The sequence below is a fragment of the Peribacillus sp. 05N428 genome, from assembly GCF_056397085.1.
Genome location: NZ_JBFTMS010000035.1, coordinates 1 through 47,313, shown reverse-complemented (window position 1 = coordinate 47,313; position 47,313 = coordinate 1). Strand labels below are relative to the sequence as shown.

The 47,313-nt window shown below is 43.2% G+C and carries 38 protein-coding genes, 2 pseudogenes and 1 riboswitch; of the genes and pseudogenes, 37 read left to right on the top strand and 3 right to left on the bottom strand.

What is annotated here, in order from left to right; genetic code table 11:
• The first annotated feature begins 246 nt into the window (after positions 1-246).
• The 15 genes and pseudogenes from AC1DIV_RS23365 to AC1DIV_RS23295 all read left to right on the top strand — a co-directional run bounded on the left by AC1DIV_RS23365 (position 247) and on the right by AC1DIV_RS23295 (position 17,992).
• A pseudogene (locus AC1DIV_RS23365) lies at positions 247-1,127 on the top strand (helix-turn-helix transcriptional regulator).
• A gap of 204 nt (positions 1,128-1,331) precedes the next feature.
• A complete protein-coding gene (locus tag AC1DIV_RS23360; protein WP_048683174.1) occupies positions 1,332-2,624 on the top strand; it encodes a CitMHS family transporter in 1,293 nt (430 codons plus the stop codon).
• Positions 2,625-2,826: 202 nt separating this feature from the next.
• The gene (locus AC1DIV_RS23355; protein WP_477577496.1) at positions 2,827-4,770 is read left to right on the top strand and encodes a PTS mannitol transporter subunit IICBA; all 1,944 of its coding nucleotides are present in this window, start codon (positions 2,827-2,829) and stop codon (positions 4,768-4,770) included.
• 86 nt (positions 4,771-4,856) lie between these two features.
• Positions 4,857-6,947, top strand: a complete 2,091-nt coding sequence (locus AC1DIV_RS23350) for a BglG family transcription antiterminator (protein ID WP_477577494.1) — start codon at positions 4,857-4,859, stop codon at positions 6,945-6,947.
• A 5-nt stretch (positions 6,948-6,952) separates the two neighbouring features.
• Entirely contained in the window at positions 6,953-8,095 is a 1,143-nt protein-coding gene (locus tag AC1DIV_RS23345) for a mannitol-1-phosphate 5-dehydrogenase (RefSeq protein WP_336865584.1), read from the top strand.
• A 708-nt stretch (positions 8,096-8,803) separates the two neighbouring features.
• Complete coding sequence (gene nikA, locus AC1DIV_RS23340; protein ID WP_323596623.1) at positions 8,804-10,333, top strand: nickel ABC transporter substrate-binding protein; 1,530 nt, start codon at positions 8,804-8,806, stop codon at positions 10,331-10,333.
• Positions 10,334-11,287, top strand: coding sequence for a nickel ABC transporter permease (nikB, locus tag AC1DIV_RS23335; protein WP_034309495.1), 954 nt, complete (start codon positions 10,334-10,336; stop codon positions 11,285-11,287).
• Positions 11,278-12,117, top strand: a complete 840-nt coding sequence (gene nikC / locus AC1DIV_RS23330; protein WP_477577492.1) for a nickel transporter permease — start codon at positions 11,278-11,280, stop codon at positions 12,115-12,117. Before nikB ends, nikC begins: the two co-directional genes overlap by 10 nt.
• On the top strand, positions 12,114-12,911 hold the full coding sequence (locus AC1DIV_RS23325) for an ABC transporter ATP-binding protein (protein WP_477577490.1): 798 nt from the start codon (positions 12,114-12,116) through the stop codon (positions 12,909-12,911). Before nikC ends, AC1DIV_RS23325 begins: the two co-directional genes overlap by 4 nt.
• Entirely contained in the window at positions 12,908-13,672 is a 765-nt protein-coding gene (locus AC1DIV_RS23320) for an ABC transporter ATP-binding protein (protein ID WP_477577489.1), read from the top strand. The genes AC1DIV_RS23325 and AC1DIV_RS23320 overlap by 4 nt, the downstream gene beginning before the upstream one ends.
• Positions 13,673-13,740: 68 nt before the next feature.
• Complete coding sequence (locus AC1DIV_RS23315; RefSeq protein WP_477577487.1) at positions 13,741-15,078, top strand: MATE family efflux transporter; 1,338 nt, start codon at positions 13,741-13,743, stop codon at positions 15,076-15,078.
• On the top strand, positions 15,056-15,874 hold the full coding sequence (locus tag AC1DIV_RS23310; RefSeq protein WP_477577485.1) for a nicotianamine synthase family protein: 819 nt from the start codon (positions 15,056-15,058) through the stop codon (positions 15,872-15,874). Before AC1DIV_RS23315 ends, AC1DIV_RS23310 begins: the two co-directional genes overlap by 23 nt.
• A gap of 139 nt (positions 15,875-16,013) precedes the next feature.
• On the top strand, positions 16,014-16,418 hold the full coding sequence (locus AC1DIV_RS23305; RefSeq protein ID WP_063594512.1) for a DoxX family protein: 405 nt from the start codon (positions 16,014-16,016) through the stop codon (positions 16,416-16,418).
• Positions 16,419-16,422: 4 nt separating this feature from the next.
• The gene (locus AC1DIV_RS23300; RefSeq protein ID WP_477577483.1) at positions 16,423-17,268 is read left to right on the top strand and encodes a VOC family protein; all 846 of its coding nucleotides are present in this window, start codon (positions 16,423-16,425) and stop codon (positions 17,266-17,268) included.
• 37 nt (positions 17,269-17,305) lie between these two features.
• Entirely contained in the window at positions 17,306-17,992 is a 687-nt protein-coding gene (locus tag AC1DIV_RS23295; RefSeq protein WP_323596617.1) for an FMN-dependent NADH-azoreductase, read from the top strand.
• A gap of 576 nt (positions 17,993-18,568) precedes the next feature.
• Here AC1DIV_RS23295 and AC1DIV_RS23290 read toward each other — a convergent pair.
• Positions 18,569-19,981, bottom strand: coding sequence for a sigma-54 interaction domain-containing protein (locus tag AC1DIV_RS23290; protein ID WP_477577482.1), 1,413 nt, complete (start codon positions 19,979-19,981; stop codon positions 18,569-18,571).
• A 381-nt stretch (positions 19,982-20,362) separates the two neighbouring features.
• Here AC1DIV_RS23290 and pruA point away from each other — a divergent pair, with 381 nt between their 5' ends.
• From pruA to AC1DIV_RS23180, 22 genes and pseudogenes are all read left to right on the top strand, one after another.
• Positions 20,363-21,910, top strand: a complete 1,548-nt coding sequence (gene pruA / locus AC1DIV_RS23285) for an L-glutamate gamma-semialdehyde dehydrogenase (RefSeq protein WP_202316598.1) — start codon at positions 20,363-20,365, stop codon at positions 21,908-21,910.
• A gap of 18 nt (positions 21,911-21,928) precedes the next feature.
• Positions 21,929-23,122, top strand: coding sequence for an ornithine--oxo-acid transaminase (locus tag AC1DIV_RS23280; RefSeq protein ID WP_034309472.1), 1,194 nt, complete (start codon positions 21,929-21,931; stop codon positions 23,120-23,122).
• Between the two features lie 22 nt (positions 23,123-23,144).
• Positions 23,145-24,410 carry a Glu/Leu/Phe/Val family dehydrogenase gene (locus AC1DIV_RS23275; protein WP_048686806.1) on the top strand — a complete coding sequence of 422 codons (1,266 nt, stop codon included), beginning with the start codon at positions 23,145-23,147 and terminating at the stop codon, positions 24,408-24,410.
• A gap of 37 nt (positions 24,411-24,447) precedes the next feature.
• On the top strand, positions 24,448-24,702 hold the full coding sequence (locus tag AC1DIV_RS23270; protein WP_048686804.1) for a biotin/lipoyl attachment domain-containing protein: 255 nt from the start codon (positions 24,448-24,450) through the stop codon (positions 24,700-24,702).
• 252 nt (positions 24,703-24,954) lie between these two features.
• Entirely contained in the window at positions 24,955-25,401 is a 447-nt protein-coding gene (locus AC1DIV_RS23265) for a hypothetical protein (protein ID WP_477577480.1), read from the top strand.
• Positions 25,402-25,408: 7 nt separating this feature from the next.
• Entirely contained in the window at positions 25,409-26,323 is a 915-nt protein-coding gene (locus tag AC1DIV_RS23260; RefSeq protein WP_477577478.1) for a sigma-54 interaction domain-containing protein, read from the top strand.
• Positions 26,324-26,563: 240 nt separating this feature from the next.
• Positions 26,564-27,895 (top strand): branched-chain amino acid transport system II carrier protein, encoded by a 1,332-nt coding sequence (gene brnQ, locus AC1DIV_RS23255; RefSeq protein WP_477577476.1) that lies wholly within the window; start codon positions 26,564-26,566, stop codon positions 27,893-27,895.
• 95 nt (positions 27,896-27,990) lie between these two features.
• Positions 27,991-29,616 (top strand): amidohydrolase, encoded by a 1,626-nt coding sequence (locus tag AC1DIV_RS23250; RefSeq protein WP_477577474.1) that lies wholly within the window; start codon positions 27,991-27,993, stop codon positions 29,614-29,616.
• 285 nt (positions 29,617-29,901) lie between these two features.
• Positions 29,902-31,073, top strand: a pseudogene (locus AC1DIV_RS23245) (M20 family metallopeptidase).
• Positions 31,074-31,474: 401 nt separating this feature from the next.
• Positions 31,475-32,155 (top strand): DUF975 family protein, encoded by a 681-nt coding sequence (locus AC1DIV_RS23240; protein WP_477577472.1) that lies wholly within the window; start codon positions 31,475-31,477, stop codon positions 32,153-32,155.
• 441 nt (positions 32,156-32,596) lie between these two features.
• Positions 32,597-32,776, top strand: coding sequence for a hypothetical protein (locus AC1DIV_RS23235; protein WP_034309467.1), 180 nt, complete (start codon positions 32,597-32,599; stop codon positions 32,774-32,776).
• 599 nt (positions 32,777-33,375) lie between these two features.
• Positions 33,376-34,611: a cytochrome P450 gene (locus AC1DIV_RS23230; protein ID WP_477577500.1), complete on the top strand. Its 1,236-nt coding sequence runs from the start codon at positions 33,376-33,378 to the stop codon at positions 34,609-34,611.
• 304 nt (positions 34,612-34,915) lie between these two features.
• Entirely contained in the window at positions 34,916-35,566 is a 651-nt protein-coding gene (locus AC1DIV_RS23225) for a phosphatase PAP2 family protein (RefSeq protein WP_134783547.1), read from the top strand.
• Positions 35,567-35,649: 83 nt separating this feature from the next.
• Positions 35,650-36,261: a DedA family protein gene (locus AC1DIV_RS23220; protein ID WP_034309462.1), complete on the top strand. Its 612-nt coding sequence runs from the start codon at positions 35,650-35,652 to the stop codon at positions 36,259-36,261.
• 178 nt (positions 36,262-36,439) lie between these two features.
• The gene (locus AC1DIV_RS23215; protein ID WP_477577470.1) at positions 36,440-38,077 is read left to right on the top strand and encodes a spore germination protein; all 1,638 of its coding nucleotides are present in this window, start codon (positions 36,440-36,442) and stop codon (positions 38,075-38,077) included.
• Positions 38,067-39,293, top strand: coding sequence for a Ger(x)C family spore germination protein (locus AC1DIV_RS23210; protein ID WP_340877286.1), 1,227 nt, complete (start codon positions 38,067-38,069; stop codon positions 39,291-39,293). Before AC1DIV_RS23215 ends, AC1DIV_RS23210 begins: the two co-directional genes overlap by 11 nt.
• 21 nt (positions 39,294-39,314) lie before the next feature.
• Positions 39,315-40,454, top strand: coding sequence for a GerAB/ArcD/ProY family transporter (locus AC1DIV_RS23205; protein ID WP_477577469.1), 1,140 nt, complete (start codon positions 39,315-39,317; stop codon positions 40,452-40,454).
• Positions 40,451-40,681 carry a YczF family membrane protein gene (locus tag AC1DIV_RS23200; protein ID WP_477577467.1) on the top strand — a complete coding sequence of 77 codons (231 nt, stop codon included), beginning with the start codon at positions 40,451-40,453 and terminating at the stop codon, positions 40,679-40,681. The genes AC1DIV_RS23205 and AC1DIV_RS23200 overlap by 4 nt, the downstream gene beginning before the upstream one ends.
• A 169-nt stretch (positions 40,682-40,850) precedes the next feature.
• Positions 40,851-44,060, top strand: coding sequence for a DEAD/DEAH box helicase (locus AC1DIV_RS23195; protein ID WP_477577465.1), 3,210 nt, complete (start codon positions 40,851-40,853; stop codon positions 44,058-44,060).
• A gap of 416 nt (positions 44,061-44,476) precedes the next feature.
• Complete coding sequence (locus AC1DIV_RS23190) at positions 44,477-44,959, top strand: DUF2975 domain-containing protein (RefSeq protein ID WP_063594496.1); 483 nt, start codon at positions 44,477-44,479, stop codon at positions 44,957-44,959.
• A 10-nt stretch (positions 44,960-44,969) separates the two neighbouring features.
• Positions 44,970-45,200 carry a helix-turn-helix domain-containing protein gene (locus AC1DIV_RS23185; protein ID WP_477577463.1) on the top strand — a complete coding sequence of 77 codons (231 nt, stop codon included), beginning with the start codon at positions 44,970-44,972 and terminating at the stop codon, positions 45,198-45,200.
• A gap of 46 nt (positions 45,201-45,246) precedes the next feature.
• Positions 45,247-46,038 (top strand): DUF817 domain-containing protein, encoded by a 792-nt coding sequence (locus AC1DIV_RS23180; protein ID WP_477577498.1) that lies wholly within the window; start codon positions 45,247-45,249, stop codon positions 46,036-46,038.
• 80 nt (positions 46,039-46,118) lie between these two features.
• On the opposite strand, the gene AC1DIV_RS23175 is transcribed toward AC1DIV_RS23180, so the two are convergent.
• Together AC1DIV_RS23175 and AC1DIV_RS23170 are read right to left on the bottom strand one after the other, a co-directional pair.
• Complete coding sequence (locus AC1DIV_RS23175; protein WP_034309447.1) at positions 46,119-46,433, bottom strand: DMT family transporter; 315 nt, start codon at positions 46,431-46,433, stop codon at positions 46,119-46,121.
• The gene (locus AC1DIV_RS23170; protein ID WP_063594494.1) at positions 46,433-46,774 is read right to left on the bottom strand and encodes a DMT family transporter; all 342 of its coding nucleotides are present in this window, start codon (positions 46,772-46,774) and stop codon (positions 46,433-46,435) included. The genes AC1DIV_RS23175 and AC1DIV_RS23170 overlap by 1 nt, the downstream gene beginning before the upstream one ends.
• Before the next feature lie 72 nt (positions 46,775-46,846).
• Positions 46,847-46,947: riboswitch (guanidine-I (ykkC/yxkD leader) on the bottom strand.
• Positions 46,948-47,313 lie beyond the last annotated feature (366 nt).

Here is a 47,313-nt window from a genome sequence, read left to right as displayed (position 1 = left end):
TTTCCGCGGGGCGGGCGGTGAGCCTCCTCGGCGTAAACGCCTGTGGGGTCTCACCTGTCCCGCTGCTCCCGCAGGAGTCTCGCACTTCCGCTCCAATCAACCTTAAATAGTTTCGTTTTAAAAACAACAATCTTTACGAAAAGAGCCTTTTTTTATGATGCATCGTTTGAAAGATTATGAAAAAAGCAATATATGTCAAAAAAACGATATGTTAATCTGTTATCCTTTTCTTAAGGAGGTTCGGAAATGAGATATAGCCCCATCATCCAAAAAACGATTGAATATATAGAGAATAGCTTACAAGCCGAATTGTCCTTGGAGAACATCGCACGGTTCGCAGGTTTTTCGAAGTTTCATTATCATCGTATTTTTCACAAGGAGGTTGGCGTGACCGTATCAGAATATATTCGATATCGAAGAATTGCCAATGCAGCTAACATGCTGCTTTATACCGATGAAAAAATAATCGATATTGCTTTATATTACCGCTTTGAAACACAGGAATCCTTTACTCGTTCATTCAAGAAATACTATGACCTGCCGCCAGGGCAATATCGGAAACTCGTAAGTAAACTAACCTTGCAAAAGGAGGAAATGACGATGAAGAACGAACAATTATTAAAAGGCTGGAATGTAAGCGGGAGTCATCCATTCAATTATCAAATGGGAATTGACCGGGAGACATTCCATAAAGGCCAGGCATCAGGTTTCCTGAAATCCGTCACTGCCGAATCCAAGGAGGAATTTGCAACGATGATGCAGCAATTCAAGGCGGAAAATTACCTTGGTAAAAGAATGAAACTGTCGGGTTTTTAAAATCAAAAGGTGTTGATGGATTTTGTGGTTTATGGATGAGGGTGGATAATGCGCTTCAGGATGTTTTGCAATTCGACAATATGGGGGATCGGCCCATTGTCAACGATACGGAATGGAACCATTATTATATTGTCCTGGATGTACCCGAAAACAGTGCCATCATTTCATTCGGGGTCCTTCTTTCAGGGCGCGGCCAAGTATGGATCGATGAACTGGAATTCGAGGAAGTCAGTATCGATACACCAACGACCAATCTAGACTACGGCTGTGACCTATTGGACGGACCGGCAAATTTATCATTTGAAGAATAAAGGGGCCTAAATAATCGCTGAATTTCTTAAAGAACGCGCCATTCAACCCGGGGAGTGGCGTTCGGTTCATCCTCGAAAAATCGCTTCCGTGAACACAATGAACACAATTAACAAAATAGTTTTAAAACACAATAAATTGAGAACGCTTACAAATGAAGCGGTTTCATATACACTTTACCTTATTAGAAGATAGGAGTGATAGATATGCTCGCTTTATTAGGATACTTGATGATAGTAGTGTTTATGATTTTAATTATGACAGGGCGACTTTCAGCCATGATAGCTTTGATTGCAGTACCAAGTGCCTTTGCACTTATTGGCGGGTTTGGCGGTAAAATGGGTGAGATGGCGCTGGAAGGCATCAAAGACGTTGCGCCAACGGGAATCATGATTTTATTTGCGATCCTTTTCTTTGGCATTTTGATTGATGCAGGGGTTTTTGACCCGATCATCAATACGATTCTTAAGGTTGTAAAAGGAGATCCGGTGAAAATTGCCATCGGCACGGCAGTCCTGGCTTTGCTGATTTCCTTGGATGGAGATGGTACGACTACATATATGATAACGATTTCAGCCATGCTTCCGCTATATAAACGGATTGGAATGAGACCGCTAGTATTGGCCGGTATTGCCGTTTCGTCATCTGGAGTCATGAACCTTCTTCCTTGGGGAGGCCCTACAGCACGGGTGATGACCGCTTTAAAACTTGAAATGTCCGATGTATTCACCCCTGTCATTCCTGCGATGATTGGCGGAGTCCTATTCGTCCTTTTCATGGCATATTGCCTGGGTAAAAAAGAAAGAAAGAGAATCGGGATCATTGAAGTCGATTATCATGCTGTGGCACAGCACGCGGCTGCAACGGAAGATGCTTATCTTAAACGGCCTAAATTGATCATATTCAATTACGCATTGACTCTTACACTGCTGGTTGCGCTGATTATGGAACTTATGCCTTCAGCGGTTCTGTTCATGGTAGGTTTCGCGATTGCCATTACGGTTAACTATCCTAAACTCAGTGATCAGAAAGAACGTGTAGCAAACTATGCGGACAATGCTTTATCTGTTATTTCGATGATTTTTGCGGCAGGTGTTTTCACTGGGATCCTTGCCGGAACGGAGATGGTCGATGCCATGGCAAACTCTTTGATTCAGCATATTCCAGATCAAATGGGCGCACATTTTGCTGTCATCACAGCCATCATCTCAGCACCTTTTACGTTCTTCATGTCTAATGACGCATTTTATTATGGGGTGCTCCCATTACTTGCTAAAGCGGGAGCTGCTTATGGAATTGACCCTGCCCTGATCGGCAGAGCTTCACTATTGGGGCTTCCTGTCCATCTATTAAGCCCGCTTGTTCCATCTACCTATCTATTGGTTGGAATGGTAGGGGAAGATTTCGGTGCCTTGCAGCGCACTTTCCTGAAATGGGCATGCGGATCGACGCTTGTCATGATAGTGGTTTGCGTCCTATTGGGAATCATCCCGCTATAAAGCTCTAAGAGTCCCGTTCGTCACGATGGCGAACGGGACTTTTTTCTGTCTGCATCAAGCGCTGAATAAATCCGGAAAAGTGAGATACATTATGTTTGTCTTCTCTTTCGCGACAAAGTTAGCTTTTTCTTTTATTGAATGAGGGATGTACGTACCTTAAGATTAAAGGAAACTATATTAATAAGAAGGGAAGAGAGCAAAAATGGCTCACTTTAATATAAAAGTTGCAGTTCAAAAGTTCGGTAACTTTCTAAGTTCAATGGTCATGCCGAATATATCAGCTTTCATAGCATGGGGGCTAATCACTGCCCTATTCATCCCATCTGGTTTCCTGCCAAATGAAAGCCTTGCCAAAATGGTTACCCCGATGGTTACGTTTTTATTGCCGCTTTTAATTGGGTATACGGGCGGTAAGCTAATCCATGACCACCGCGGCGGCGTAGTCGGTGCCATTGCGACAATGGGCGTCATCGTCGGATCTGACATCCCGATGTTCCTTGGAGCCATGATAATGGGACCGTTCGGCGGTTATGTCATCAAGAAATTCGATCAATTGATTGAAGGGAAAATAAAAGCAGGTTTTGAAATGCTTGTTAATAATTTCTCGGCCGGGATTATTGGCGGCTTATTGTCCATTCTATCCTTCTTGGCCATCGGGCCTGCTGTTGACGTATTTACAGGCTGGCTTGTAGCAGGAGTCGATTGGCTTGTCGGTACAGGTTTACTGCCGTTGACAAGTATCCTGATCGAGCCTGCCAAGGTCTTGTTCTTGAACAATGCCATCAATCATGGTGTACTATCACCAATTGGTGTAGAGCAAGTTAAACAAACAGGGGCTTCCATCCTGTTCCTTCTGGAATCGAATCCAGGACCAGGTATCGGCGTACTGCTCGCTTATTGCTTTTTTGGAAAGGGAACGGCGAAGAAATCGGCGCCAGGAGCTGCCATCATTCATTTCTTCGGCGGGATCCATGAAATTTATTTCCCTTATATCCTAATGAAGCCGATGTTATTCTTAGCCGTCATTCTTGGAGGCATGAGTGGAGTTTTCACATTGGTCCTACTAGGCGGAGGATTGTTCGCTCCAGCATCTCCAGGCAGCATACTTGCCATTACAGCGGTAACTCCGCATAATGCTGGTGCATATATTGCTAACTTTGCAGGCGTCATCGTAGCCGCCCTTGTTTCATTCATCGTCGGTGCATTCATCCTGAAAACAGGAAAGCAATCTGAAGAGAATATTGAAGATGCCGCGAAAAAAATGCAAGAAATGAAAGGCAAGAAAAGCTCTGTTGCCGATGTATTCGCTTCAGATCTTGGAACGATGCCAACAAACGTCAGCAAAATAATATTTGCCTGCGATGCCGGGATGGGATCAAGTGCGATGGGGGCTTCGCTGCTTCGCAAGAAGGTGAAGGAAGCCGGATTGAATATCACTGTTACAAATACGGCAATCTCAAACATTCCTGCTGATGCACAAATCGTCATTACACAGGAAGAGTTAACTCCAAGGGCACAGAATAAAGTACCGAATGCCTATCATGTATCCGTCGATAATTTCCTATCAAGCCCGGAATACGATTCATTGCTTGCGCGGCTTCAGGATGACGGTACCGATGAGCTGCATGAAATCGTAGAAGATGCTGAAGAGAAGGTTCCCGGTGTTCGTGAACATTCAATCGAGCCTGGCATCGACGAGGATGAGCAGGAAGGTAATGAATTGCTTCGCGAAGAAAATGTCTTCCTTAATCAACAATTCGCAAATAAGGAAGAAGCGATCCGCTTTGCGGGAAGAGCTTTGGTCAATGCAGGTTACGTTAAGGAAAGCTATATTGAAGCGATGATTGCCCGTGATGAATTGACTTCAACCTATATGGGGAATGATGTAGCCATTCCGCACGGAACCGAGGAAGCTAAGAAAGATGTCCTTAAATCCGGATTTACCGTTTTACAAATTCCTGATGGTGTCGACTTTGACGGCCAAAAGGCACGATTGATATTCGGCATTGCCGGCAAGGACGGGACACATCTTGAAATTCTATCTGGCATTGCAGTTACATGCTCTGACATGGAGAATATTGAAAAGATGGTTAAAGCCACATCAGCCAGGGAATTGATGGATATTATAAGTGTAGAAAATAATTAAATACTCTTAACCAAGAATAGAAAAGCGATTTACGCTTTTCTATTCAGTATTTTCTCGTGTTACTCCACCAGAAATGAGTTGGTAGCATGTATATTACTTCAAGGGAAAAATCAATCATAGAATTGATCATAAGAACTTCAGGAAAACATACAGCCTTATCCATTGCGACACAATTGAATGTTAGTGTCCGGACGGTTCAACGCGATCTGAAGTCCATAGAAAAAATCCTGCAATCATTCGAGTTGCATTTAACACGCAATACACATGAGGGACTGTCCATCGACGGGAAGAATGAACAAGTCTTTCGGCTTGTACAGCACCTGATGGGCAATCATCCGATCGATCAAACGCCACAAGAAAGAAAACTGCATCTTCTTTTAGCTTTACTGCAAGAAGAATCATATAAAACTCAAGTTCTTGCGGGGGATCTCGGTATAAGCATTACGACTCTTACAACCTATTTGGACGAACTGACCGAATGGTTAAAGAATTTTAATATCGTGATTACCAGAAAAAGGGGAGTCGGAATAGAGCTAGCCGGCACCGAAGAAAATAAACGGAAAGCCCAGGCGTCCTATTTCTTGCACTTCTTTAATGAAGAGCTGATTGAAAGTTTATTTTTGCTGCAAGAAGGAAAATTCCCAGAAGCGAAAATCCTCGACTATTTCGATCCCGAATATCTTCTGGCTATCGACGGGGTGCTGAACTCAACTTTTAACAGTGCCCACTCCCGATTGGCGGATAGCGGGTATATAGGGTTAATTGTACATATTTATGTAACCCTGCAAAGGAATGAAAGCCAATATTTTTTGGAGAAGGACTTCAATAAAATAAGCGAACTTTCCGATGAGAATAATCTCATGAATAAAATAGGCAAGGAACTCAGCACCATGCTGGAAGTTTCTTTTACCATCGATGATATAAGCTACCTTGCAGCCATCCTTAAAGGCTCCAAGCTTCATGCGGCTGATGCCGTTCCCTATGACAGTGTATTGCTTGGCCAGCTGATAAGAAACCTGATAAAAGATGTTTCGGCACAACTGCAAATCGATTTGACCAAGGATTTCCCATTGTATCAGGGGCTCCTTGCCCATATGGAACCATCGCTTTTCCGAATCAAACAGGAAATGGGATTGTACAACCCATTAACCGAAGATATTAAGCGAAAGTACCCGGTTCTCTTTTTGGCAGTGAAGACCAGTCTGGAAAAGGGATTCAAAGAAATAAAAGAATTTCCTGAAGATGAAATAGCCTTCATCGTCCTTCATTTCGGATCTGCATTAGTGCTGCGGGAGGAAGAAATATCAATAAGGGCACTCATCGTCTGCCCGACAGGTATCGGTACGTCGAAGATGCTTGCAAGCCGGATCAAAAAGGAAATCATCGAAATCGAGACTGTAGAAATCAAGACGATTAAAGACATCCAGCAGCAGGGCAGTCTGAAAAACTATGATGTGATCATTTCTACCGTCCGGCTTCCGTATATCGATAGTGATTATATCCTTGTATCCCCTCTATTGAGTGAAGAGAATATTTTGAACATCAGGAATTATTTAAGGAAGAATATCGAAAACTTCACGAAGAATAAGCGTTATGGCATTCAGTCAGCCGATAAGGATACCGTGACCAAAAAAGAGGATGGCGAACTGAAAGAAGTGCTGCAGGAATTGAAAGATACCCAGCAGAGCATCGAGTCGATCATGGATAATTTCCGGTTTTATCGGCTGCCGCATCGGAAAGGACATCCAGAAATCATCGAAGAAATGGTGAGGGTGTCTGAAACGGAAGAACTGCTGATGGGTGCCGATGATGTGGCCAGATCCTTGAAGGAACGGGAAAAAAAGGGCGGTTTAGGCATTCCCGGCACGGGAATGGGCCTGTTCCATACGAGACATAAGAATGTAAAAGAACTGATATTCCAGGTGGCCCACCTGGAGGAATATCGTCTGGTCAAAGGTATGGACGGTAATGACGTCCATATGAAAAATTTACTGCTGATGCTGGCACCTGAAGAATTGAGTGTGAAGCAGCAGGAAATCGTCAGCTTAATAAGTTCAAGCTTAATTGAAAGCAATGAATCCATCATGATTTTTTCATCTTCGGACGAAGAAATGATTAGAAGAAGGCTGGAAGCCATATTTTTGGATTATTTATATACTAACTTGATAAAGGGATGATTGTAATGAAACAAGCAGTACATTTCGGTGCAGGAAACATTGGAAGAGGATTTATCGGAGCACTTTTTTCACAATCTGGATATCATGTGACATTTGTAGATATAGCTGATCAAATCATCGATCAGTTAAATGATAAAAAGCAATATCAAGTCAAACTGGCCACTGATCAACAAGAATCAGTCACTGTGAAAAATGTTTCGGGTTTAAACAGTTTAAAGCAGGAAGAGGAAGTCATTAAAGCAATTTCCGAAGCAACCTACCTCACCACTGCTATCGGACCCAATATTTTGCCTCATATCGCTCCCTTAATTGCAAAAGGATTAGCATCAAGAGTGAAGGAAACCGATGAAAAACTATATGTGATCGCTTGCGAAAATCAAATATCGGCAACAGACCTATTAGAAGGCTACATTCTGGAAAACCTGGATCAAGCTACGAAGGAAAAACTAGCCGATAAAGTCTACTTCTTTAACTCAGCAGTCGATCGCATCGTTCCTATCCAAAATAACGAAGGATCACTCGATGTTTTGGTGGAACCTTATTATGAATGGGTCGTTGAAACGAAGGAAAGCATACCTGCCGTTGAAGGGATGACCATTGTAAAAGAACTCGCCCCATTCATTGAGAGAAAACTGTTTACCGTTAATACAGGACATGCCGTCATTGCTTACCTCGGTTATCTCAAAAATAAAAAATCAACCATAGACCAGTCATTGGAAGACGCGAGCATTGTGGAGCAAGTCAAGAAAACCCTAGGCGAAACGGGCGCCTATTTAATAAAGCAATACGGTTTGGATGCAGGTGAGCATCAGCAGTATATCGAAAAAATCATCAATCGTTTTAAAAACTCCTACCTTAATGACTCGGTGAATAGAGTCGGACGTTCACCGCTCCGTAAACTCGGGCCAAACGACCGTCTAGTGCGCCCTGCCGTAGAAGCAAAGAAAGCCGGCCTATCCTACACTAATCTGGCGAAAGCGATAGCGGCCGCTTTACTCTTTGATTTTAACGAAGATGAAGAAGCCCTTAAACTGCAAACGATGATCAAAGAACACGGTGTAGCTTCAGCACTTAAGGAAGTTAGCGGATTGGACGAGAATAGCGAAATAACCGAAGAAGTCATCAACCACTACAACAACTTGAAATAAAAGCAGAAGAACTCCTGAAATCTTTTTCAGGAGTTTTTTACTTAATCAAAAAGCCAATCTATAGAAGGAACTGGCATCCGATAATCTATAAAACTCAAAAAAAACCTTGTAAACAGTAATCATTACGTTTTATAATGGGAGACAGTCAAGACAAGAGAGAGTGTTTTAAAGTATAAATCGTAATCGTTTTGATTTATTGGCCGAAAAGGGCTGAAAGAATGGATTGAAAAAGGAGGATTCGTGCAATAAATTGAGAATTTGGTGCAGTTTTTATAATTTGGTGCTATTGCAAGAGATTTAGAGCTGTTACTCACGAATTTAGAGCTGTTATTCACGAATTTAGAGCAAATACTCGTGAATTAGAGCAAATACTCGTGAATTTAGAGCAAACACTCGTGAGTTTGGAGCAAATACTCGTGAGTTTGGAGCAAATACTCGTGAGTTTGGAGCAATACTCGTGAATTTAGAGCAAATACTCGTGAGTTTGGAGCAAATACTCGTGAGTTTGGAGCAAATACTCGTGAGTTTAGAACATTTACTCGTGAATGGATGTTTATACTCGAGGAGGATTACATAGTTTGATTTCGGATAAGCAATCGGCGATGTGTTATGTCGTTTGTCATGATGGTAAAGCTGCAATCTAAATCGTAATCAATACGATTTTGAAACAGTCAATAAAAATAGTTGAGGTAATGGGGGAAATATATCGTGTTCAGAAAATGTAAATTGATTTTTATTGTATGTTTATCATTCTTTCTTTTGGCTGCTTGTTCCACCGAGTCTGCGAAGGATCAAGCGGGAGGGAAGAAAGAAGTGAACTTGCTTTTTAATTTTGCGACTAGCTCGCTTGATCCGAATGTTGATACTAGTTATGTGTCGCTTAGGGCTGGCATCACTGAGACATTGGTCCATCTCAATGATGAGGATTTGACCATCGAACCTTGGCTGGCGAAGAGCTGGGATAGCAAGGATGGTCAATTATGGAATTTTGAATTAAGGGAGGGTGTGACGTTTCAGAATGGAAAGCCGATGGATGGCAAAGCGGTGAAGGCTTCCTTGGAGAGGGCGATGAAAGATAGTCCGGCGATCAAGAATGCTTTGCGGATTGAGTCGATTGAAGCGGACGGAAATGCGCTGACCATTAAGACGGAGGTTCCTTTTCCTGAGTTTCCTTCTGAATTGGTTCATCCAAATACATCGATTATTGATGTGAAGGAAAGTGACTATATAAACAAGCCGATAGGAACCGGGCCATTTGCCGTTTCGAAATTCATACCAGGTACGGCTGTTGATTTAATCCGATATGAGTCTTACTGGGATGGAGCCGCAAAGCTTGAGAGAGCCAGGTTTTCGTTTAATGAAGATGCCAATGCACGGTCTCTTGCCCTTGAATCGGGAGACGCTGATATTGTTTTCCGTCCGGAAGTGGAAAGCCTGGAAAATTTAGAGGCGAAAGATGGTGTGAAGGTTGAATCGACATCGACTTTCCGCGTACATCAAATGACGATGAACTTGGAACGTAAAGCATTGCAGGACATACACGTCCGGAAGGCGGTTGATGCCTTGATCGATCGTTCATCCATTGCGGAAACGATTTTACATGGTCATGCAGAAGTGGCGACGGGGCCATTCCCATCCACTTTCTCTTTTGCTCCGGATTATCCGAAAAAAGCGAATGGAATGGAAGCCGCTAAGGCGTTTCTTGGTCAGGCGGGATATAAGAAAGTGGATGGTGTCATGCAAAAAGACGGTAAACCGTTAACGTTTACACTGCTTACATACAGTTCACGTGCCGACCTGCCGTTAATTGCCCAGGTTTTTCAATCGGATGCCGGTCAGTTGGGGATTGATGTGAAAATCAAGCAAATAGAAATCCCTGAAGAGTATATGGCTTCCAATCGCGATTGGGATTTAACGACCTACAGCAATTTAACGGCTCCGAGAGGGGATGCCGGTTATTATTTAAATGCTACTTATCATCCAAAGGGTGCCTTGAACTTCAGTGGGGCTGATGATGATCGCCTGACGTCCCTGATTGATGAGCTGAACGTGACGGTCGGGCAGGAGGAGCGCTCGGATTTAGCTGAGGAGATTGCGATGTATGTGGATGAACAAGTGTATAATTCATTCATTTTACATCCGAATACACTTGTTGCTTATGATGCCGATAAAGTTAAAAACTGGATCACTTCGAGAAGCGAATACTACATGCTGACGAATGAATTGGATGTGAAGTGAATGTTTCGCATCTTAGTCCGCCGATTCATTGAGGTCGCGATTTTTGTTCTTGTGATTACATTCATTTCTTTCCTTTTTGTTAGGCTTGCTCCAGGCGACCCGGTTCTCTCGATACTTCAAGTGGATGATGTGTCGGTCACAAACGAGCAAGTCAATGAGCTTCGTGAAGAATTAGGGTTCAATGATCCGCTGTTCGTGCAGTATGGCAATTGGTTTGCGGACTTTATCCGGTTGGATTTCGGGCATTCCTACCTGACGAATCAGCCTGTGATGGAAATGATCATGAGCGGGCTGCCTGCAACACTTGAGCTGGCAGTTGGTGCATTGCTTGTCATGCTTGGTATAGCGATTCCGTTAGGTTCGCTTGCTGCCTTGTACAGGGGGAGCTGGATCGATCAATTCAGCCGGGCCGTTTCTTTATTGGGGGCAGCCATTCCTAGCTTTTGGCTGGGGCTGCTTTTGATAGATTTATTTGCGGTACGATGGGGAGCCCTTCCAACGATGGGCAGGGACGGGTTTCGTTCTTTGATTCTGCCGTCGGTCACGCTGGGGCTGGCCATCACAAGTGTGTACGTCCGTTTGCTGCGTTCGAGCTTGATAGATTCCCTCAGTCATGATTTCATCAGGGCTGCCCGATCTAGGGGGATTTCAGAGATGCGGATATTCTTTGCCCATGCATTTCGTTATAGCTTGCCCCCGGTCATTACCGTATTCGGCGTCAGCCTTGGCAGCCTGATCGGCGGTGTAGTCGTGATCGAAGTTATTTTTGCCTATCCGGGCATAGGTAAGATGGTCGTGGACTCGATTCGGTCGCGGGATTATCCAGTCATCCAAGGGTACCTGCTGGTCATGGCCATCATTGTATTCATGGTTAATAGTGCCGTGGATTTATCTTATCGTTATTTAAATCCGGAGCTAAGACTGAAGGAAAGGAAACATGGAAAATGGAGTTAGTTATCAAAGAAAAATCCAAAAGGCGCTGGAGAATGACCGTCCTATTTGCGGTGATGGCGACAGTCCTTGCCGTTGCGGCTTACACCTTTCTTATTCTGAAACATGATCCGGCACTGGTCAATCTGGAAGAAAGGCTATGGCCGGCGAGCATGGAACATCCGTTAGGGACGGATCATCTAGGGCGTGATGTATTGACGCGCCTTCTGCTTGGCGCACAGCTGACGGTTGGCTACGGCCTCTTATCTTTGTTTGCCGCAGTTATCATCGGCGTCCCGTTCGGGATGATTGCCGGTTTTAAAGGAGGTCTGATCGATCGGGTCTTCATGCGCATGGCCGACGCGTTTCTCGCCTTCCCAGATACGATCGTTGCCATTGTTCTTAGCGGTTTATTAGGTCCGGGAATCGAAAATCTCCTGTTGGCGATCGTTCTGGTGAAATGGGTGAATTATGCCCGGCTTGTGCGAAGTACGGTGATCACCGAACGTCAGAAGGAATATGTCACAGTTGCTAAAATCAATGGATTAAGTTCATTTGGGATCATGCGGAAGCATCTATTTCCGCACCTAATCGGGAATGTGCTTGTCCTTTCTAGCCTCGATTTAGGAAAAATCATTTTGCTCATATCTTCCTTATCATATATCGGGCTCGGTGCGCAGCCGCCGGCACCGGAGTGGGGAGCCATGCTGAATGATGCCCGTCCATATTTTCAATCCAATATGTTGCTGATGATTTACCCAGGGCTCGCCATTATATTTGTCGTCCTTCTAACCAACATGCTCGGTGATTATTTGCGCGATGCATTCGATGTGAAAAAGGAGGTGGGATCATGAGCATTTTATCCGTGAGGCAGCTGCATATCATGGGAAAGCAAAATCATATCGTCAAGGATCTTTCATTAGATGTGCAGGAGGGTGAGTGGTTCGCACTTGTCGGACAAAGCGGGAGCGGCAAAAGCATGACGGCCATGGCAATAGGTCAGCTGCTTGCACCCAATCTTCAAGCAAAGGGGGAGATATGGTACGGGGAAAAGAATTTATTAACCCTATCTTCCTCAGAAATCAGGAAGGTTCGCGGAAAGCGCCTGGCCTATATTTTTCAAGATTACCAGGGTTCATTCACACCGTTCCTTACCATCGGTCAGCATTTCGACGAATATCAGCGTACACATTTGAACCTTTCCAAAAAGGCAAGGAGGCAGCAAGCGGTCAATGCGCTCATATCGGTGGGCCTGTATGAAGATATCTACGGCAGATACCCTTTTCAATTAAGCGGCGGTCAGCTTCAACGCGTATCCATTTCAATGGCCCTGCTGCTTGAACCTGATATCTTGATAGCGGATGAACCGACCACAGCCTTGGACAGTGTATCTTCCTTTAAGGTTTTACAGCTATTATCAAAGCTCCAAAAAGAAACCGGATGTGCAATCTTGTTCATTACCCATGATTTACGTCATGTCAGGAAGTATGCGGACCGCATTGCGGTCATGAAAGACGGGTCCATCATAGAGACCGGTGATAAAAATCAGGTATTGAATCATCCGCAGCATGCTTATACGAATGAACTGATTCAATCATCGCCATCATTGAGGAGAATTCCATTTAAGCTTGAAGGAGTGTCAGGATGAGTTTATTAGACGTGCGAAATGTCCATAAAAGCTATGATAACGGAGTGGAAATACTAAGGAACGTGAATTTCAGCATGGAAAGGAAGGAATGCCTCGGGTTAGTGGGGGAGAGCGGCTGCGGAAAAAGCACACTGGCAAGACTCATCCTTCAGATTGAATCTTTTGACAAGGGCAGCATCCTATTTGAAGGAACCGAGCTGCAAAACAAAAGCGAACGCAGTTTAAAACCGTATCGCAAGAACATCCAGGCGGTTTTGCAAAATCCTGCATCGGCTTTGAATCCAAAACTAAGGATAAAGGATTCACTAATGGATCCATATCTTCAATTTGGCAGCCAGGTCAATTTGAAATATTTTACGTATACAAGTGAAGCGAACTTTATCGGACATCTCCTGGAAACGGTGGAGCTTCCAAGGAGTTTTGCTGAACGTTACCCGCATGAGCTAAGCGGCGGACAAAAGCAGCGGGTGACCATTGCACGTGCAATCAGCATCGAACCGGCCCTCATTATATTGGATGAACCGGCTTCAAGCCTGGACGTGCTGTCCCAAGCGGCGGTGCTGAAATTGTTAGGCGGGCTGCGGGAGACTTTGGACACTTCCTACCTTTTTATTTCTCATGATCTATCGGCTGTACAGGAGATGAGCCAACGGATCATGGTGATGAAAGGGGGTGTTATTGTGGATTCATTCGAAAAAGAACAGCTTTTTTGCAGCGATCGCCATTCATACACAAAAGAACTGATTTCGATGTTTGAATAATGAAGTTTGAGTTTTAAATCGTAATGATTTCGATTAAATTGCAGTTTGATACTTAAGGAGGAAGTAAGGTGAATCATCGATCATATTTGGCCTTGGCCATTCCTCTGACCATATCGACGATAACGACGCCATTGATAGGCGCGGTGGACACCGCTGTTGTGGGTCAGTTGCCAAACCCTGCTTATTTAGGCGGCGTAGCTATAGGTACGGTTATATTCAATACCTTATATTGGCTGTTTGGTTTTTTACGTGTGAGCACTTCGGGATTTGCTGCACAAGCACTTGGGGCAAACGACGGAAAGCAAGGCGTTTTAGCCTTTTTAAGGCCTTTTATACTGGCGATTGTTGCAGGGGGAGGTTTCATCCTGCTTCAGGGGCCAATTGAACAGGTTTCCTTAACACTGATGAATCCCGATGCTGATGTTCGAAGATATGCGGCAGAATACTTCAGCATTCGAATATGGGGAATCCCATTCACTTTAATGAATTACGTCATCTTGGGATGGCTGATGGGGATGTCCAAGATCAAGGTTTCGCTAGTTTTACAGGTGTTCATGAACCTGATGAACATTGCCTTGGATTTCCTATTTGTTCATGGATTCCAGTGGGGTGTGCCAGGGGTAGCGATTGCGACCCTCCTTTCGGAAGTGACCGCCTTTTTCATTGGACTGATTCTTATTGTGAAAGCGTCGCCGCATCGAATGGAAATGCCCCCGTTGAAAGAGATGTTCGACCCTTCATCCATTAAGAAAATGATATCGGTGAATCGGGATTTATTCATCAGGACGCTTTGCCTGTTGGCAGTTTTTAATATCTTCACGGCAAAGGGGGCCTCATATGGGACGGAGATATTGGCGGCGAATGCCGTACTCATCCAAATTCACTATATGATGGCTTACTTCTTTGACGGGCTCGCAAATGCTTCAAGCATCCTTGTTGGAAAAGCGATTGGTGCGAGAGATAAGCACTTATATAAAAAGACCCTGATCCTGTCGTTGCAGTGGGGTGTTCTGTCCTCCATGTTGCTCGCTGTCAGTTACTATTTATGCGGTGATGCCATCCTAGCACTTTTCACAAGGATACCAAGTGTCATTGAGCTGGCAAACATTTATGGAATCTGGCTTATTTTGTTTCCTTTAACGGCCAGTGTAGGCATCGTTTTCTACGGTGTTTTTACTGGGGCAACAGAAGCTGCCCCGATTCGTAACTCGATGATTTATTCCTTGATTGCCTTTATGATAACACTTTATATTTTTGTCCCGGCCTATCAAAACCATGCATTATGGCTGGCCTTTACAGTATTCAGCCTAGGACGTTCGGTATTTTTGGCATTGTATATACCACGGTTAAGCGAAAAAATATTTCCAAATAGGAGTGTGCGCCTTGAAAACGATCAAATGGTCTAGAAATCAGGAAAAAATCATTCATACATATATGGATACTTATAAAATTTTACTAGAAGAAGATGATTTATCACCAAATAACGAAATCATTAATCGCGTTTTGACCGAACTGGTTTCGATGATATCGAAACCTTTGGACCAGCATGTGGCAGATGAAATTCTTAACCATGATGAAATCCGATCGATTCGGGATACCATGCTTGAAAAGCTGACGATTGCTGAAACGTTGATGGAGAATCATTATGCCGAATTATTCGTTGGCCGTGTGAACTCCCTGGATGACTTCCGTTCTTTCATTTATTGGGATAACTACAAAGAACTGATTCAAACGGAAATCAATGAATTGAATAAGGTGAAAAATGATATTCGATCATTTGCATTTGTAGGGACGGGGCCTCTGCCATTAAGTCCTTTGCTGCTAAAACGGGAGTTGGGTGCGAAAATGACATGTCTCGATATTGATGAACAAGCCCATTCACTTGGCCGGCGCATCGTCCAAGAACTGGATAAAGAAGGGGATTCAGACTATATCTTGAATGATGGCGCCCTTCATGACTACACGGAGTTCGACCTGGTGTGGATTGCCAGCCTGGTTCCTAATAAAGAAGAAATAATGGAACGGATATATCAGACAAACCCTGATGCAACCGTCGCAATACGGTCGGTGGACGGCATTCATCAATTATTATATGAACCCGCTGATGCAACAAAATTCAGTAAGGTGGCATGTGAGGAAGTCGGGAGAACCATTGCGGATTCTTTCATCATCAATTCAACCATTTATTACACATTTAAATAGTGGCACCATGGAACGAGTTGCTTCGGCAATTCGTTTTTATTTAGGGAAAAAAGAAATTCCAATAAACTTACTTGACATTATAAGCTTATGAAAATATAATTACTTACATAAAGTAACCGACAAAAAGGAGAATTCATACATGAATAAAAATGATGCAGCCCATGTTTTTTTAAGGGTGATATTAGGTCTTACTTTTTTCATTCACGGCGTTTCAAAGTTTCAAGGGGGCATAGGAAATACGGCGGGATTTTTTGATAGCCTTGGCATTCCTGGCTTCATGGCTTACATCGTTGCAGGAATCGAATTGATCGGAGGACTTGCGGTTATACTGGGTTTGGGAACACGAATCGTTTCCGTCCTATTTGCGGTCATTATGGCGGGGGCGATTTTCACGGCTAAATTACCTGCCGGTTTTCTAGGAAACGGGCAAGCGGCGGGTTACGAATTGGACTTGGCACTGCTTGCGATGTCTGTCTATCTAGCATGTGCCAACCGCACGGTTCTTTCTTTGGATAACGTGATTTTCAATAAAAAAGGGAAGTGACAATATGGAGAAATTTCACCAAAAACCAATTACATTTGTTGGCGAAGTCAGTATAAATGTTTTGGATTTGAATAAGGCCATTCTGTTTTATCAAGAAATCATAGGTCTTCAAGTATTGAAGAAAACCGACCGGCAAGCTGTTTTGACGACAGACGGAAAAACCCCGTTGCTGATACTTGAGCAGCCTGCGGATGTGATTCCGAAAGAAGGGCGGACGACGGGCTTATATCACTTTGCCCTGTTGCTGCCGAGCCGTTCCGACTTATCGATTTTTTTACGCCATTTACTTCAAACGAAATATCCATTTGGAGCGGCGGATCATGAAGTGAGTGAAGCGCTGTACATTACCGATCCGGATGGAAATGGCATCGAAGTATACTCTGACCGGCCATCAGCTGATTGGAGATGGGCCGGCGGGGAGGTCGAAATGGGCACAGATCCGTTGGATGGGAATGACCTGCTGAAAGAAAGCGATGGGGAGTGGAGCAAACTGCCTGCAGGTACCTTGATGGGGCATATACATCTGCATGTAGCGGATTTACGTAAAACGGAGGAGTTTTACATGCAAGGTCTTGGGTTTACCGTCGTGAATCGATATGGAGGAGCGCTCTTTACTTCAACCGGCGGATATCATCATCACATCGGATTGAACACATGGAATGGCGTTGGTGCCCCTGCCCCGAAGGAAAATAGTGTGGGGCTAAACTGGTATACACTCGTTTATGCAGATGAAGAAGCGAGAAACAAAGTAACGGAGCAACTGGAAGGAATCGGGGCTGTCGTCACGGAAAAAGAAGGGTTTTTCGCTGTAACAGATCCGTCAGGCAATGAGATTCATTTAGTCGTCTAAACTATAAAAATAAATAGAAAGCAATGGTGAGAGGATAATGGGATTCTTAAGCAGATTATTTGGAAATAAAGAAGCCGCGGCAGAAGAGAATGGGAAAATGACAAAAGTGTTATTCGTGAAAGTGAACGATCGTCCCGCAGATCAGGCAATCAGCTCGAAAATGTATGACACATTCTTACAAACATATAAAGAGACACACCGTGCGGATGAAGTGACCGAGCTGGATTTATTTAAAGAAGAGCTTCCTTACTATGGAAATACGGCGATTACCGGACTATATAAACGCAACCAAGGTCTTGAACTGACAGCTGAAGAGGAAAGTGCCGCAAAACTGGTTGACCAATATTTAAATCAATTCATGGCCATGGATAAAGTGGTATTCGCTTTCCCTCTATGGAACTCAACGGTTCCTGCACCGTTAATCACCTATCTTTCTTATTTGGCACAAGCCGGTAAAATGTTCAATTATACGGCGGAAGGTCCTGTCGGGTATGCTGGAGATAAAAAAGTCATGCTATTGAATGCCCGCGGTTCTGATTATGCATTAGAAGGAATGGCTTCCGCTGAAATGGCCGTGAGTTTAGTGAAAAATATCATTGGGCTATGGGGAATCAACAATCCGGAGACCGTGGTCATTGAAGGCCATAATCAGTATCCGGATCGGTCACAAAAAATCATCGCGGATGGTTTGGAAAACGTTGCAAAAGCCGCTGAAGCATTCTGATTGCAAAGCGAAAAGAATAGCAGGCAAAGAAAGGCCTCCATATCAATGGGGGCCTTTAGTCTGTAGACAAATTCGTGGAAGCGACATTGCCTGCCGTTTTTTATTTGAAAAACATTTCAGCTGATTTCTGAAATCCGCTCCTTTTCCGCCGACTGTCTGCCAAGCCTCCTCGACGTCAAGCGTCTGCGGGGTCTTGGCTAGCCAGTATTTCGGCAGGAGTGTCGCAAATTTCTTCAATGAGGGTTATTCCCATATAAATGAATACAAAATCATGGAGTATAACCAACTCTTGTTTTTAATTCATTGTAATCATTTCCTCGTTAAATTCTTGTTAGGGATTCGGAATGTGACCAACCTAAAGTTTTTATAAAAAACATTCCATTTGATTGGAGCGGGTGTTCGAGACTCCTGCGGGAAAAGCGAGTCCAAGGGAGACCCCACAGGCGCAAGGAGCGCCGAGGAGGCTCCCGGACCGAGTGCCTGGAGTGGAGATCAACTTCCTAAACCCGCTCCCTTTCCGCCGAAAACTGAAGGCCCTCCATATCAATGGGGGCCTCCTTTTATGCAGGGATGGTGTTATTTGACCTGATACTTTTTCAAACGGTATTGAAGGCTTTGGCGGCTAATATTCAGGGCCTTGGCTGCTTGGGAGATATTCATGCCATGTTCCTTCAATATCTTCTCCAAGTATTGCTTTTCAGTATTGGCGATATAATCATCAAGAGATAAGGGCGATTCCTGTAAATCTCCATTTGCATGAGTCTCTTTTCTTCCGGGATGAATGTCTTCCAAATGGGCTTTCTTCCTAAATAGAGCAGGAAGGTGGGGTATGGAAATCTTTGTATCGCCAGGTTCCATTAAATTCATGGCCCCCTCAATGATATGTTCAAGTTCCCTTACGTTCCCGGGCCAGTCGTAATCATAAAAAAGCGAGTAGACTTCTTCGCTGATCCCTTCTATATTCAATTCGAACAGCGCATTGAATTTCTCGATGAAGGATTGCGCCAGCAAAGGAATATCCTCTTTCCGTTCACGAAGAGGCGGGATGAATAACGAAACGACACTTAATCGGTAGTATAAATCCTTTCGTAAATGGTCATTTGAAATGGCATCTATCGGATCTTCATTTATCGTTGCAATGACCCTAACGTCGATTTGTTTATCCTTAGTATCCCCAACGCGGCGAATCGTCCTTTCTTGAAGGGCCCGTAATAATTTCGCTTGCATGTTCGGATTTAATGAGTTGATTTCATCTAGCAGGATGGTACCGCCCTGTGCCTGTTCGAATAATCCAGGCCGTTCGATCGATCCGGTGAAGGCGCCTTTCTTTGTGCCGAAGAGTATTCCTTCAATTAGACTATCTGGCAGGGCAGCACAGTTTTGGCTGATGAAAGGTTGTGTCGAACGGCTGCTGCCATTATGGATGCTTTGGGCGAAGAGCTCTTTTCCGGTGCCCGTTTCCCCAACGATGAGGATGGAGGATGCCGTCCTGGTCGAGCGCTTGCACTTTTCTATGACTTCCAGGAAATTTTCACTCGTTCCGATGATGCTGTCAAAGGTATATTTGGTATCGCCCTTATTCAATATATTATCTTTAATGATTCTTTCCAGATTCGTTATATCCTTTGCCACTTCAATGGCCCCGATGATATTTTGCTTTTGATCCAAAATCGGAAACGTATTATTGATTGTTGTAATTTCCTGACCAAGATTATTGAAGTAGGTCTGCTTCGAGTTCTCGGTTGTCTTCCCCGAATGAAGAGCCCTTATTAATGTACTCTCCGTTTCTTCCTTGAATTTAAAGATTTCGTGAATCTTCTTCCCTAACACTTCTTCTGAATCCATTCCTTCGATTTCTGCCATTTTCTTGTTATATACAATCGTCCGCCCCTTTATATCGATTATATGTATCCCTGTATCGATTACATCCACAAGCGAATAGAGGATGGATTGGAAACCATCTATTTTAATGATTTGATCTAAATTCATGAATGCCTCCCGTTTTTCTTCTTTTCTTAGAGTTATTGTAGAGGAATTGAAGCAAAGGCGCAAATAAAATTTGCACAGCAAGATTATTTTGCATTGAAGTGCAAAAATATTTTGCAGAAAAAGTTCAAAAATGCTGTTTTTTATGGTTTTTCTAGTTGGCATGAAATTTGCATTAATAAAAAGTGTAAGGTTTAAGCGACAAAAATAGGGATTAGAGCAAAAAATAATGGCATACTATGTCAATTTTGCCCTTGAAGTGCTGAATTTCATTGCGTTTTTAAAGAAAAAACATAATTTTTTCGAAAAAATGAAAAGTTGGCACGGAACTTGCTTGTTAAATAAGGGAGAAGTAAAAACATAAATTTAGGGAGATGAGACATAATGGTCCAAACATATAAACACGAACCATTTACTAATTTTAAAATCGAAGAAAACAATAAAGCTTTTCAAGCGGCATTGAATGATGTAGCTAATGATCTAGGGAAGAAATATCCGCTGATCATTAATGGTGAAAAAGTGTTTACTGATGAAGTCATTACCTCTGTAAACCCAGCAAATAAAGAAGAAGTTATCGGAACCGTATCCAAAGCAAATAAAGATCTTGCAGAGCAAGCGATGCAAGCGGCAGATAAGACATTCCAAACTTGGAGAAAAACGAAAGCGGAAGTGCGTGCAAACATTTTATTCAGGGCTGCAGCGATCGTTCGCAGAAGAAAACACTATTTCTCGGCTCTATTGGTTAAAGAAGCAGGGAAGCCTTGGAATGAGGCGGATGCAGATACAGCGGAAGCGATCGACTTCATGGAATACTATGCACGTCAAATGCTGAAGCTTAAAGACGGCATGCCAGTGGAAAGCCGTCCGATTGAACACAATGCTTTCAATTATATTCCGCTTGGTGTCGGTGTCATCATCTCACCTTGGAACTTCCCGTTTGCGATCATGGCAGGCATGACGACGGCTGCTCTTGTTTCAGGTAATACAGTCTTATTGAAACCGGCCAGTACAACACCGGTCATTGCAGCTAAATTCATCGAAGTGCTGGAAGAAGCGGGCATGCCTGCAGGAGTTGTGAACTTCATTCCAGGAAGCGGTGCCGAAGTAGGCGATTATTTAGTAGATCATCCTCGTACACGTTTCATCAGCTTTACCGGATCTCGTGATGTCGGTATCCGTATTTATGAGCGTGCGGCAAAAGTACATGAAGGCCAAATCTGGTTAAAACGTGTCATCGCTGAAATGGGCGGTAAAGATACGATCGTTGTTGATAAAGAGGCTGATCTGGAATTGGCGGCACAATCAATCGTCGCTTCTGCATTTGGATTCTCCGGTCAAAAATGTTCTGCTTGTTCACGTGCTGTCATAGTGGAAGATGTATATGACCAAGTCTTGAATCGTGCCATTGAATTAACGAAAGAAAAAACGATCGGGGAACCAACAGATCTAAACAACTTCATGGGTCCGGTCATCGATCAAGCAGCTTACGATAAAGTCATGAGCTACGTTGAAATCGGTAAAGAAGAAGGGAAAATTGTAACAGGGGGAGAAGGAGACAATTCAAAAGGTTTCTTCATCCAGCCAACTATCATTGCCGATGTGGATGAGAACGCACGTGTGATGAAAGAAGAGATTTTCGGACCGGTGGTTGCATTCTGTAAGGCAAAAGATTTCAATCATGCAATCGAGATTGCCAATAATACGGATTATGGATTAACGGGTGCAGTCATCTCTAACAACATTGAACATATCGAACAAGCGCGTGAGGATTTCCACGTAGGTAACTTGTACTTCAATCGCGGCTGTACTGGTGCCATTGTAGGATACCAGCCATTTGGCGGATTCAATATGTCAGGTACGGATTCAAAAGCGGGCGGTCCTGATTATCTAGTTCTTCACCTTCAAGGTAAAACAACATCTGAAACGCTATAAATTTTAGGGGGAATCAACATGACAACTTTAACGGAAAAATTAATCGAGCAAACAGAACAATATGGTGCAAACAATTATAATCCACTTCCAATCGTCATTTCGAAGGCAGAAGGAGTTTGGGTGGAAGATCCTGAAGGCAACAAATATATGGATATGCTTAGTGCCTATTCAGCAGTGAACCAAGGCCACAGGCATCCGAAAATCATCGACGAATTAAAAAAACAAGCTGATCGCGTAACATTGACATCCCGTGCATTCCATAGTGATAAATTAGGACCATGGTATGAAATGGTTTCACGCATTACGCAAAAAGACATGGCACTGCCTATGAATACAGGTGCTGAAGCCGTTGAAACAGCCATCAAAGCTGTTAGACGCTGGGGCTATGATGTTAAGGGAATCGCAGAAAACCAAGCTGAAATCATTGCTTGTATCGGGAACTTCCATGGCCGTACGATGGCAGCCGTGTCCTTGTCATCCGATGATGAATATAGAAGGGGCTTTGGACCGATGCTGCCAGGGATCAAGCTTATCCCTTACGGCGATCTTGATGCATTGAAAGAAGCGATTACACCGCAAACGGCTGGATTTTTAATCGAACCGATTCAAGGTGAAGCGGGAATCATCATTCCGCCACAAGGATTCTTAAAAGAAGCTTACGACTTATGTAAAGAAAATAATGTCCTATTCGTTTCTGATGAAATTCAGTCAGGACTTGGACGTTCAGGAAAAATGTTCGCCTCTGACTGGGATGGAGTAGTTCCTGATATGTACATTTTAGGTAAAGCGCTGGGCGGCGGGGTTTTCCCAATCTCTTGCGTAGCTGCGAACCGTGAAATCCTTGGCGTATTCAATCCTGGTTCCCATGGTTCTACATTCGGCGGCAATCCATTGGCATGTGCGGTTTCCATCGCTTCATTGGAAGTCCTTGAAGAAGAGAAGCTTGCGGAACGTTCATTGGAGCTTGGGCAATACTTTATGGATAGTTTAAAAGAAATCAAGAATCCAATGATTAAAGATATCCGCGGTCGAGGCTTATTCATCGGAGTCGAATTAACAGAAGCAGCAAGACCTTATTGTGAGCAGCTTAAAGAAGAAAAACTGCTATGTAAAGAAACACATGATACAGTTATCCGTTTTGCTCCGCCATTAGTGATTACTAAAGAAGACTTGGATTGGGCAATCGAACGCATTAAAAAAGTTTTATCCTAATATACCTATGAGGTGAATTCCATTGAGTACAACAATCAAAGAAGAAAAAGAAACTGCCAGCTTGCTTGATTCAACACAGGTCGTAATCAAGGAGGCGCTGGATAAGCTTGGCTATTCTGAAGAAGTGTTCGAGCTTTTGAAGGAACCTCTGCGGATGCTGACCGTCCGTATCCCAATTAAGATGGATGACAATTCGACGAAGATTTTCACAGGATACCGTGCCCAGCACAACGATGCTGTCGGTCCGACGAAAGGCGGAATCCGTTTTCATCCTGAAGTCGATGAGGAAGAAGTCAAGGCACTTTCAATGTGGATGAGTTTGAAATGCGGAATCGTGAATCTACCATATGGCGGAGGAAAAGGCGGCATCATCTGTGATCCGCGCCAAATGTCAATCGGTGAATTGGAAAGGCTTAGCCGTGGATACGTTCGGGCAATCAGCCAAATAGTGGGGCCGACTAAAGATATCCCGGCCCCGGATGTTTATACGAATTCACAAATCATGGCATGGATGATGGACGAGTACAGTAGAATAAGAGAACACGATTCTCCTGGTTTCATTACAGGTAAGCCACTGGTACTGGGCGGTTCACACGGCAGGGAAAAGGCGACTGCACAAGGTGTCACCATCTGTATCGAGGAAGCGGCAAAGCGTAAGGGCATAGAATTGAAAGGTGCACGCATCATCGTCCAAGGGTTTGGGAATGCAGGAAGCTTTTTGGCCAAATTCATGCATGATGCAGGTGCGAAAGTGATTGGCATATCGGACGCATATGGTGCCATCTATAAACCTGAGGGTCTGGATATCGATTACTTACTTGATAAAAGGGATAGCTTTGGAACAGTAACGACACTATTCGATCATACAATCACCAACCAGGAACTTCTGGAACAAGATTGTGATATTTTAGTGCCTGCTGCCATTTCAAATCAAATCACCAAAGAAAATGCCCATCTTATCAAAGCCCAAATTGTCGTCGAGGCCGCGAATGGACCTACCACATTGGAGGCAACCAAGATCTTGACGGAACGCAATGTGCTTCTCGTACCTGATGTATTGGCAAGTTCAGGCGGTGTGACAGTTTCTTACTTCGAATGGGTTCAAAATAATCAAGGTTATTATTGGGAAGATGAAGAGGTCCAAACCAAATTAAAAGCGTTATTGGTCAACTCATTTAATCAAATATATGAAATGTCCGAGACGAGAAAAGTGGATATGAGGCTGGCAGCGTATATGGTGGGTGTCAGAAAAATGGCAGAAGCCTCGATATTCCGCGGCTGGGTATAAGCTATAGTCTAATAATGGGGAGTGGAGGAGTGATTCCGTGTTAAAACCGATTCATACCATCGAGTGTGCTCAAGATGGGACCGTCGAACAAGTTTACGTTCAAAAGGATTCCTATGTTTATGAATGGGAAAGGCTCTTTTTAGTGAAGACGGAAGATGGGAAATTGATTGATGTTTCAATAGGTGCCAGTGGTCACATTACTGAAATTAATGTTTCGGCAGGGGATCCTATTAATAGAAAGCTTCCTTTAGCTTTGCTCCAAGACGATTTTGTTATAACTGGCTCTGATTGAATATAGGAAAGAGGGTGTTCCAAAGGCGGAAGCGATTTCTGCTTTGGGATGCTCTTTTTTTTGTTGTGATCATTTATAAGGCGGTGACAAAGCCAGGAAAAAGTTTGAAAAGAAAAAACGCCCTGTTTCATGGTAAAATATCAGAATGATTGGACAATGCACCAAGCAGATCCTAGCCAAGAAGTAATAAGTGAATGGACCAATCTGCGGAGGCTTGGCAGGGTTTTGTAAAGTCGGGAGGAGGCTGGAAGGGTGAATATGGATGTGGATATATTCAGGCGATTATCCGATTTTGATAATGTTTTGGTCGTAGATGATAAAGGGATGATCATTTTTTATGATATGGCAGATTTAAATGTCCTTATGGAGCTTGGGATAAGGCCGGAAGAATTCATGGGGAAGAGTGTCACTTCCTTTTATAAAAACATCACGAACGAAAATAGTACGCTGATGAATGTGTTAAGGACGGGAAAACCGTTATGTAATATAAAACAAGAGATGATCACCAAAACGGGAGAGGTCATCGAAACGATCAATTCCACATATCCGATAGCCGAAAACGGTAAAATCATTGGGGCCGTAGAATTCTCTAAGCGTTTCTTTTCCAAGGATGCCATCCAATACTTGGACAAATATTCGAGCCATAAAATCTTCAGGAGAAATAATACCGTTTATACGGTCGATGATATTCACAGTTAACCCTAAAATGGAAAGCATTAAAGATAAACTGGGAAGAATTGCACGAACGACCTCAAATGTTTTGATCGTTGGGGAAACGGGCACAGGGAAAGAGCTTATCGCCCAGGCGATCCATAATTTAAGCGATCGTTTTGGAAAGCCCTTCATATCACTTAACTGCAGTGCGGTTCCTGCCAGTCTATGGGAAAGCACTTTGTTTGGTACGAATAAAGGGAGCTTCACCGGGTCGGAAGACATGCCGGGTCTATTCGAACAGGCGGAAGGCGGGACTTTATTTCTGGATGAAATCAATTCCCTGGATATGAATCTTCAGGTGAAGCTCCTGAAGGCGATTGAAGAGAAAACGATCAGGAGACTGGGCGGGAAGAAAAATATCCGCTTGGACATTAGGGTGATTTCAGCAACGAATGAGGTACCGGATATTTTACTGGCGGAGAAACGGTTGCGGGAAGATTTATTCTATAGAATTGGTGTCGTGCAGATTGACCTGCCAAACTTGATGGAAAGAAAAGAGGATATAGAAGTCCTTGTCGATCATTATCTGAATTTTTACAACAATACGATGAATATCTTTATAGACGGTGTTCAGGAAGAAGTGCTCCAATGCTTCAAAAGATATCCATGGCCAGGGAATATCAGGGAATTGAAAAATGCGGTCGAGACGGCATATAATCATGTCCAGTCCAGTAAAATCACCCTTGATGATATTCCTGGAAGAATCAGAGATTATACGGAAGCTCCAATGGCTGATAACAACAGCCTTCATGTGGATTCCTTAAAAGATGCGGTTCAACAATATGAAAAAGAGATCATTGTGCGTCAATTGAAAAATACGAATGGGAAAATTGCAGAATCTGCCAGACAACTTGGCATCTCCAAGCAATTATTGAAATACAAAATGGAAAAACATAAATTGCGGTAAAAATTTTTTTACGCTAGAGGGAAAAATTTCACCACTTCTTAATGGATTTGGGTAATCAAAGGGTCACATTCTATATGCTAAATAGAATCGTGACCCTTTTTTGCTTTGTGTGCAGGGTCATATGCCAGTAATGTTAAAAATAATTAAAATATTGTTAAGATTGGCACGAGATTTGCTTATATAACTGATAGGCGTATTAAAAATAGTTTCATTGAATGATAAAAAAATAGAGGTGAATGGATGAAGACAAACAAGATAGTACGTGACAGCCTTATTTTTGGTTTTGCTTTATTTGCCGTATTTTTTGGGGCTGGCAACCTGATTTTTCCTCCGTCGATCGGACTTGCATCAGGGTCGGATTGGCTTCCGGCGCTAGCGGGCTTCATTCTTACCGGAATTGTACTCCCTATACTGGGTGTTGTGGCGGTCCTGAATTCAAAAGGAAAATTTGAAGAACTGACAAGGCCGATCAGCCCCTGGTTTTATAAGGTATTCAATCTGGTCGTCATGATTGGGATTGCGATGCTCGTCACTGTACCCAGGACAGCCGCCACGACACATGAGATGGGGGTTCATACATTATTCCCGAATGTACCTTCTTTCGTGACGATGCTCGTTTTCTTTGGATTGAATTTTTATTTTGCCAGCGATCGCTCCAATCTCATTGATAAAGTCGGACAAGTGCTAACGCCTGCCCTGTTCGCGATCCTTCTTTTTATCGTCATCAAAGGCACATTCGATCCATTGGGGGCGCCAGTAAATACGGAAATCCAAAATCCGTTTGGCCACTCGTTTTTTAGTGCTTATCAGACCGGTGACGTGTTTACGGGCCTTCTTTGTGCCTCGGTTTTCATTGGCTCGATTGCAGCTAAAGGATATGCGGAACCTTCCAAAATGAAGCAAGTGGTCATGAACGGAACCATAGTGGCTGGTTTGGGATTGCTCATCATATACGGAGGGCTTCTATATATCGGTGCTACAGGAAGCGGATTATTTCCAAATGAAATGGAGAGTGCGCAGCTGGTGACGGGCCTGGTTTATAAACTGCTTGGGGATTACGGCACCGTTGCATTGGCTATAGCGGTTTCATTAGCATGCCTTACCACCTCAATTGGAATAACCGCTTCAATAGCAGATTTCCTTAGCGGGCTGACAAAACAGAAAGTGAGTTACCGCAATTGGGTAATCGTCGTTTGTACCACTGGAGTGTTGATGGGGCTAATGGGTGTCGAAAAGATCATCGACTATTCGGTACCTTTATTCATGGGAATTTACCCTGTTTCGATCGTGATTGTTTTACTTGGCGTTTTCCGCAGGTACATCCCAAACGCGGGTGCCTATAAGGGGTCGGTCCTGGCCACTTTCATCATCAGTTTATGCGAAACATTGGATAGCATCGGTATCCATATGGGATTCATGAATGATTTCATTTCCATCATACCATTCAGTGCAAATGGGTTTGCATGGCTCATTCCAGCCGTACTGGGATTCGTTGCGGGAATGCTCATTCACCGAAAACAGGCTCAGGAAATTTCTTCAAGCCCCATGGCTGGTGAAAACCATTCATCTTAAATGTTGGGAAACGGCATAAAGTTTAATTATGGAAGGATGAAGGGAAGTTTCCACGTTCATCATGTTGGATTTTACTTAATAAGGAGAGGGAAAGTATGAACGCGAATAAACGAAATATGAATGTTATTTATATAAATGGAAAAATATTCACTTCGAATCCAAAACAACCATATGCAAGTGCCATGGTTGTTCGTAATGGACGCATCGAGTGGGTTGGAGAACAGTCAGAGACAGATCGAATGAATGGGGAACGGATCGACCTTCTAGGGCGGCGGGTGCTTCCCGGACTCATTGATGCACATCTTCATCCGCTATTTTTAGCTAAGGCAGCCAAGCAAATTCCATGTATGCCCCCTGTCGTTGAATCGATTGAGGATTTGATCAAAGCCGTTCGTGAACAATGTGAATCCCGGAATTCAGGGGATTGGATTGAAAGCTGGGGATATGATGAAGGGAAATTGACGGAAGGACGGTCCCCTTCCCGCCATGATCTGGATAGGGCGACGACAGAAATCCCTGTTGTCATAACCCGGACCTGCGGCCATATAATTGCCGTGAACAGCAAGGCATTGGAATTGGCGGGGATCACAAAGGACACGCCAAATCCAGCAGGAGGGGAGATTGACAGGGATTCGGAAGGGGAGCCGACCGGAATATTACGGGAAAATGCAAAAGAACTGGTCAATAAAGTGATGCCGGTTCAAACATTCGAAGAAGAAACAGATACTCTCGCCGAACTGAGTCCCAAATTATTATCACATGGGATAACGGCAATCACTGAGCTCCTGGCAAGGACCCAGCCGATCGATTACTTGGATATGTATAGGGAAGCAAGCAAAAAGGGCCTCAAGCAACGTACCGTTTTATACTATATTTGGGAAGATATGAAGAAGGATATGATCCTGGATAAGGATAAAACAAACAGGGAAAGCCAGAATCATATAGGCGGGGTCAAGTTATTCTCGGATGGCAGCGTGTCGGGGCAAACGGCGTGGGTCGATCCGCCGTTTTTAGGAGAAGAAAAGAACCATGGCATCCAGATGACATCAGAGGCAGAGTTGTTAAGTGCAGCTGAGGCAGCCAGGAAAAACACTATTCAATTGGTCATACATGCCATGGGGGAGCAAGCGATCGATATGATCGTGAATACCTTTTACGGAAAAACGGGATGGATCACGGATGGTCCATCGATAAGGATCGAACATGCTGCCATGCCTACAAAGCAAGCACTTCAGCGTGCAGCTGAAACGGGTATCGCTTTTGTTCCACAACCAATCTTTTTATATGCCGAAATCGAAAGCTACCTTAAAAATCTAGGTGCAGAACGTTTGAAGCAAACCTACCCCATCCAATCCATGTTGGAAGCAGGCATTAAACTGGCATTCTCTTCCGATGCACCTGCAACGGCATGGGTCGATCCGGTCAATCCGTTCGTTGGAATCAAGGCAGCCGTCACGCGAATTGCCTATGACGGTACGGACACCGGTCAGGATCAGCGTGTAGATGTACCCACCGCGATTACACTTTACACACGGGCCGCTCAGGAGATAACGAGAATCCCGGATGTCGGGCAGCTCACTCCGGGCTATCATGCAGACTTCATTGTGCTTGACCAAGATATATTGGCGATCAGGCCGGAGGAAATCGATAGGATTACAGTGGAAGAAACTTATATGGGCGGTTCTTTGGTTTATCAAAAAGAAACGGCGATAAATAAATAGAAGATATAGGGACGAAAAGGGGCAGATTTCCTTTTCGTCCCTTTCAATTCCTTGGTGCGGATGTTCCACGATAGTAAAAAAAATTTTACGCTAGAGCGTAAAAAAATTTACACTTCCGTGCTGGGAAGTCTTGGAAGTGATGTTGCTGTTTGAGAGTATAAGGCGCAAATCCTGTTTTTCAAGGAGCGGGAATTCTTAATTTACAGAAAATTAATAATTGGCACATACCTTGCTGGTTTACTAGATAGATAGATTTTATAGTTCATATTTGAGGAGGAAATGGTCATGCAAAGTTTGAAGTTATATCCGGAAATAAAAGGTGTAAGAGAAGATGTGATTGCTTGGCGGCGTCATCTTCACCAGCATCCGGAATTATCTTATCAAGAAGAGAAGACATCGCAATTCGTATACGAAACCCTGTTGTCATTTGGAAACCTGGAAGTTACACGTCCGACAAAATACAGTGTGATGGCCCGCTTGATTGGCTCCCAACCGGGGAAAACATTGGGTATCCGTGCAGATATGGATGCGCTGCCGATCGAGGAAGAGAATTCTTTCAATTTTAAATCCCGAACACCTGGTGTCATGCATGCTTGCGGTCATGATGGTCATACGGCGATGCTTCTTGGTACGGCGAAAATCCTTTCCTGAAAGATGGCCTGAAAGGTGAAGTTCGCTTCTTTTTTCAGCATGCCGAAGAGTATTTTCCTGGTGGAGCGCAGGAAATGGTCGATGCAGGCGTAATGGAAGGTGTGGATATCGTGATTGGGGCCCATCTCATGTCCACCTTTGAAATCGGGAAAGTTGGCATCGTGTATGGACCGATGATGGCTGCGCCAGATGGTTTTTTTCTGACCATTAAAGGAAAGGGAGGCCATGGTTCGGCTCCCCATGAAACGATTGACAGCATCGCGATTGGTGCCCAGGTCGTTACGAATCTTCAATATATCGTGTCCCGCAATACAGATCCGCTGGACAACTTGCTTCTTTCCATCGGAAAGTTCGTTGGAGGGGAAGCGGCCAATGTCATTGCAAACTCTGTAGAGATTAGCGGGACGGTTCGAAGTTTTGATTTGAAATTCCGTGAATCCATGCCAATTCTTATGGAAAGGGTCATTAAAGGCATTACGGAAGCACATGGTGCCTCGTATGAATTTAACTATCTAACTGGATATCGCCCAGTCATAAATGACAATGAAGTCACTAAGCTCATTGAAGAAACTGTCCTTGAAGTTTATGGAGAACAAGCTGTCGACCATCAAAAACCGACGATGGGGGCTGAGGACTTTTCGGCTTTCCAACAGAAGGCCCCTAGCAATTATTTCTTGATAGGAGCTGGGAAAAAGGAAAAGGGAGTAACCTATCCCCACCATCATCCGCGTTTTAATTTTGACGAAGATGCCATGGAATACGGTGTTAACATTTTTCTCCATGCTGTTCGAAAGATTTTGGGATAGGGCCTGATCTACCTGGGAAAAGGAAAAAAGAACTAGATTAACATAAGGACTTTTAACCAAGATAAATACATGCTCCTTCGCTGGCCATACGTCTTAACAGGGGATGGTTCCGCGAAGGTATTTTTGATTTGGAAGGGCATATTGTCTTATTCCCGTTCATAAACTTTTACAAGCCAGTACCAAGGCAAGAAAGGAGTGGATCATGGTTGCTCGAAACCGGTTGACTCTATCCGTGTGCGCTTTCTAGGAATTTAAGCCCACGACTAGGAGCTAGTATGTTAAAATACAAATTGAGATTTATACATCAAATAAATAGTGGTTTTTCTGAATCTATCCATATTTACAATAAAAAAGAAAACATTCAGAATTCCGCCATTTAAAAGAAGGGAGTTAATCAGAGTATGAGAATCTCAGAATTAAAGAGGAAAGCCCTTCAGTCGTTGGGAGGTAAATGGGGAGTAACTGTTTCGCTTATGTTGCTGTTATTCTTGATCAACCTCATTTTTCCTTTAATTGTCGAAGTGATCGGAAGCGGTGGGTTTTCAGAATGGCTCATGCAGGAAGAAACACCGTTATGGTCTGATATCTTCAGCATGGTCTTTTCCATTGCCTTAATCCCGCTTACCATTTCAACCACTTGGTTCTACCTGAATTTAGTTAGGGAAGGGAATCCTGGCATTCCGGAAGTGTTCGCTATCTATAAAGATGGAAAAACCTCTTTCAAGCTTATTGGGGCATCCATCTTACAAGCAATTTTCATTTTTTTATGGTCATTATTATTAATCATTCCGGGTATCATCAAGGCCATCGCTTATTCGCAGCAGTTTTTCCTATTGAAGGATCATCCTGAATACACGGTGCTTGAAGCCATTACAGAGAGCAAAAAAAGAATGAAGGGCTTGAAATGGAAGTATTTCCTTATGCACCTAAGTTTCATCGGGTGGGGCATCCTTTGCATGTTCACGCTGGGAATTGGTTTACTATGGTTGATTCCTTATGCAGGAACAACAACGGCTGCATTCTATGAAGAATTGATTGTGCCTCAAAGTGATATTGACGATGATCAACAAATAGAGGGATAAAAGATGAACCGATAGCATATGGCTATCGGTTTCAGACTGTAGACAAACTCGATTTTAATCGAGTTTGTCTATAGTTTTTTTATGGCATGTACAATTTGGACGTTGATTTACGCTCCAGGCACTCGCTTTCCACGAGCCTCCTCGGCTTGCGCCTGCGGGGTCTCCCTAGACGCGCTTTTCCCGCAGGAGTCTTGCACCTTCCTCTCCAATCAGCTTTGTTATAAAAATTAGTTAGAAACCATACCTGATGAGTTGAAGGTGTTGGTTTGGGAACATCATTTGATAAAAGTCACGTTTTCCGAACCCCTTTTGTCTACAAACTGCAATCAGTAGCAAAAGGCTATCGGTTTTTTATTCCCGTTTCTCCTTAAAAAGGTTAAATTGTTCATTTTGCCTGGTGTATAATAGAATATTGAGAATGCCATTTAGGGGGATTACATAGTGAGTGGGTATAATATTGCGGATCTGGTATACCAATTGTTTTGCCTTTTATTTCTAATCCTGATCATCGTTGGGACCGTATCCCTTTTCCGTTCCATCAAGCACCGTAAAACCAGACTGGATATCATGGAAAAGAAAATGGATGATTTGCATGAACTGATTAAAAGGGGAAAAAATTGACGGCGGCATCGTGCAGGCGTTCAAACTGCAGGTAAACTCGAAGAAAAGCGAGTTTGCCTGCAGTTTTTTTATTTAATCAGCTTGATTTCAGAAATAATATTTTTATTTTAAATCATGGTTATCACCTGTAATAGCTTGATGGGCATTCGGCAGGAAAGCATTCCGAACCCTATGTTGTCGCAGTTTTTATTATTTGAAAAACGTTCCAATCAACGTGATCCACAAACTCAGGTAAGTACAAAAAATTTATACTGAAATAACGTAGTGAAAAGCACTCTTTCCGAATTTGGAAAAAGAGGATTGGATTTTAGCATCGATTGAGAGACATAAAAAAATAAAAAAAGAAAGGGAATTGTAAAAAATAAGCAGTTTTACATAGGGGTGTCGGGATTGTGGGGCAAATTTCATGTAAGGCCGCTGGTATGGAAGATGCATGGTTTGTTGCGGTGTTTTACCCTATAATGGAATAGATGTGTATTTAAGGATTTGGTGAAAAAGTCTATCAGGAATGCTCGGCCCTATAACAAATCGACGGAGATGGAGAATGCTTCACATTCGGTCCTTTTGTTAGGTACTTTTGAGAAGTGGGAGGAGTCGGTATCATGAAAGAAGTTATTGCAGTAAAAGAAATTACTAGGTTTAAAACAAGGACGGAGGAATTTAGCCCGTACGCTTGGTGTAAAAGGATGTTAGAAAATGACCCTGTGAGTTATCACGAAGGAACGGATACGTGGAATGTTTTTAAATATGAAGATGTGAAGCGGGTTCTCAGTGATTATAAACATTTTTCAAGTGTTCGGAAACGGACGACGATTTCGGTTGGAACGGATAGTGAGGAAGGTTCTGTGCCTGAAAAGATCCAAATCACTGAATCGGATCCACCTGATCATAGAAAACGCCGTTCACTGCTGGCAGCAGCATTCACACCTAGAAGTCTTCAAAACTGGGAACCTCGCATTCAGGAAATTGCAGATGAATTGATTGGACAAATGGATGGTGGAACGGAAATCGATATTGTGGCATCATTGGCGAGTCCGCTTCCGATCATTGTCATGGCCGATTTGATGGGGGTTCCCTCGAAAGATCGTTTATTGTTTAAGAAATGGGTGGATACCTTATTCCTTCCTTTTGATAGAGAAAAACAAGAAGAAGTAGATAAATTGAAGCAAGTGGCAGCAAAAGAATACTATCAGTATTTGTATCCGATTGTTGTGCAAAAACGATTGAACCCGGCGGATGATATCATCTCAGATCTATTGAAGTCGGAAGTGGATGGGGAAATGTTTACGGATGATGAGGTTGTCCGGACGACCATGCTGATTTTAGGTGCAGGAGTCGAGACAACCAGTCATTTATTGGCCAATAGCTTTTATTCGCTGCTATATGATGACAGAGAAGTTTATCAAGAGTTACATGAAAACCTGGATTTAGTTCCGCAGGCGGTCGAGGAAATGCTCCGTTTCCGATTCAATCTTATTAAATTGGATCGCACTGTAAAGCAAGATAACGATCTATTGGGAGTGGAATTGAAAGAAGGGGATAGCGTGGTTGTTTGGATGAGTGCAGCTAATATGGACGAAGAGATGTTTGAAGACCCCTTCACACTTAATATCCACCGCCCTAATAATAAGAAACATCTCACATTCGGTAATGGCCCTCATTTCTGCCTCGGAGCGCCGCTAGCCAGGCTGGAAGCGAAGATTGCGCTAACTGCATTCCTGAAGAAATTCAAGCATATTGAAGCGGTGCCATCGTTCCAGTTAGAAGAGAATCTTACCGATTCAGCGACAGGGCAAACTTTGACATCACTACCGCTTAAGGCAAGCCGCATGTAAAAAATGAAAGACCTTGTGCCCTAACCTGCATAAGGTTTTTTTCTTTTTGCATGTTGAATGGTATGCGTTAAATATGTTCCTGTCACTCCTTGAAACGTTTGGCAGGAAATCTTATAGTAACCTGAAGTTGAGGTGACAATGTCGAATAGAGTAGTATGATAAAGTAGAAAATTTTGTGCCTAGGCATGTTCCTCGAATTAGGTTGGCGGGCGATGAAGCAATTACACCCACCATGCAATGAAGAAGATATGATAAAATAGAAATTTCCAGATGAAACAGTTTTAATAAGTGAAAGGATGTTATTATGAAATTAAAGCAGCAATTAACCATTGCCTTTATAATAAGTGTACTTTCTTTAATCGGGTTCAGTTTCATGGCATTTACCATAAGTGCAAATGAATACCTGAAATTTGATGAAGATGTGATTTCCTTGGTGCAGGGATGGGAGTCCCCTCTGCTGACGGACATCATGAAGTTCTTTACTTACATAGGTTCAACCGCTTCACTGATCATCCTTTCCTTGGTCATTTTGTTTTTCTTATATAGGGTTTTGAAGCATCGTTTGGAACTAGTCTTATTCACTGCAGTCATGGTGGGTTCACCTCTTCTCAATTTGATGGTTAAGCTATTCTTTCAACGCGCCCGGCCTGATTTACATCGACTCATCGATATAGGGGGATACAGTTTCCCTAGTGGACATGCCATGAATGCATTTTCTTTATACGGTATTCTTACATTTTTGCTATGGCGTCACATTACGGCTAGGTGGGCAAGGATTCTATTGATTCTGTTCAGCATGTTGATGATCCTCTCGATAGGTATTAGCCGAATATACTTGGGGGTCCATTATCCTAGTGATATCATTGCCGGATATTTGGCGGGTGGTTGTTGGATTGCGATTTCCATCTGGTTTTTCCAAAGGTATCAAGACCGGCGGAAGAACAAAGATCGTTAATAAAGGGAGCAAGGTTATTGCAAGATAAGCAGCCGGCAGGTAGCAAGCCAGCTGTTGATTCAAGAAAGTTAGGAGCGTATTAAATGGAAAACTGGATTACGGAATTCATGAATGATTTTGGGTATATGGGAATCTTTCTATTAATAGCATTGGAAAATATTTTCCCGCCGATCCCGTCTGAGGTCATTCTTACTTTTGGCGGTTACATGACAACAAAAGCGGATATGACGATTATCGGTGTCGTGATCGCTTCGACCCTAGGGTCTGTGGCAGGGGCAGTCGTCCTTTATGGAATTGGTTTACTTCTTGATGTGAAGGTCATTGAAAGGTTCGTGGAAAGATGGGGCCATATTCTTCGGTTAACGGTATCGGACGTCCATAAGGCGAATTCATGGTTTGACAAATATGGGTCATGGACCGTGTTTTTCTGCAGGCTGGTTCCGCTGATCAGAAGTTTGATCTCGATTCCAGCAGGGATGTCCCATATGAGCTTTTGGCTCTTCCTGCTTTACACAACATCCGGAACATTAATTTGGAACATCATCTTGGTGAATATCGGGGCAGCTGTTGGCTCTTCGTGGGAAGATATTGTAGGGTACATGGACATTTATTCAAACATCGTATATGCGATACTGGCCTTGCTATTGATCGCTTTCGTTGTTTTGATTTTTAGAAGGAATAAAGGCAAAGTATAATCTCAGTTTAGTTGATTGGGCCGGTATCATCGGCATTCATTCCCTAACCGAATATGACCATTAAAGGCTGTCATTGCGACAGCCTTTTTCTTATTGGAGGAAGAAAACTGAACCCAGAATAAAGGGGGAGTGCTTTGGACAAAATGAGTGAAACGAAAAAGGAATGAGGTTCGGTGCTATGGCTTCTTTTTTCAAACAAAAGAGACAAGTGAAGCAACGTGAAAAGAAAAAGGAAGATGAAAGTCAATCCAAAAGCAAAACGCCTGATTATATTGAAAGTTCCCTTTCTGCCAATCTGGAAATCGTGAAGAAAAAGACGGGAAAAAGTCCCGACATCATTATCCGAACGTTGAAAATCGGGCAAAACCCGGAGATAAAAACAACTATTTTGTATGTGCAGGGTCTGATTGATAATCCTAGCGTTACGGACTTTATAATTGAATCAATCATGAAAAATCCTCACCTGTCAAAAAACATACTTCCACAAGAAGCATTGGATATTATCTCTGAGGACGTAGTCTCCCTCGGTGGGGTAGAAACCGTCACGGACTGGGAAAAACTATTTTTGTCATTATTATCAGGGGACAGCATCATTTTTGTTGATGGAGTAAACACCGCCCTGGTTGCCAGTACAAGAGGAGGAGAGAAGCGCTCGATTCAGGAACCAAGCACGCATTTGACTGTCCGGGGATCGAGAGAAGGGTTTACGGAATCGAATGGAACGAACATCGCCATGTTACGCCGCATCATCAATACACCGGATTTATGGATAGAGTCGATGAAAATAGGCACGGTGACAAAAACGGACGTTTCCATCATGTATATAAATGGAATTGTCAAGGAAGGGATTGTCGAGGAGGTCAAGAAGCGCTTAAATCGAATTAACATCGATAGCATTCTTGAATCAGGATATATTGAACAATTGATAGAAGACCAGGTCATGACCCCATTCCCAACCCTTAACCATACAGAAAGACCGGATATGGTTGCGGGAAATCTTCTGGAAGGAAGAGTGGCGATATTCGTTAATGGAACGCCTTTCGTCTTGGTGGCCCCGGCAATATTCGTACAGTTTTTTCAATCTGTCGAAGACTACTATAATCGCTTTGACATTGCTTCAGCGACACGTTTTTTACGAATCATCGTTTTCATCATCTCGATAGTCGGACCGGCTGTCTATGTTGCAGCCACGACTTTTCATCAGGAAATGATTCCAACTAAGCTGCTGGTCATTGTAGCGGCCCAAAGGGAAACGGTTCCTTTGCCTGCCGTCGTTGAAGCGATTCTTATGGAAATGACCTTTGAAATATTACGGGAAGCAAGTCTTCGGATGCCAAAGGCCGTTGGTTCGACGATGTCCATTGTCGGAGCATTGGTCATCGGGCAGGCGGCCGTCCAGGCTGGTATCGTATCGCCGGCAATGGTCATCATTGTCTCGATCACGGCGATTGCCAGTTTTGCAACCCCTTCTTATGCCATAGCAATTTCTGCCCGCATTGTGCGGTTCGGATTCATCATTTGTGCCGGCACTTTAGGTTTTTATGGGATGATTTTAGCCTTTATCATTCTCATCGTCCATTTATGCAGCCTCCGTTCACTTGGAGTTCCTTATATGACACCGCTCGCCCCTCTGAATCCTGAAGGGTTGGGCGACACATTCTTCAGAAGACCTATGTGGGCCTTTAAGGAAAGGCCAAAATTATTAACCAACGAAAGTAATCTGATAAGGGAAGGCGAAAATCAAAGACCATTGCCTCCTGAATCACGCGGAATGAAAACTTCTGACGAGAAAAAAGGTGAAGGCAATGAATCGTAAAAGATTAGTCCTGCTCTTGATGATGTTGATCGCCACCACATTCACTACTGGCTGCTGGGATAAAACAGAGTTAAACGAAATGGCCATCGTCTCGGCGGTCGGACTCGATAGAAATAAAGAGGGAAAGATTGTGGGAACATTCCAAATCATTAATCCAGGTAATGTGGCGGGAGCTCTTCAGGGCGGCGGCGGAACGAATCCACCGATATCCATTTATAGGGCCGCTGGAAATAATATACTTGAACTGGATAGTATCGCTTCAACGAAAATCTCCCGAGATATGTATTTTGCCCATGCCAACCTGGTTGTCATCGGTGAGGAACTAGCAAAGGAAGAGGGCCTCAACGATATTTTCGATGCATTTGAGCGCTCACCGGAATTCAGGGCAACTACGAGGATTGTGATTGCCCGGGGTGTGAAAGCAAGGGATATTGTCGAAACGTTAACTGCAATCGATAAGGTATCTGCTGAAAAAGTCATTAGGACGATTGAAACCACTGAAAAAACCCAAGGGAAAAGTATTAGCATCAATCTCCAAGAGGTGATCAAGAATCTGCTTAGTACCGGAAAAGAACCAATAATAAGCGGTTTTACCGTGAAAGGCAACACAGGTAAAGAGGATAAAATGGAGAATACCATGTCTTCGGATATTGAGGCAAACCCTAATGCAGCGGGAATTGGTGTTTTTAAAGATGGCAAATTGATTGACTGGCTGGACGGTGATAAGGCAATAGGATCAATGTGGGTATTGGATAGGATCGAAAATACCTATTTAAACCTTGATTGGGAGGGTAAAAAAAACGCAATCACCTATTCAGTAATTCGCCAAAAAACCAACGTCGGGGCAAAATTGGTAAACGGCAAACCGAAAATAACGATAAATGTCCGTGCAGAGGGAGATATCCGGGAGGTGAATGTTCCCTTGAACCTAACCGATATGCATGTTCTGATAGATATTGAAAAGAAGTTAGCGAAGGATTTGAAGAAGGAGATGGAAGAAGCAATCGTTCGGGCACAAAAAAATAAATCCGATATATTTGGCTTTGGGGAGCTCATGCACGAATCCCATCCGAAAGAATGGAAGAAACTAGAGAAAAACTGGGACGACGATACTTTTCCTAAACTGGAAGTAGATGTGCAGGTAGAAACTTTCATTCGCCGTACCGGATTACGTAATAAGCCATTTCTTTCAAATTTAAAAAAGAAAGATCAATAATGGAAAGGAAGTGGCATCCTCATGGAAAAGGCAAAAATCAGCGGTTACCAGCTGTTCGTCCTTATTTTCCTGTTTGAAATGGGCAGTGCACTTTTGGTTCCGCTTGCAGGTGAAGCCAAGCAGGCTGCTTGGCTAGTCATCCTTATTGCGATGATAGGCGGATTTTTATTATTTTTCATTTATTATGGCCTTTTTCAATACTACCCTGAGCAGCTATTAACAGAGTTTGTAAAACATATATTGGGGAATTTTCTAGGCAGGATCGTAGCTTTTCTATACATCCTTTATTTCATCTATCTTTCTGCAAGGGTGCTGAGGGATTTCGGAGATACGCTGCTTACTTTTGCCTATCCTCATATTCCGTTATTTGTTGCGAACGCTGCATTCATTTTAGTCGTGGTGTATACGGTCCGTAAAGGGATAGAAGTATTGACGAGGACGGGGGAACTATTCTTTGTCTTGGAGAATTTACTTTTAATGACTTTCATGCTTCTGATTATTGCTTCCGGCATGATCCATTTAAACAACTTAAAACCCATTTTTGAAATGGGCGGGACAGAGATGGTGAAAATGGGTTTCACTAAAACCGTATTTTTTCCATTTGGCGAGATCATAGTGTTTTTAATGATTTTTCCTTATTTGAATGAACCTCAGCGACTGAAAAAAATTGGGATAGGGAGCTTGGCGACAAGCGGTATTTTTCTCGCGATAATAATGGCTGTGAATATTGCTGTACTTGGTGTGGACCTTACGACACGTTCGCAATACCCTCTTCTTACCCTTATTCAGTCAATAGAGGTCGCTGGCTTTCTTGAACGTCTCGATGTGTACTTTCTGTTTTTGTTGATGATTGGCGGGTTCATCAAGATATGTGTATTTACTTATGTAGCGGTAACGGGTACGGCGAATGTTTTCAATGTTAAACAGCCCTCCAGACTTGCATACCCTGTTGGCATCGTCATTTTATTGATTTCAATTATTATTTCAAGCAGCTATACGGAACATATCCATGAAGGGCTAGATGCTGTACCAAATTACGTCCATCTGCCATTTCAGGTGATCATTCCGTTGCTTCTCTTGATGATTGCCTTTTTTAAGAATCGAAAAAAAAGGAAAGGCCAGCACCAAAATAAGTTCCAAGGCGGAGTTGATCAAAAATGAAATTCTTCGGTATAACTGTTTTGATACTGTTTCCTTTAGTGGCCTTTTCTTTAGGTATGGATATTCTATTGGGATTTGATCTGGATAGTTCAATCAAGCATGCCATTAACCCATTTTTGGTGAAGGACCCCGCTGAACTTATCCTTTTTATCATTCTTGTTGTACTCCTTCTGTTCAGCTTCTTTTATCGAAAAAAAAAGAAAGGCAACACGAAAGGACAACAATGAAGTTGCAATTTCCTTTGTTGAAATAGAGATGAACTCCGAATGGGGAGTTTGTCTTTTTGCTTTTTTACAACCCTGTAAACCCATTTCATAGTATGATGTTAAAATGAGCTTATTTTTCAGCGGAATGTAAAATCACTCAACCAAAAAACCCCGGGAGGAGGACGGCAATTTGGATATCAAATTAAATCAAAAAATCATAAAAGACATGTGCGGGGCCGTCTCCTTTAAAAGAGGGGAAGCTTTTCATCGTGCCAATAAAGTGACATTTGAAAGCTATCGTCATGATGGTTGTGAAGCATCGGTTAGAGGCAAGGAAGACTTCCATGTCACGATTGAAGTGGATGCAGTCGGCGGATTTCAGACGAAATGCAGCTGTCCTGTGCTAGTTTCCTTCCCTAGGGATTGCCAGCATATTGCAGCCGTCCTGCTGTCGGTATACGACCATCAGCGAGATGGAACGATTCCTGAAGGCCTGCATACAGCCGGTTCTGATGCTACAGCCCATGAGAAGTTGTCAGAGGGCTTGCTGACCCTTTTTAATAATCAGCCTGTACGCAAAAGCGGTCATCAGCGCCATTTTGAAAAAAGAAAGATGCTTGAAGCGGAATTTACGTGTAAACCAGTATGGATGGGCATGGAACAATATATGTTAGGACTGGAAATGAAAATCGGTTCTCTCAATGTGTCGAATGTCCGGGATTTCCTGAAGCGAGTTAAAGAAGGAAAGCCTGCCCAAGTGTCCCCTTCATTTATATATGACCCGGTGCTGCATTGTTTTCAGAATGAAAATGATTCCGTGCTTCAGGAACTCATTACAGTGATATCGGATGAAAAAGTCTACGTGGACGCCCTGACGGATAAATCTGAATATACATTGGACGATCACTTATTACTTTTGCCTCCATCTTCTTTCCGAAGGCTTGTCCCCATCCTTGAAGCGGCGCCAATGGTGAAGCTTGCCTATGGCGGCCTTGCATTCAATGGCTTTCGTGTAGCAAACGGACCGCTTCCTTTACAGTTTGACTTTACCGAAAGCGAGGTCAAAGGTTATCATTTGAATATTAAAAGGCTGCACGAGATGATCGTCATGAATGCATACACATTGGTCCTATTTGAGGGGAAATTGGTTCAGCTCGAAAATGAGGATTTCAAACGCCTTTCAGAGTTAAAGCAAATGATGGAGGATTCGGGGATGAATCAAATTCCAATCCATCATGACCAGCTGGAATTATTCCTGGACAAAGTGGTACCAGGTTTGAAAAGACTCGGTGAAGTCCATATAGCAAGATCCATCACCGAATTGTTTTTGAAGACACCGCTGGTTGCAAAGCTATACTTGGATCGAGTGAAAAACAGGCTGCTTGCCGGGCTGGAATTTCATTATGAAAATATCGTGATCAACCCTTTGGAAAAACAGGAATCCAAGGTTATGAGGGATGTTGAGAAAGAGGCGGAGATAATAAAGCTGATGGAGGATAGCCAGTTTGCCAAGACGGAAGGCGGCTATTTCTTGCATAACGAAGAGTTGGAGTATGAGTTCTTGTACCATATCGTTCCTAAACTCCAGAAGCTGGTACAAATCTATGCCACGACCGCTGTAAGGAACCGAATTTCCCGTGGAAATGCTGCACCGCGCATTAGGGTGAAAATTAAAAAAGAGCGTACTAATTGGCTCGAATTCAAATTTGAAATGGATAATATCCCAGATAAACAAATACGTGAGGTCTTAGCCGCGCTTGAAGAAAAAAGAAAATACTATCGTTTAAGGAATGGATCGCTGCTTTCCCTTGAAACAAGGGAATACGAGGAAATCAATCGTTTTCTGAATGCACTGCCCGTACAGGATGAAGACCTGGAAAGCACACTGAACATGCCCATCATAAAAGGACTCCAGCTCCTTGACTCCGTTAATGATGGCCAGACATTCACGATGGAAGAATCATTCCGGCAGTTTTTGGATAACATCAGGAATCCGGGTGCCTTGGAGTTCACGGTGCCAAATAGTCTGGACCCGATTTTGCGCGAGTATCAAAAAAACGGCTACAAATGGATGAAAATCCTTGCACAATACGGTTTTGGCGGGATTCTTGCTGATGATATGGGTCTGGGAAAAACACTGCAAAGCATCACGTTCATTTTATCCGAGCTACCTGACATCCGTAAGAAAAGGGTTCCGGCGCTAATTGTCTGCCCATCATCATTGACCTACAATTGGCTGAGTGAATTCACTAAATTCGCTCCTGATATACAAGCCGTCGTCGTGGATGGAGACAAGACGGAAAGGACGAAGCTGCTTAAAGAAATGAAGGACATGGATGTAGTGATCACTTCTTATCCATTGCTTCGGAAAGACATCAAGTCGTTTGAAAAAGAGGACTTCCATACGGTGTTTTTCGATGAGGCACAGGCTTTTAAGAACCCGATGACACAAACGGCACGAGCGGCCAAGAAGATAAAAGCGGCACATCGCTTCGCGTTGACTGGTACGCCCATCGAGAATTCACTAGAAGAACTCTGGTCCCTTTTCCACGTCGTATTCCCTGAACTATTCATGGGGTTAAAGGAGTATAGCAACCTCTCAAGGAAGCAGATTTCCCGCAGGATCCGTCCATTTTTGCTGCGGAGAATGAAAGAGGACGTACTAGGGGAATTACCGGAAAAAATCGAGTCGCTGGAATCGATGGAACTGCTTCCCGATCAGAAGAAACTGTACGGAGCCTATCTGGCCAAGCTGCGGCATGATACGCTGAAACACCTGGACAAGGACACCCTCCGCAAAAATCGGATCAGGATCCTTGCTGGCTTGACCCGGCTTCGGCAAATATGCTGTCACCCCGCCTTGTTTGTGGACGGATATAAAGGCAGTTCAGCAAAATATGAGCAACTGATGCAAATTGTCGAAGATTCGAAGCATTCTGGAAGACGTGTGCTGATTTTCTCGCAATTTACAAAAATCCTTACAATTATCGGCAGGGATTTGGCCATGAAAGGACAACCCTTTTTCTACCTGGATGGACAAACCCCATCAAAGGAACGTGTGGAAATCTGCAATCGGTTTAATGCAGGAGAACGGGATATATTCCTCATTTCGTTGAAAGCGGGCGGTACGGGTCTCAATCTGACCGGTGCCGATACAGTCATTCTATATGACCTTTGGTGGAATCCGGCAGTTGAAGAACAAGCCGCGGACCGTGCCCATCGAATGGGGCAGAAAAATGAGGTTCAAGTCATCAAGCTTATTGCCCGTGGGACAATCGAAGAAAAAATGAATGAACTCCAAGAGAAAAAGAGACATCTTATTGAAGAAATCATCGACCCTGGAGACAAGTCGTCATCTGCACTTACAGAAGAGGATATCAGGGAAATCCTGATGATATAAGGGTTTAGCCGAAGGTAATAAATAAATAGTTCAGTTATGGAGCATTCCTTTGTAAAGAGGAATGCTTTTTTATTTTTAAGGCACTTTTCGTAAAGATTGTTGTTTTTAAAACGAAACTATTTAAGGTTGATTGGAGTGCGAGACTCCTGCGGGAGCAGCGGGACAGGTGAGACCCCACAGGCGTTTACGCCGAGGAGGCTCACCGCCCGCCCCGCGGAAAGCGAGCATCTGGAGTGGAAATCAACCACAACTCACTACCTGGTAAATAGCAATAAAGTATGTGAAAACAGCCATTTTTAAAAAGAATAGGATATTTCATTAACAATAATAATATAATAAAAAACAACAATGTTTTATTGTAAAACGATAAAACGTGTGTTAAATTAAATGGACAATAAATAAGTGAGGTGCTTTTTATGAAACTAGGAACAACACTCTTTTTAAAGATGGCTGTTATTCTTATTGGAATTCCAGTTCTTGCTTTGTGCATCTTCGTGGTGCCTGGAATAGCGAATTTTGCAGCAGAATTATATCCGGATATGGCTTATTTGAAATATCTCGTTTTAATCGACTTGTATGCATCGGCGATACCTTTTTACTTTGCTCTGTATCAAGCCTTTAAACTTTTAAGCTATATTGACAAGAACAAAGCTTTCTCGGAATTATCAGTAAGAGCCTTAAAGACTATAAAAAATTGTGCAATCACAATAAGCAGCTTATATGTGGCAGGCATGCCGCTCTTTTATCTCATGGCGGAAAGGGACGACGCCCCAGGTATCATATTAATCGGAATGGTCGTTATTTTTGCTTCAATGGTGATTGCAGTCTTTGCTGCTGTTCTTCAAAGGCTTTTACAAGAAGCCATCGATATAAAATCAGAAAATGACTTAATGGTCTGAGGTGAATAACTTGGCAATTATAATCAATATTGATGTGATGTTGGCTAAAAGGAAAATGAGTGTTACAGAACTTTCCGAGAGGGTTGGAATAACGATGGCTAATCTTTCCATATTGAAAAATGGCAAGGCAAAAGCGATTCGATTAACAACTTTAGATGCGATTTGTAAGGCTTTAGAATGCCAACCCGGGGATATTTTAGAATACCGAAATGATGAAGGCACTCAAGATTATGATTTATAAAGGGGAGTTACTCATGAATGTAGATAAAAAAATGGAGGCACCAATCATGAGAGCATTAAAACAACTCGTTCGTTTTGGTTGGGAGCAGGCCCTATCATGCTTGTTTCCGGCCGTTATTTTTGCCTCTTTGGCTATTACAAAATTCATTCCGCTTCCCTTTCTGCCGCGGTATGACTGGCTGCTCATCATCTGCCTTCTAATGCAGTGGTGGATGCTGCGTTTCGGGCTTGAAACACGGGATGAACTAAAGGTCATCACCTTGTTCCACCTTATTGGTCTTGCCCTTGAACTTTTCAAAGTACATATGGGCTCCTGGACTTATCCAGAGGAAGGATACTTCAAGTTATTTGGAGTGCCTTTGTATAGCGGATTCATGTACGCAAGTGTAGCGAGTTATCTTTGCCAGGCGTGGAGGAGGTTAAAGGTTGAACTGATCAAGTGGCCGCCGTTTTTGGTCGTTGTATCTCTTGCGCTTGCGATTTATTTGAATTTTTTCACTCACCATTATTGGATGGATGTTCGTTGGTGGCTATCTGGACTTGTCATCATCGTCTTTTGGCGAGCATGGGTCACATACGAAGTTGGTGGAACCCGTTATCGTATGCCAATCGCATTTTCTTTTGTGCTCATCGGATTTTTCATATGGATTGCCGAAAATATCGCAACGTTCTTTGGAGCTTGGGAATATCCGAACCAAACCGATGCATGGAGTCTCGTACATCTAGGAAAGGTAAGCTCATGGCTCTTACTAGTGATTGTCAGCTTTCTTATAGTAGCGACGTTAAAACAGGTTAAGGGGAAAGATTCCGCTGTGATGGATGAGGGTCAATTTTTATAAGATAATTATTCAAGTTAGATAAAAATAAGTATAGACGACACATTGTGTCGTCTTTGATTTTCTATGCTTTTATGTCATTCCTATGAAACAAGTTTTAATCCCACTGCTGCGCCAAGGACCATGGCTATAAAAACGACCCTGCGCCAATCTTTGGATTCCCCGTATAAGAGCATCCCGATTATCGCTCCGCCTGATGCGCCGATTCCTGTCCAGATTGCGTAAGCCGTTCCCATCGGCAAGGTTTTCATGGCATAAGCAAGAAACAGGAAACTTGCTCCAAATCCGATGAATAACAGCAGCAAGGATTGCCAATTTCGGTCTTTGTGCAATTTATTGATCATCGCAACCCCAAACATCTCAAAAAGCCCCGCTAAGATTAAAGAGACCCAAGCCATTATGATTCATCCCCTTTCTCAGCCTTATCATCCGTCACTAGCTTCAAGCCGATCACCCCTGATAATAAGAGGAGGATCAATAGCGTTTTGCTCAGCTTGAAGGATTCCCCAAAGAAAAGGATTTCGGAAAAAACGGTCCCAGCAGTCCCCATGCCGACAAAAACGGCATATACCGTTCCGACAGGAAGCTTCCTGCCAGCCATTATCATCAAGTAAAAACTGATGATGATCGAAATGACCGTTCCAGTCCAAGTCCAAAAGTCATCCGCATGTTTTAGGCCAATCACCCAAAATACTTCAAAAAAAGCTGCAATGAATACTTTAATCCAGTTTGTGCTCATGAAATAACGCACCTCCGATTTTATTCTTTACCAAAAAAGCAAAAAAAGCCCAAGAGATAACTGTTAAACAGTTTCTCCCAGGCTTTTATCCTTCCGTGACACAGCATGCTGTGAGTTTTCTCTCGGACCAGACCAGCAATGAGACGCACTGCGGAACCCTAGAAAACCTTTGACATATGCAATTACCTTTCATTATACATACTTTTTGAACTTACTCAAGGTAAAAGTTTTGCCAGCTGCCATGCCGATTTTTCCCTAATATCCGCATATGTCCCGTAACGTTTGCAGCTTTCATCTGAATACAGCGACCCATTTCGAACTCTACCGGACTATATTCAAATTGGAAGGAAAGCCTGTTTTCCTATAGTTTTTTTTATTTGGCTCCTTTCGTAAAGATTGTTGTTTTTAAAACGAAACTATTTAAGGTTGATTGGAGCGGAAGTGCGAGACTCCTGCGGGAGCAGCGGGACAGGTGAGACCCCACAGGCGTTTACGCCGAGGAGGCTCACCGCCCGCCCCGCGGAAAGCGAGCATCTGGA

Coding starts and splice junctions, on each gene's coding strand:
- AC1DIV_RS23360 (WP_048683174.1), top strand. CDS start 1,332: ATGCTCGCTTTATTAGGATACTTGATGATAGTAGTGTTTATGATTTTA.
- AC1DIV_RS23355 (WP_477577496.1), top strand. CDS start 2,827: ATGGCTCACTTTAATATAAAAGTTGCAGTTCAAAAGTTCGGTAACTTT.
- AC1DIV_RS23350 (WP_477577494.1), top strand. CDS start 4,857: ATGTATATTACTTCAAGGGAAAAATCAATCATAGAATTGATCATAAGA.
- AC1DIV_RS23345 (WP_336865584.1), top strand. CDS start 6,953: ATGAAACAAGCAGTACATTTCGGTGCAGGAAACATTGGAAGAGGATTT.
- nikB (WP_034309495.1), top strand. CDS start 10,334: ATGTTTCGCATCTTAGTCCGCCGATTCATTGAGGTCGCGATTTTTGTT.
- nikC (WP_477577492.1), top strand. CDS start 11,278: ATGGAGTTAGTTATCAAAGAAAAATCCAAAAGGCGCTGGAGAATGACC.
- AC1DIV_RS23325 (WP_477577490.1), top strand. CDS start 12,114: ATGAGCATTTTATCCGTGAGGCAGCTGCATATCATGGGAAAGCAAAAT.
- AC1DIV_RS23320 (WP_477577489.1), top strand. CDS start 12,908: ATGAGTTTATTAGACGTGCGAAATGTCCATAAAAGCTATGATAACGGA.
- AC1DIV_RS23305 (WP_063594512.1), top strand. CDS start 16,014: ATGAATAAAAATGATGCAGCCCATGTTTTTTTAAGGGTGATATTAGGT.
- AC1DIV_RS23300 (WP_477577483.1), top strand. CDS start 16,423: ATGGAGAAATTTCACCAAAAACCAATTACATTTGTTGGCGAAGTCAGT.
- AC1DIV_RS23295 (WP_323596617.1), top strand. CDS start 17,306: ATGGGATTCTTAAGCAGATTATTTGGAAATAAAGAAGCCGCGGCAGAA.
- AC1DIV_RS23290 (WP_477577482.1), bottom strand. CDS start 19,981: ATGAATTTAGATCAAATCATTAAAATAGATGGTTTCCAATCCATCCTC.
- pruA (WP_202316598.1), top strand. CDS start 20,363: ATGGTCCAAACATATAAACACGAACCATTTACTAATTTTAAAATCGAA.
- AC1DIV_RS23280 (WP_034309472.1), top strand. CDS start 21,929: ATGACAACTTTAACGGAAAAATTAATCGAGCAAACAGAACAATATGGT.
- AC1DIV_RS23260 (WP_477577478.1), top strand. CDS start 25,409: ATGGAAAGCATTAAAGATAAACTGGGAAGAATTGCACGAACGACCTCA.
- brnQ (WP_477577476.1), top strand. CDS start 26,564: ATGAAGACAAACAAGATAGTACGTGACAGCCTTATTTTTGGTTTTGCT.
- AC1DIV_RS23250 (WP_477577474.1), top strand. CDS start 27,991: ATGAACGCGAATAAACGAAATATGAATGTTATTTATATAAATGGAAAA.
- AC1DIV_RS23240 (WP_477577472.1), top strand. CDS start 31,475: ATGAGAATCTCAGAATTAAAGAGGAAAGCCCTTCAGTCGTTGGGAGGT.
- AC1DIV_RS23225 (WP_134783547.1), top strand. CDS start 34,916: ATGAAATTAAAGCAGCAATTAACCATTGCCTTTATAATAAGTGTACTT.
- AC1DIV_RS23220 (WP_034309462.1), top strand. CDS start 35,650: ATGGAAAACTGGATTACGGAATTCATGAATGATTTTGGGTATATGGGA.
- AC1DIV_RS23215 (WP_477577470.1), top strand. CDS start 36,440: ATGGCTTCTTTTTTCAAACAAAAGAGACAAGTGAAGCAACGTGAAAAG.
- AC1DIV_RS23210 (WP_340877286.1), top strand. CDS start 38,067: ATGAATCGTAAAAGATTAGTCCTGCTCTTGATGATGTTGATCGCCACC.
- AC1DIV_RS23205 (WP_477577469.1), top strand. CDS start 39,315: ATGGAAAAGGCAAAAATCAGCGGTTACCAGCTGTTCGTCCTTATTTTC.
- AC1DIV_RS23200 (WP_477577467.1), top strand. CDS start 40,451: ATGAAATTCTTCGGTATAACTGTTTTGATACTGTTTCCTTTAGTGGCC.
- AC1DIV_RS23190 (WP_063594496.1), top strand. CDS start 44,477: ATGAAACTAGGAACAACACTCTTTTTAAAGATGGCTGTTATTCTTATT.
- AC1DIV_RS23180 (WP_477577498.1), top strand. CDS start 45,247: ATGAGAGCATTAAAACAACTCGTTCGTTTTGGTTGGGAGCAGGCCCTA.
- AC1DIV_RS23175 (WP_034309447.1), bottom strand. CDS start 46,433: ATGGCTTGGGTCTCTTTAATCTTAGCGGGGCTTTTTGAGATGTTTGGG.
- AC1DIV_RS23170 (WP_063594494.1), bottom strand. CDS start 46,774: ATGAGCACAAACTGGATTAAAGTATTCATTGCAGCTTTTTTTGAAGTA.